Origin of the sequence: Pseudoalteromonas sp. NGC95 (genome assembly GCF_015864705.1) — a bacterium.
Taxonomy (GTDB): domain Bacteria; phylum Pseudomonadota; class Gammaproteobacteria; order Enterobacterales; family Alteromonadaceae; genus Pseudoalteromonas; species Pseudoalteromonas arctica.
Genome location: NZ_JADYWR010000009.1, coordinates 57,672 through 115,342 on the forward strand (window position 1 = coordinate 57,672; position 57,671 = coordinate 115,342).

The window sequence follows — 57,671 nt, forward strand, 5'->3', positions numbered from 1 at the left end:
GAAGTGGTGTTATTTGATGTCGTAAAACCACAAACAAAACCCGAGTTATTAGTAAAAGAACCCGGTTTTGACTTTTGGTTTAAACAAGACAACACATTTCGTGTTGCTAAAGGCCATTTTTATTTGGCCATGGATTCTGATTTTGCCGTAAAAGATGTAAAACATATGGCACTCACCCGCTTATTTACAGATTTATTTATGGATAGTGTGGGCGAGCAATTTTATCCAGCAGAACTTGCGGGACTTAGCTACCACTTAACCTCGCATCAAGGTGGATTAACTCTACATACCGCGGGGCTTTCATCTAGCCAGTTAGAGCTTGTTGATCAATTAATAGATGCTTTATTTAATGTAGAGATCTGTGCAAAACGCTTTGCTGAATATAAAAAACAGCTTGTAAGGCATTGGCGCAATAGCAACCAAAACAAACCAGTCAGTGAGTTATTTAGCATTTTAGGCGCAAAAATAATGCCTTGGAACCCACAACCTGGGGAGCTTGCATCGGCATTAAAAAACACCTGTTTTCAGCAATTTAATGAGTTCAGAACAGACTTTTTTAAAGCACTACATGTTGAATCATTTTTACATGGTAACTGGCAGCAAAGTGATGCAATAGCCTTTCAAAAAAAGGTCGCAAATCACTTAAAAAACGCAACCATAATTGAAGATTTAAGACGCCCTCTTTTTGAAATTAAAAAAGTAACTCGCTACGAGTTAGAGCTTCCTTGTAACGACCATGCAATGGTTATTTACTATCAAGCGCAAACGGATTGCGTGGCCGAAAAAGTAAAAATGATGGCGTTAAATCATTTAATTAATCAAGATTACTTTAATGAATTACGAACTACACAGCAACTTGGTTATTTAGTAGGCGCTGGTTATGCACCATTTAACACGCGTGCTGGTATAGCATTTTATGTGCAGTCACCTAAGTTTGATGCAAAAACATTATTGCATCGACATAACCGTTTTATTAAAAACTACCTTGATAATATTGATGCACTTGATGAAAACGATTGGCAACAGCAAAAACACGGCCTTAGTACTCATATTGCAGAAAAAGATAAAAACCTGCGCCTGCGCTCACAACGGTTATGGCTTGCTATAGGTAATAGAGATCATGAATTTCATATGCAACAACGACTTTTAGATGCCTTAAATGCGCTAACCCTAAAAGAACTAAAAGTTTATGCACTAAGCCTATTTGATGATAATAGACCAAGATATGAGCTTTTAAGCTCGGCAAAAGTCAATAAATCTCAAAATATGCCCGTTTACTCTCAATCTCTTTGACACTAGGTTTAGCTTGTTTTAAATTATCATTTGTAAATTAGAAGTAATAAAAAAATGATAAAAATAATAATAAAACTAAGCATGCTTGTAGTACTTGCTTACTCATTTGAGCTTTTTGCCTTTGAGTCATCATTTAACTACAACTCCGACAATATACTTATACTAGCAAGCGCCATTATAGCGCTTGCTTTGCCCTACCTGTTATTTGTAATCCACAAACTTAGACGCTCACGCCGTCAACTCCGTCTTTCGGAAAAACGCCTTAAAAGTACTGTAGAAGGTAGCGGCGATACACTTTGGGACTGGAACATAAAAACAGGCGAAGTTATTCGTATTAACGATAAGTACTTAATGGATTCGACTACCTTAATGGGGTTTCCGCCAAACAAAGGCCTTATTCATCCTCACGATATTAATAACGTTGAGCACTTGTTAAAAGTACACTTTGCAGAGCAGTCTGCTTTTTTTGAAGCCACCTACCGAATCAAAGATACATTTGGTCGTTGGCATTGGGTACTCGATCGCGGAAAAATAATTGAAAAAGACGCCAACTTATCACCCCTTAGAATGACAGGTACCGTTCGCGATATATCACAGTTAAAATCAACGGAAGAGCGCTTAAACCTTTTTGCTAAATGTGTTGAATCACTCACTGACGCCTTAGCAATTTACGATAAAAACTTTAAACTGGTTGATATAAACCCGAGTTTTTTAACCTTGTTTGGTGGCGTACGCGAGCAATACTTAGGAAAAGATTTCAACCTATCTGGGTATGAGCCAAGCTACACAAACAGAATTATTGAAATAGTAAAAGAGCGCGAACATATCCAACAAGAAGTGAAGCTTCGTAATAGTGAGCGTGTTTTATTGCCTATAGAAATATCGATAGATGAAATTAAAAACGATCAAAATCAAATAACTAATTATGTCGTTGTTTATTCAGATTTAACAGAGCGTAAAAAAGCCGAATCGCAGTTACATAACTTATCGAATCGAGATCGCACAACTAGTCTGCCTAACCGAAATTTATTTTTTACTGATTTGCAAAAGCTAGTAAAGCTCAACTCGCATCACGCCTTGCTTGTATTCGATTTAGATAACTTTAAAAAAATAAATGACTCGTTAGGGCATCAACTAGGTGACAGCTTATTAGCTAAACTAGCAATGCGCTTAAATAAACTAACCCGCGAAAATGATGTATTTTATCGTTTAGGCGGCGATGAGTTTGCTCTTGTAATGTCTGACACTAACGACATACATGTAATTACACGTATGGCAAAACAGTTTTTAGCAGCCATTGCTACACCATTTAAAATGGCTGGCCACGAACTGGCAATCACCTCAAGTGTAGGCATTGTATTATTTCCAGAAGACGGTAATACGCCTGAACTGCTTTTAAAAAATGCAGATACCGCGATGTATCATGCTAAAAAGAAAGGTAACAGCTACTTATTTTTTAACGACACGATGAACCGCCAAGCCGTTAAACGGCTACAAATAGAAAACCTTATGCGCTTTGGTTTAAAAGAAGATCATTTTGAAGTGTACTACCAACCAAAAATGAATATCCGCACAGGCAAGCTAACCGGAATGGAAGCATTAGTACGCTTTATTACACCCAAAAAAGGTATTATTAGCCCAGGCGTGTTTATACCCATAGCCGAGGAGACGGGCCAAATAATTGAAATTGGTGAAGTGGTATTAAACAAAGCCTGCAGAGACGTAAAAGAATGGCTAGATAGCGGTTTATTTAGCGGCCGAGTAGCTGTCAACTTATCAGCAAAGCAATTTAGCCTCCCCGATTTAACTTCTCGTATCGACGTTATTTTGCAAAAAAACGAATTACCTTCTTACTTTTTAGAGCTTGAAATAACAGAAGGTACTGTAATGGACGACCCTAAAGAAGCCATTGCAATTATGCGTTCGTTAAGTGCCCGAGGTATTCATTTAGCAATGGATGATTTTGGTACTGGTTATTCATCATTAGCGTATTTAAAGCAATTTCCGCTTAATACACTTAAAGTAGATAAAGCATTTATAGATGACATGACCAACGAACGTGGGCGTAATATGGTCGACTCAATAGTCACTATTGCGCATAACCTTGATTTGCATGTAGTTGCTGAAGGTGTAGAACAAGCTCATCAAATTGATATACTTAAAAAGCTTAATTGCGAAACAGTACAAGGTTATTACTATTCTAAGCCACTATCAAAAAGTGAATTTACTGAATTTTTAAAGCAGCAACAAACTAAAGCAGCCCCAAGCTTAATTAGAAAAAATAAAAATGTGGCGTCAATAAATTAAGGGCGCCATATACATGCATTCATTCCTACATTTCTAACTAAAGCACGACGATAATGTAGATTAAACAAGCACCAGGCCACAGGCCCAAGTAAACCGCCTAAAATAAGCCATCGCTTAATTGGCATACCTTTTTTAATGGCTTCTAAATACATTAAAGCTATAAATGCACTGCTTAGTAAAACTATAAACAAAATTACCCTTAAAGTTGCTCAAAAATACGGCGCTTATTCTAACGCTAACGTGATTAAATTTAAAGCAACAAATCCCCCGCACGCACAAAAAAGCCGAAGCTGTTAAACACAGATTCGGCTTTTAAAATTATAATTTATACCAATCTGCTTATATATGGGGTCTATTTAACGTTAAGAAAATTACGCTAGAACTAGGCAAAAGTTTTTATATCTAGTTGTTCTCGGCAATTGCTCCCTGCATTGCTCTACCTCCTGCATCCATGCAGTCGTAAATAAAAAACTTTTAACGACGTTATAGTGCAATTTAATTCGTTAAATTGATCAAAGATTTATGCAGGTTGGTATTACAAGTTACTTTTCGGCACGACCCATAAATTTGTGTTCAACAGTATTAATACGGATACGGTCACCTGTTGAAATATGCTCTGGCACAGAAATATTTAAGCCAGTAGACATACGTGCAGGTTTTGAACGAGCACTCGCAGATGCACCTTTGATAGATGGGTCTGTTTCTTCAACAACAAGTTCAACACTTGACGGTAAATCAAGCCCTACTGGCGCACCATCAATAACAATTACGTGTACGCCTTGTGTTTCTTCATTAACAAATAAAATTTCTTCGCTAATAGCATCTTTGCTTAAGTTATAAGGCGTGTAATCTTCATTATCCATGAACACATACTCGTCACCATCAATGTACGATAGCATTACTTCACGGCGTGTTAAATCAGCCAGCGTTAGCATGTCACTGTCTTTGAATGTTTCGTCAACTTTACCACCGGTTACCACATCGTATAAACGCATACGGTATAAACTACCACCAGCACGACCTTGCGGCACAGAGCGCACAATATCTTTTACAACTAAAACGCGGCCATTGAAGTCAATAGCAGTACCTTTTTTAACATCACTCGCCTTTGGCATGTGTGAATTCCTATTATTTTTTTGATTGCCAGAAACATACCACGAACTGGATTTTGTTCAACTAAAATTACGTTGGTTTTACGCTACATGTTGTATTAGCTTGTAAAATTTTAATTTATACTAAAATACATATAATCAAATGTGAAAAAAACTGCTATGGTAGCTTTACCGAGTATGACTTCAAGGAATGGATCATGGACCAGAAAAAAGTACATGAGTATTTAGTTAAAAAACCACTTGTTCAGGTTACAAAACCATTTGCGCAAGAGGTTGATGTATATAAAGTGAATCATAAAATGTTTGCGACTCTTGCTATTGGCAATGACGGTCAAACTAATGATGATGGTGAGGTTATTTGGTGGCTTAACTTAAAGTGCGATCCTGATGAAGCAATATCATTGCGTGATATTTTCCCGGCAGTGATCCCTGGTTACCATATGAATAAACGCTTATGGAACACAGTAATTTTAGACGGCACAATTCCACAAGGTGAAATTGAGAGAATGATTGATAACTCATTTAATTTAGTCGTAGAAAACATGCCAGAAAAAGACCGAAAAGCTATTTCACTTCACTTGTAAACACTTTTTGGGCTAGGCTACTAGCCCATTAAAACCCTACACCTTAAGCGTATAAATTAAATCGTCATATAACTTTTCGCCTATTGTATGCACTTTAAAAAGTGTATCGGTATGGGTTAAACCGCACTTACCAAGCACCTTTTCAGAACCAATATTGCCACGCGTTACGACTGCTTTAAACTGCCTAATACCACATTCTTTCCAAGCCCAGTCAATCACAGCTCTTAGGGATTCTGTCGCGTAGCCTTTATTAAAATACTCTGGCAATAATAAATAACCAAGCTCTGCGGTTTCTCCGTCATAGGCAAAACCTGTAACACCCACAGGTTGTTTTGTTTGATTATTAATAATGAGTAAACACAGGGGATGACGTGATTTAGCATTCCACTTAGGCAAGCGCATCTCAAAGCGGTTTCTTACCAGTGACTCCATTGGCATATCAAAACAATACTTGAGGACTTGAGGATCGCGATGAAGCGCAAGAAAAAGAGGCCAATCAGATTCTTCCATTTGGTATATGCTCAATCTTTGTGTAAATAATGTCATTAAGCTCCTCATTTATTTATAAAAACTATAAAAAAACCGCATTTAAATGCGGTTTTTTTAGATAGCAGAAACTTTATTCTTTCGTTTCAATCTCTTTAATAACTTCAGGCTCAGTTACACTTTGCTCTTGTGACTCAGTGCTTTGTACTTCAGGAGCTACAACCTCAACATGTGTTGCGTTATAAAAAGTAGCACCAGAGCTTGCCATTGTTACCAGTGATTCACATGGTGCAAAGTTAGCATCGCTGTTAGCTAATGTAGACATATCAGAGCTTATTTTACTCGCGCCTAATTTATCCATATAGCTAAACGGGCCACCTAAAAATGGTGGAAAACCAATACCAAATATTGCACCGATGTCGCCATCACGTGGGCTGGCAATAATGCCATCATCTAAACAGCGTACTGCTTCGTTAAGCATTTGCGATACACAACGCTTAGCAATTTCGCTCTTGTTTAAACGTGGAGCCGGGGTAACACCCAATAGTTCGTAAACTGACTCATCAACCTTTTTGCCTTTTTTATCGTATTCATAAAAACCACGACCAGACTTACGGCCAAGGCGTTTTGAATCAATCATACGCATAAATGCATCAGGGCCTTTAAAACGCTCGCCTAATTCTTTTTCAAGAATTGGGGCAATTTTAGAGCCAATATCAATACCTACTTCATCAAGTAGAGCCAGCGGGCCTACCGGAAAACCAAACTCAACAAGCGCTGCATCAATCTTTTCAATTGGCTCGCCTGCAAGCATCAAATTAGCAGCTTCGTTTAAGTAAGGCGCTAAAATACGGTTGACGTAAAAACCGGCCATGTCTTTTACAACAATTGGCGTTTTGCCTTGCTTACGTGCAAAGTTAACAACGCGGGCAATGGTCTCTTGAGATGTACCTTCGTGTGGAATAATTTCCACTAATGGCATTTTTTCCACTGGTGAAAAGTAATGCAAGCCAATTACATTTTCAGGACGTGCTGCCTGCGCTGCAATTTGCGATATTGGTAATGATGACGTGTTACTTGCAAAAATTGTATTTGCTTGGCATTGCTGCTCTACGTCTGCAACCATACCTTGCTTAAGTGCAAGGTCTTCAAACACCGCTTCTATTACTAAATCAATGTGTTTAAAGCCACTGTAGTCAGTTGTACCTGTAATACGGTTCATCGTTAACTGCACATCAGCTTTAGACATAATACGACGCTTAAGACGCTTATCTAAAATTTTATAGGTGTAGCTCATTGCATTACTAATGCCCTGCTCTGCTACATCTTTAATACGTACCGGTACTTTAGCTTTAACAGCACTTACGTGCGCAATGCCTGCGCCCATTAGTCCACCACCTAAAACAGCAGTTTTGCTTATTGCGGGTGCGTCATCATTGCGCCACTCTTTTTTCATTTCAGTGGTTGCAAAGAAAATACCGCGAAGCGCTTTCGATTCGTCACTCATTACAAGTGTTGCAAAGCTTTCAGCTTCTGTTTTATACGCTTTTAGCTCATCAAGCTCTACACTAGCTCGCACTGCTTTAATAATAGCGAGTGGTGCTGGGTAGTGCCCGCCCGTTTTTTTAAGTACGTTTTCTTTTGCTTTTTTAAAGATAAAGTTACGACCAAACGGGTTTGACTCTAGTAATTTACTAATATTGTCGAGCTTTGGCTCTTTTGCTTGTGGCTTTTTCTTAGTCGCAAATTCTTTTGCAACTTTTAGCAGCACACTGTGCGGTACACAGTCATCAAGCACACCTGCTTTTTTAGCTTGCGTAGGGCGAATCTGTTTACCTGTTAGCATCCACTCTAGTGCTTTTTGAATACCAACAATTTTAGTTAAGCGTTGGGTGCCGCCGCCACCAGGAAGTAAACCAAGTTGCACTTCTGGTAAGCCAATTTTTGTTAAATCACTGTCGGTACCAACACGGTAATCACATGCTAAAGCAAACTCTAAACCACCACCTAATGCAGCGCCATGAATCGCACTTACTGTTGTGTATGGCAATTTTGTCATATCAAAAAACGCTTGATGACATAGCTCGCTAATAGCTAAAGCATCTTCACGCTTTTGAACGCTATCGAGCATTTTCACATCGGCGCCAGCAATAAAGTTATCGCTTTTTCCGCTTATAAATACCATGCCTTTTACATTTTGCGACTTAGCGTCTTCTAGTAATACTTTTAAATCATCGGCAAAACTGCTGCGCAGGGTATTCATTTTCTCACCCGGCACATCAATCGTTACCACGGCGATTTTATTTTCATCTACCGCTAAATTAAATACTGAATCTGTCATTACGCGCTCTCCAATACAAAGGCTGCACCTAAACCACCAGCAGCACACGCTGTTGTTAATGCTAAACCGCCACCACGACGTTTAAGCTCGTGTAAGCTTTGCGTAATTAAGCGTGCACCTGTCGCTGCAAATGGGTGACCATATGCTAAAGAGCCGCCGTTAACGTTAAACTTATCCATGTTAATTTCGCCAATTGCTTTGCTGCGACCTAAATGCTCTTGTGCAAATTTGTCTGAAGCAAACATTTTCATATTGGCAAGTGTTTGCGATGCAAACGCTTCGTGCATTTCAATTAAATCTAAATCAGCAAGCGTAATACCCGCTCTATCTAGTGCAATAGGCGTTGAATGAGCTGGGCCCATTAACATGTCTTTTTCTACACCAATTGCCGAAAATGCAAAGCTACGTACGTAACCTAGTATTTCGTAGCCCAGTGCTTTTGCTTTGCTTTCGCTCATCATAAGTACGGCCGCTGCACCATCAGTTAATGGTGTTGCATTTGCCGCGGTAACAGTACCGTGCTGACGGTCAAAAACAGGTTTAAGCTTGGCGTAGCCTTCAACCGTTGAGTTTTTACGAATGTTGTTATCTTCTGAAATAAAGCTTTTATATGGCGGTAAATGTGCCGTCATTACTTCATCTTTTAACTTTCCATCAGCCCATGCTTGCGTTGCAAGTGAGTGAGAACGATGCGCTAACGCATCTTGATCTTCACGGCTAATATTATGTGTTTTAGCCATTTGCTCAGCAGTTTGCCCCATTGAAAGGCCTGTTGAGTACTCTGCAACTGCAGGAGGCACTGGTAATAAATCTTTTAAACGCAGTTTTGAAAATATTTTTAAGCGTTGACCAAGCGTACGCGCTTTATTTAAATCAACTAAGCTGCCTGCTAGCTTTTTACTTACACCAATTGGCAGTACTGATGACGAATCTGCGCCGCCTGCAATACCTACACTTACAGATCCCGCCATAATAGACTCAGCTACATTAGCAATAGCCTGAAAGCTGGTAGCACATGCGCGCGATACAGAATATGCATCAACCGATACCGGCATACCTGTGCCCAATACAATTTCACGTGCAATATTTGGCGCTTCTGGCATTTGTACTACTTGACCAAATACAAGTTGATCAATTTCTGACTTGTTGAAATTTAATCGTTCAAGCATTTCGTTAACCACCAATTTACCCATATCAAGTGCAGGTACATGGTGAAACGCTGTTGCTTGCTTTGCAAAAGGTGTACGTAAGCCGCTAACTATGGCAATACGGTCGCCCTTTGGTGTTTTTAGTATGTTTTGCTCAGACATTTATGCTCTCCCGCTGACAGGTCTGACCTGTTTGTTTTCCTCGATTCTAAACAACCCGTGTACTAAAGCCAATAGATAAACACAAATTTATATAAATAGTGTTTAATTACGACTATCACAATAGGCTTTTTTAGACGCATTTACAAAGTTTTGTGGTACGCTAAAATCGTTAAAAAATAACGAACTATTTTAAAAAATACAGTCTAACTCTTGAGTTACCCAATTATAAACCTTATAAATAGGTCAGTATTTATCACCTAACACTATTAGGTACAAACCCAGCTGACGAGGACAGTCCACTTATTATGGCAGCTAACGCATTTTCACAATTAAAAACGTACTTAGATACACAAATCATTGGCCAGCCAGAGCTTACACAAGCGCTACTTATTGCTATTTTAGCTGATGGTCACTTATTAGTAGAAGGCCCTCCTGGGCTTGCAAAAACACGTGCAGTTAATGCACTTGCTAAAGGTATTGAAGGATCGTTTCAGCGCGTACAGTTTACGCCAGACTTATTACCGGCTGATGTAACAGGTACCGATATTTACCGCCAACAAACTAGCGAGTTTGTATTTGAAAAAGGCCCTCTTTTTCACAACCTAATTTTAGCTGACGAAATTAACCGTGCACCAGCCAAAGTGCAATCAGCACTATTAGAAGCCATGGCAGAGCGCCAAGTGACCGTTGGTAAAAACACTTATCCGCTTAGCGAACTATTTTTAGTTATGGCAACACAAAACCCGCTAGAGCAAGAAGGGACTTACCCGTTACCAGAAGCCCAGCTGGATCGCTTTTTACTGCACCTAAGTATTGGCTACCCTGGCGCAGAGCATGAGCTTGATATACTACGTTTAACACGTGGCGAAGCGCTTAACGAGCAACAACCAGTAATGCAAAAAATTAGTCAAAGCGATTTATTTGCAGCTCGTAAAGAAATATTAGGCCTTTATTTAGCAGAGCCGCTTGAGCAATATTTAGTACAACTTATTATTGCCACCCGTGAAGGCGCTAAATTAGATGCGCAACTAGGTAGCTGGATTGAGTTTGGTGCAAGTCCGCGTGCAACAATAGCACTTGATAAATGTGCTCGTGCTCATGCATGGCTTCAAGGCCGTGACTTTGTAGCACCTGATGACATTCAAGCTGTTGTGCATAACGTACTGCGTCATCGCATTATTTTAAGTTACGAAGCCCAAGCCGATGGCATTACTAAAGATCAAGTAATAAGCCGTATAGTTGAACTTGTAGCCGTACCATAAGTTATGCAAAAACAATTAGAATCCCAAGCATGGCTCAAACAGAGCCATAGCCACGGTGTTAATTTAGCACTCAAAGAGCTGATGTATTACAAAGCCAAAGCGCAATTGCTCGAACTTGCCCCTAAGGTAAAAATAAAAAACACCTTAACAGGGCAATACCTTGCACCGCACAAAGGCCGAGGAATGGAATTTGCCGAAGTCCGACATTATCAGCAAGGTGACGATATTCGCTCTATTGATTGGCGAGTTACTGCGCGTACCGGCGAGACTCACACAAAGCTCTTTCAAGAAGAAAAAGAGCGCCCTGTGTTTGTATTTACTGATTTTTCAAACTCAATGCTGTTTGGTTCAAAGTTACTATTAAAGTCGGTGCAAGCTGCGCATATAAGCGCTCTTGTTGCATGGTCGGCGTGTCAGCGCGGCGATAGAATTGGCGGTATTGTGTTTAATCAGCACTCGCATTTGGAGCTAAAGCCCAGCGCCCGTGAAAAAGCAGTCCTTAAGCTTTGTCATAATTTATGCGACAACCACCAGCAAGCGCTCAACAATATTGATAAAACAGCCCCTAACAACTTTAGCGATAACCTAAAGCGCCTTAATCATTTAGCAAAACCAGGCAGCTTAGTGTATTTGGTGTCTGATTTTAATGCTCTGGATGATGCTAGCTTTAAGCAACTCGAAATATTAAGCCGCCACTGCGAGCTGATTGGTTGCCATATAAGCGATCCATTTGAGCATCAGTTACCTGCGTTTAAGCAAGCCGTTACTGTTAATGCAAATGGTCAAGACTTTGCCCTACCATTAATGGATAACAGCTTTAGAGAACGCTTTGCTAAAAATGCTGAGCAAGCATTTAGTACGCGCTTTAATCGCTTAACTAAATCGGGTCTTAATTTAATATCATTCAATGCAGCAACACCGCTTGAGCTGCAATTAGTGAGAAAATAACCATGCAAACCAATCCACTCGATGGCCTGCACGATATAATAGCGCCAAGCCAAGTTAATTGGTGGCCACTCGCCCCTGCTTGGTGGGTTATTATTGCACTGCTGTTTTTAGCACTGTGCGCAGCTATTTATATATTTTACAAAAAACATAAATTTAAAAAGCCTAAACGCTACGCAATACAATTGAGCCAAAGTGAGCAAAATCCTCAGCAACTGCATATTATTTTAAAACGTTTAGTGATTGAATATTACGACAAGCGCCTTGCTGCGCAATCTACCTCTAAATGGTGCACAACACTTAATACACTCACCGGTTTGAGCTTTACAGAACAAGAAATACTAAGCTTGTATAACCCCAGCCAAAAAGATACAACACTGTGCGAAAAATTTCGCCAAGGTATTAAACAATTTAAAATAAAGGAGTCAGTAAATGTTTGAATTTAGCTGGCCATGGTTATTTTTATTACTACCCTTGCCTTTATTACTTTTACTATTAAAACCCGCAGCAAGTAATGCCAGTACGCGTTTACGTATACCCAGTTTTGCAAAGCACAATTTAACCAGCCAAAGCATTGAGCCACACGCACGACGTTTAAATCCTTTCGAATGGATAATTTGGTTATTACTTGTTACTGCTGCTGCCAATCCAACATGGTTAGATGAGCCAATCTCATTACCAAATGAAGGTCGCGACATAATGTTAGCGGTTGACTTGTCAGGCTCTATGACCGAGCAAGACATGGCTTACAATGGCCAATATGTTGACCGCCTTACCATGGTAAAAGCCGTACTCAGTGATTTTATAGAGCAGCGTCAAGGCGACAGGCTTGGGCTGATATTATTTGGCGACACCGCATTTTTACAAACCCCCCTCACGCGCGACGTTAAAACAGTAAGTAAAATGCTCAGTGAAGCGCAAATTGGTTTAGTGGGACGCGCAACAGCCATTGGTGATGCATTGGGTCTTTCGGTAAAACGCTTTGCCAATAAAGATGAAAGTAACCGTATTGTGGTGCTATTAACTGACGGACAAAATACAGCGGGCAATTTAAACCCAGAAGATGCACTACTGCTAGCTCGCGAAGAAGGTATTAAAGTGTACACCATTGGTGTTGGCTCAGATAATCCGCGCGGCTTTAGCCTCTTTAATATGGGTGGCTCCAGTGGTAGTAATTTAGATGAAAGCTTACTTAAAAAGATTGCCGAGCAAACTGGCGGATTATACTTTAGAGCCAAAGATGTAGCAGGCCTTCAACAAATTTACGCAGAGCTTGATAAACTTGAACCTATTAGCGCTGATGAACAAACATTTCGCCCACAAAGCTCATTATTTTACTACCCGTTACTTATCGCTATTTTACTTATTAGCTTAAAAGTAATGCTTAGTACACTGCGTGCATTAAAGGAGCCAAACTAATGGATTTTGAATTTATTCGCCCCGCTCTTTTATGGTTACTCATACCTGCTGTGGCATTATTTTTTGTCGCCTTAATTAAGCATAAAAAAACGACTAGTGAGCAGCTAATTGCACCGCATTTAGCACAATTTATAATGAGCGAAGCAAACACTAAAGCCAGCCAGCCACTTTGGTTAGTTGCTTTGTTTTGCAGCCTTGGCATTTTATTTAGTGCTGGGCCTAGCTTTGAGAAAAAACAAGTTCCTGTATTTCAAAGTAAAAGTGCCCGTGTAATTGTTATGGATATGTCGTACTCAATGTACAGCACCGATATTTTACCAAATCGTTTAATGCAATCACGCTTTAAAGCGCTTGATATGATTGAGCTGTTTAAAGAAGGTGATACCGCGCTTGTAGCCTACGCAGGCACGGCCTATATAATATCGCCACTAACAAACGACGCCACAACACTTAGTAATTTAATTCCAAGCTTAAGTCCTGAAATAATGCCAGACAAAGGCTCAAACGTTTTAGCCGGTCTTGATATGGCCAAAGAGCTATTAACACAAGCGGGTTATATTGATGGCGACATTATTTTAGTGACCGACGGTATTGACCAGCAAGAACAAAGCGACGTGAGTAGCTTTACCAGTAACACCCAATATAGATTAAATATATATGGCGTAGGTACCGCTCAAGGCGCTCCAATTAAGTTACCTGAAGGTGGTTTTTTGAAAGACAGATACGGCCAAATTGTAGTACCTACTCTCAATGCCAGTCAGCTTAAAAATTTAGCATCGAGCAGTGGTGGTAAATTTGCTAGTTACCAGCCTAGTAATAACGACATAAATACGTTTGCCCCAAATGCACAGAGTGAATTATTGAAAGACGAAAAACAAAGCCACGCACTTTGGCGAATAGATGCAGGTATATACGGACTCTTGTTATTACTGCCATTTGGCTTGTATTTATTTAGACGCGCTGCCTTGCTGGGGGCTTTTTTAGCTTTTGGTTTTTTACCGCAGCAAAATGCGTATGCCGTAGAGCTCCCTACTCTTTTGCAAAATGCAGATCAACGTGCATTAGAGGCTTACAATAATAAAGAATACGATGCAGCAACACAGGCGCAATCGAGTGAATTAAAAGGCGCGGCGCTTTACCAGCAAGGTAATTTTGATGCTGCACTTAATGAGTTTAGTAATGATAAGTCGGCTACCGGTTTATACAACTACGGTAATGCCCTCGCCAAAGCTGGCAAGCTTGAGGACGCCATTGAAGCCTACAAACAAGCCCAAACCTTACAAGACGACTTTACACAAGCAACTGACAACCAAGCTTTAGTTGAACAATTACTCAATCAACAAGAGCAACAAAACCAGCAAGATCAGCAAAGCGACGGCGACGACTCTCAAGACCAAGATGATAGCCAGAAAAAAGATGAGCAAAACCAAGGGCAAAATTCTGATGAGTCAAAACAGGATAAGCAACAAAATGGTGATAAAAGCGATTCTGAAAAAGGCGAAAACGAAAGTCAAAGCTCAAGCGATGAAAAATCTGATAAAGAATCAGATAAAGAGTCTGAACAATCAAAAGATCAACAAGGTGAGCCTGGCGAGCAATCAGACAAGCAAAATGAACCTGATATGCAAGCTCAGCCACAAAGTGAGCAAGGGCAAAATAAAGACGCTGACCAACCTCAAGACGAGCAGCAACAAAGTAAGCCACAAGCAATGAATGAGCAACCTGCTACTGATGAGCAAAAACAAAATGCTCAGCAACAAGCTATGCAAGCCCAAGCAAGTGAGCTCACTAATGAAGAAAAAGAAAAAGCACAACAGCTTAATCAACTACTTAGAAAAGTCCCGGACGATCCGGCTATTTTATTACGGAATAAAATGCAATTAGAAGCCCAAAAAAGACAATATAAACGTCGCCCTACAGGAGTCGAAAAATCATGGTAATGCGATTATTTTGCTGTTTATTGCTATTAAGTGCGATGCCTTCGTGGGCTGCCACCAAATTAGAAGCCAGCGTAGATAAAAACCCTGTTTTAGCGGGTGAATTTTTTATGCTTAATATATCCGTAGACGATACAGTTAAAGGCGAGCAACCAGACACCTCATCGCTGTTAAAAGACTTTGTGGTAGGCCCAACAAGCTTAAGTTCTCGTACCAACATTATTAATGGCAGCATTAATAAACAAACCACGTGGTCAGTTAAATTAATGACCCGTGCAGAGGGTGATTACACTATTCCTGCATTTAGCGTTGCAGGGTTAACCTCACAGCCTATTAAATTAAAAGTGGCAAAACGCTCAGTTGATGCAGATAAAAATAACGAAATATTTTTAAAAACGTCGCTCTCAAGTAATTCATTATTTGTGCAAGAAGCCGGTGTTTACACTATTAAGCTTTACCTTGCGAAAGAGCTGCTTGATGGCAGCTTAAGCACACCAAGTATGGAAGATGCTCAGCTAACCCAATTGGGTAAACAAACTGAAAGCTATGAGCTTGTTGATGGTAAACGCTACCTTGTTATTACTCGCGAGTATTTGATTCAGCCACAAAAAAGTGGTGCGTATACTATTGCAGGCCCCGCTTTTCAAGGGCGAGTACAACAAAATTATCGTCAATTAGAGGTATCAGCTCTTGGCGACGATCAGCAAATAGAAATTAAACCAATTCCGAGTGATTATAAAGGTGCATGGTTACCAAGCGAGCTGGTTAGTCTTGATGAAGAATGGCAACCTAACGACAACACCGTAGAAGTCGGTACGCCTATAACACGTACTATTACACTTACTGCGCTTGGGGTTACAAAAGAGCAATTACCTGAAATCTCTATGCCTACCATTGATGGCATACGCAGCTACCCTGATAAAAAAGAAAATAACAATGCAGTACGTGACGAACGCGTTGTATCGCAGCAAACTGCATCGTATGCATTACTGCCGCAAAAACCAGGTACTTACACTTTACCTGAAATACAGCTGCCTTGGTTTAATACTAAAATGAACCGTATTAGCGTAGCTACATTGCCAAAGCGCACTATAACGGTAACGCCAAGTAGTACCGCACCTAATACCGCCGTGGCAAACCCACAATCAAACCCAAACAATTTACCTGCTATTGAAAATATTTCGAATGAAGCGACAGGCACACAACGTATTGAAACTAAAAGTGATACTCCTCTTTGGTTAATAGTTGTTGCCACTTTAGGGTATATTTTATGGATTGGTACTGTAATTTTTTACTTAATGACCCGTTCTACTAAAAATACGACTGAGAAATTACAACCAAACAACCGTGATATTTCTCAGCCGAGCTTAAATGAGCTTAAAACGCTCGCTAAAACGAACGATGTGAAAGCTTTTTACACCGCATTAAATAGTTTTTCTGTAAAGGTGACTCACAAAAATGTTGGCGCTATTGATGAGCTTTGCTATCGCGTAAAGAGCAGCGAGCTTAATGGCCTCATTAGCCAATTGCAGGCACAACTTTATAGTAATAAAGGCGCAAACACGGATCTTAATGCTATTATTAAAATTCTTGAGAACTATCAAACTCAAGCATCAAAGTCGCAACAAGCTGTATTAAAAGACCTTTATGATTAATAACTACGATACTCAGGTCTTTTTTTGCAATAAATAATAATTTTTAATTAAAAAAGTGCTTATGCTTGGAAAGAAAAAATCAAACAATCAGGTCTTAATCGATATGGCAGAGAAACAAAAGCGTTATGAAGCCTTGGTCCACGTTTACAATAAAGAGCTTTATCGCTTTGCTTATTGGTTATGCCGTGATCCGCACATAGCAGATGATTTAGTACAAGAAACGTTTTTACGCGCGTGGCGTTCTCTCGACTCTTTACTTGATCAAAAGGCAGCTAAACCCTGGCTGCTTACTATATTACGAAGAGAAAATGCGCGCCGATTTGAACGTAAACAGTTTGATTACAGCGACGTAGAAAACGATACGCTTGTTGATGAAACCAGCCACTCATTAGATGATGAAATGGAGCAAACGGTTATCCAACGCCAGATTGCCCTGCTATCTGATGAATACCGAGAGCCATTATTACTACAAGTTGTAATGGGCTGCTCTGGCGAAGAGATCGCAGGCATACTTAATTTAAATAAAAACACGGTAATGACTCGTTTATACCGTGCCCGAAATCAACTTAAAGAGGCTTTAAGCCGTGATGATGAACAACTTAAAGGGGCATCAAAATAATGGATGAACTTGAGTTTCGTCGCCGCACTATTGCGCAGCCAAACGACATTGACAAGGAGCTCATGGAGTTTGCTAACAATAACCCAGAGCGACAAAGTTTTATTAATGATATGAAAGATTTTGATAAATTTATTCAAGACTCTTTAGATATACCTGTGCCTGAAAACCTTGCAGATCGCATTCTTTTAAACACATCGTTAAAAGAAAAAGCACTACAAGAAGAGCAAGCAACAGGAAAAAATGTAGTTGATGCCCGCTCGCGTTTTAAGCTTGACCGCGTGCATCTTGCATTAGCTGCATCTTTTGTAGTGGCTATTAGTGCCTTCTTTTTTAGTACAGAGCAAAATATTGCACACGAAGCGGGTGAGCATGCGCTTGCCCATGTGTACTACGAAATTAGTGCGCTTGATAAAAAAGAGCCCATTAGCCTACAAAGCGTTAACGACAAGCTTGCAGTATTAGGTGGTCATCTTGATGAGCTTCCTGGTGATGTAACTTACGCTATGTTTTGTGATTTTAAAGGCGAAAAAGGGCTACATTTGATATTTGAGTCTGACTTTGGTCCTATGACGGTATTTATAGTGCCTTCTGAAAATAAATCATTTGGTTTTGGCGATGATAATTTCAAAGACGAGCGCTTTGAAGGTCATATTAACCGAGGCTCACAAGCAGATACTATTTTAGTGGCAAGTGTTGGAGCACCTCTAAATACTTATAACGAACGCGTTACTGGCGCTATTCGTTGGCTTTAAAATAAACAAATTTACCGCTTAGTCCCTACTAAGCGGTTTTTTGATTATATACCTACCAATAAACCTTTTCTTTTATACTCAAAACCTCTGATTTTTAAAGTAATTAATTAAATTCCTTAAGAAAGTAAATTATAATCACGGCTCGATTTTAATTAGGGAATTTCATGAAGAACATCATCGTTATTTTTTCACTATTGGCATTATTATGTACTGCCAGTTTTGATGCACACGCACGTAAAAAGTTTGGCAGTAGCAAACGTGGACAAACTCCTGCAACACAACAAACAGCACAAAAACAAAAAGCAGATACAACAACCCCAACAGCAGCACCTAAAGCCACATCAAATAAAAAAGGCATTATGGCTGGCGTTTTGGGTGGTCTTTTAGCGGGTGGCTTAATTGCAGCGATGTTAGGCGACGATTTTGAAGGTTTTCAGCTATTAGAAATGATTTTATTAGCTGGCGGACTATTTATTTTATTTAAGCTAGTAACAGGCTTTTTACGTGCTAATCGTGCCCCACAACTTGCAAATGCCAGTGCGGATACAAGTGCTCAGCAAAATGCTTTTAAACAAGCACCAATCGAGCAGCCAATGAGTACAGGCTTTGCTAACAGCGCCCCACAAGGTGAAAGTGTCCCTTTTAATTTACCACCTAACTTTGACGTTAATGGCTTTTTTCAAGGTGCCCGTAGTCATTACCATACGCTACAAACTGCATGGAATAATGCCGATTACACCACAATGGCTGAATACTTAAGCCCTGCACTTGTTGCCGAATTTAAAGCTGAGCGTGAAGCTATACAAAGCGTAGACACTGAAGTAATGTTTATTGATGCCGAACTTGTGCGCGCAGATACAAACGCGCAATCGTGGCAGGTTAGTGTTCGCTTTAAAGGTAAGTACCGTGATTTAGGCGATAAAAAAGAACAGCCTATTTTAGAAATTTGGCACTTAGAGCGCCTAATTTCAGACGATGCTCCATGGCTAATAGTGGGTGTTGAAGATTTAATTGATACTCAATAAGTTTTTATTATTTTAAACACCGCGCTTTTTAGCGCGGTGTTTTTTATTTAAAAAACAATTGATTTACCGCGCCCTGATGCTTCAGAAGCGGCATCTAATTGACCCTCTTTATTAATAATAACGTGTAAGTCACCAAAGTGTCTCTCGTCTATGGTGTAACCCATTTTTGTAAGCTCTGCTTTTACGCTATCGGTTAAACCAATGTGCGTTCTAATTATATTTTTAGGCCACAATTGATGATGAAAACGAGGGCTATTTACAACCTGCTCTGCACTCATATTAAACTCTATCGCATTTAAGATAGATTCGTACACAGAGCTAATAATGGTTGTGCCACCAGGCGAACCTGTCACCATTTTAACGGTGTTGTCTTTAAGTAATATTGTCGGTGTCATAGAACTCAACATACGCTTGTGTGGCTGTATTTCATTAGCTTTACCGCCTATTGCACCAAACACATTCATAACGCCTGGTTTGGCGCTAAAGTCGTCCATTTCATCATTTAAAATAAACCCCGCACCTTCAACAACGACACCGCTACCAAACCCTAAGTTTATTGTGGTGGTATTTGCTACAGCGTTACCCATTTTATCAACGATTGAAAAGTGCGTAGTTTGCTCACTTTCTTTAAGGCCCGGTTTAATATTTTCGGTAGTCGAGATAGCGGTTAACGAAATGCCATTACTGCGCTCTTTGAGGTAGTTAATATTAGTTAACGCGTTTACTGGAACATCAAAAAAATCAGGGTCGCCTAAATACTCTGCTCTATCTGCAAATACACGTTTACCTATTTCAGAAAGTAAGTGCACATACTGAGTCGAGTTATGCGCTAAGCCTGCATCTGGTTTTTGTAACTCATACATTTTGAGCCACTGTAAAATAGCAATACCACCTGAACTCGGCGGTGGCGAAGTAAGTACTTCATAACCATTCCAACTTGCTTTAATGGGTGTACGTGATTTAGCGGTATAATTTTTTAAATCATCTTGATTAATAATACCACCATGCTGGTGCATAAATTTAGCAATAATATTTGCAGTTTCGCCTTTATAAAATCCATCTTGGCCGTTATCACGAATGCGCTTTAGCGTTGCCGCTAACTCTGGTTGCTTAAAGACTTTATTGGCTTTTACATCAGCAAAATATTTTTCAAAGTTTACATTTATTTTTTGCTCTTTTAGATGGGCTATATAATGGCTAACACCTTTTGCTAACTTAGGCGGAACTACAAACCCTTGCTCAGCCAACGTTAAAGCAGGCTGTACTAGTGCTTCCCACTTTAAAGTGCCATGCTTTTGATGGGCAAGCCACATACCCGCTACACTGCCAGGTACACCGCTTGCGTGAATGCCATATATTGATTTGTTTGCAATAACATTACCTTGCTTATCTAAATACATATCACGATGAGCCGCTGTTGGCGCTGTTTCGCGATAATCTATAAAATCGCCTTTGCCATCTTTTTGAATAAGCATAAATCCCCCGCCGCCAATATTTCCGGCTTCTGGAAGCGTCACTGCAAGTACAAATTGTGCCGTAATAGCCGCATCAACAGCATTACCGCCTTGCTCTAATATACTTTTAGCAGCATCGGCACTGAACGAGTCAGGCATTGCGACCGCGCTTTGCGCTAAAGGCTGCGCCAAAACACTAAAAGTAGTGAACTGTAAAACCAGTACACTTTTGACGATTAATTTACGTGGTGAAAAAAACAATCCCATACAACATCCTTAATTTATTATTTTTGTTGCCCATATTAATGCACGTCATTTAAGGGCAGGTCAATCTTTATACTGTTGATATTTAATCATCTTAAAACGTTTTTTGAATAAAGTACTGCGGGTAAGTCGCCTTGCTCATCTGTATGTGTATAATTTTTTATAAATTGCAGGCCTAACTTTTTCATTATTGTTATAGAGGCCGTATTATCTTTTAGTGCCGTTGCGCTTATCGCCTTAACGTCATCTTGCTTAATGAGTTCATCACATAATGCTAAAGCCGCCTCGGTTGCATAACCATGCCCCCAACTCGCTTGTTTAAAGCGCCAACCTATTTCAATATCGCTGTAATTTGGTGCATCACTAAAGAAATTCATAGGTCTTATTAATACCCAGCCAATAAATGTATTGGTTTGCTTTAGAGTGATACTCCACAGCCCCCAGCCTTTTAGCTCATTTCTATATGCGAGCATACGAGGCACTCCCTCATTTTTTATTTGCTCTAAAGAGGTAGGTACACCTCGCGTTAAATACTGCATTACGGCGGGGTCTTGGTCGAGTTCAAATAATTGAGGCCAATCGTGCTCACTCATTAATTTAAAATTTAATCGTTTTGTTACGGGGGCGTTCATTTTCATTGTTGTATAGTCTGCCTCGAATTAATTATCAGTCTCTAAAGGAGATAGCACATGAATAAATTAGCAGGTTTAGCTTTATTAGGCACTTTAATTACATTAACTGGTTGTGAAGATGCCAACGAAGTAAAAGAAGATGCAAAAGATAAAAGCGCACAAATGCAAGAAAAGCTTGGTGATGCATGGAACGACGTTAAAGAGACAACTAACGATCTTAAAAATGATGAGTCTTTAAACGAGCTATTAGAGCAAAGTAAAAAAATGGGCTTAGACATGTACGACGACGGCAAAGAGATTGCGGTTGATGCATGGATTAAAAGCAAAGAAGCTGCTGGCGAGTTAACTGAAAAAACTAAGCACAAAGCGCAAGAAATTGCTGACGAAATTGAGCAAGCGCGTAAAGAACATAACGAAGGTTAATTTAACTTTCGATAATAAAAAAGGAAAGCCTCGGCTTTCCTTTTTTGTTTTAAGCAGTTTAGCCCTGACATGTGTTTACATATTTAGGGCTTATAAGCTCAAATTAACCTTTGTACTTACTCATAACTAAAGTCGCGTTTGTGCCACCAAAGCCAAAGCTATTAGACATTACAGTATTTAACTCAACGTCACGACGTTCAGTAATAATATCTAAACCTGCTGCTTGCTCATCTAGCTCATCAATATTAATTGAAGGCGCTACAAAGCTGTGCTCTAGCATCAATAATGAGAAGATAGCTTCGTGAACACCTGCAGCACCGAGAGCATGACCCGTCATTGCTTTAGTTGCGCTGATCATTGGTGACTTACCACCAAACACTTCTTGAATCGCACCAAGCTCTTTAACGTCGCCTACAGGTGTAGATGTACCATGCGTGTTTAAGTAATCAATACTGTCTACATCTTGCATAGCTTGGCGCATACAACGTGCTGCACCTTCGCCAGATGGAGCAACCATGTCGTAGCCATCTGATGTTGCACCGTAGCCAACAATTTCAGCGTAAATGTGCGCGCCACGTGCAAGTGCATGTTCAAGTTCTTCAACTACAACAATACCGCCGCCGCCAGATATAACAAAACCATCGCGGTTTGCATCGTATGTACGAGACGCTTTTTCTGGTGTTTCGTTGTACTTAGTAGAAAGTGCGCCCATAGCGTCAAATTCCATTGCCAATGTCCAGTGTAGTTCTTCACCGCCACCAGCAAAAACAACATCTTGCTTACCTAATTGAATTTGTTCTACTGCATTACCAATACAATGCGCAGATGTTGCACATGCAGAGCTAATTGAGTAGTTAACACCTTTAATTTTAAAGGGTGTTGCTAAACAAGCAGATGTAGTGCTCGCCATAGTACGTGGAACCATATAAGGCCCTACACGTTTTACGCCTTTTTCACGTAAAATATCAGCAGCTTCTACCTGCCATTTAGACGAACCACCGCCAGAGCCAACAATAATACCCGTGCGCTCATTTGATACTTGGTCGTCAGACAAACCTGAGTCTTCAATTGCTTGAGTCATCGAAATATAAGAATATGCAGCAGCATCACCCATAAAGCGCATTGCTTTGCGGTCAACATGTGCTTTAACGTCAATATCAATTTTACCCGATACGTTACTACGTAACTTATAATCGGCAAATTCTTGGTTAAAAGCGATACCGCTTTTGCCCGTTTTTAACGATTCTAATACTTCTTCTTTGTTGTTACCAATGCTTGATACAACACCGATACCTGTAATTACAGCTCTTCTCATGGGTAATTCCCTTAGCTTAATACTTAATTGCATTCTATTTTACGCGAATTTAATCACCTAAGTGGTCAGCTTTCTAGCGTACACTTGTACTCTGAACTGCTAGCTTATAAATAACGCCAGACTATTACAAAGAAAACCCGTAAAATAATTAAAAATATATCTATAAATTTAAAAAATTATGATTAAGAACGCACATAGTCACATTAATAATTTAGGTACACCTTTGACTAATGACTCCGGTGATATTTATTTTTCTAATGACGATGGCTTAGCTCAACCGCATTATGTGTACTATGAGCAAAATAATATAGATGTACGATTACAAAATCATGACCAATCACATTTTGTTATTGCCGAAACCGGTTTTGGCACCGGTTTAAACTTTTTAAATACGTGGCAACGCTTTAAAGACCACCTTGAGCGGATGCAAGTTCAAAATGAATGTGAAAAAAGCGTAAAACGCCTACACTATATTTCTTTTGAAAAGAATCCCTTAACATTAACAGACTTAAAACAATCATTAACCGCTTGGCCTACCTTAAGTTATTTTAGTGAGCAATTAACAGTAAACTACCCAATTAATTTAGAAGGATGCCACCGGCTCGAATTTAATAATGGCAGTGTTGTTCTCGATTTATACTTTGGTGATGCGCTTGAATCAATACAAGCAATGAGCTATCCGCAAACAGGAATTGTTGATGCTTGGTATTTAAATGGGCCTGAGCCAAGTAAAAATCCTGATATGTGGCAGCAAAGTTTATTTAACTCCATGGCTGATATAACAAGAGCTAATGCAACCTTATCGACTTTTACCTCCGCTGACTTTGTTCAACGAGGATTAATAGAGGCTGGCTTTAGTACTAAAAAAGCCAAAAACTTTAATCAAAAAGAAGATATGCTTACTGGCCAACTTAAACATGTTAATAACGCTCAATCAACCCCCGCTTATTTTAATCAAGATAGCAGTACTTTAAAAAATGTAGCGGTCATTGGCGGTGGTATTGCCAGTAGCTGTATTTTATACAGCTTGGCTAAACGAGGCATAACCAGCCAATTATTCTGCCAAGATAAAAAGCCTGCAATGGGGGCATCGCACAATGTGCAAGGCGCTATTTACCCTCACCTACAAGCTAAAAACTCGCCGCACAGCGAATTGTTTGCACATAGCTTTTTATACGCCAAACGCCTATATAACAACTTACTTAGCAGTGGTTTTAATTTTGATTACGATTGGTGCGGCGTATTACAACACGCAGTGAAAAAACCTCTCGCTGATAAGCACGAAAACTTAGCACAAAAGCAACTGTGGCCAACCCAGCTAATGCGTAACGTAACCGCAGAGCAAGGCGATGAAATAGCCGGCGTAACAACAGGTTATTCAGGCGTATTTTTTGAACAAGGCGGCTGGGTTAACCCGCCACAATTAGTAAACGCTATGCTAAGCGCTGCAAATAGCATAAGCCCATTTAAAAGCCTATTTAACTGCAATATAAAGCAGCTTAAAAAAACTGATAGCGGTTGGTTTTTATTAACGAATGATGAGCAGCTAGGCCCGTTTAGCGATGTAATTATTTGTGCAGGTGAGCACAGCGATGCATTTGAGCAAACAAAAGCGCTACCTATAGTGGGCGTACGCGGTCAGGTTTCACATATTGAGGCAAGTGAGCAATCACGCAAACTTAAAACAGTGCTATGCCATAAAGGGTATTTTACCCCGGCTTATTTAGATCATCACTGTATGGGTGCCACATTTGAAAAAAACACTAAAAGCCGCCAAGTTACAGCGCTCGACAACCAATTAAACCAAGAGCAACTACTTAGCTTTTATCAGCAAAGTGAATTTGCCTCCCCCCTTGGCAATATAAACTCGGCAAAAGCGGCTGTTCGCTGCACATTTATAGATCACCTGCCGATGGCTGGGCAATGGTGCGAGCAAAGTGATTATATAGTGGCTTTTGCTAATCTACGTTTAGGTAAACGCTACCAATATGAGCAACTTAATAAACCACAACAAGGCCTGCATATTTTTACCGGTTTTGGTGCACGCGCATTGTGTAGCGCACCGCTAAGTGCTGATCATCTCGTAAGTTGTTTAAATAATGAACCCCGTCCATTAAGCGAACGTGTAAGCCAAGCGATTCACCCTGCTCGATTTATAGTGCGAGATTTAATTCGTAATAAAATTTAAATGACATTGGTGCTTATTGAGATAAAATAAGTACCAATAAAAGGAATTTATTACTCAAAGGACTCTAATGAAAACTTTAGCATTTTTAATAATGTTGCTATGCACTCTATCGTTTAACGCACTTAGCCAAAACGTCACTGAAATCCCACTTCCTGAAGAGTTTGTTACAACGATGGATGTAGCAAGCGAATACCCAATGGTACGTACTGGTTATTTAACCGATTCAATTTCTGATATCACTCGCTTTTATCAGCAAAAATTAGGTGAACCTTTAAAAACAAATGGCAATAGTACATATCGCATTTTGTTTTATAATTACCAAGAACGTAAAGTCCGTATTAGTCTATACCGCCGTAGTTATGTGACCGAAGTGAGTATAATGGTTGAATAAAAAGGTCTAAAAAAACACACCAAAAGCAGCTGATTTTAATACTCAGTTAAGCATCGCACTTTAATTAAAGTATTTTTTGAAATTAGCTCATTTAAACTCTTTTTTACCCTTTAAAAATAATCCCCTACCCCAAGGTCTGTTTGTAAGCACATTACTTTTACTATTTATTGGAAGGAGTTAATTATGAGTAAGACCCTAATTATTGGCGCAAGCGGACAAATAGGTAAAATGACAACTGAGCTACTTTTAGAAAATGAGCAAAATGTTGTGGCATTAGTGCGTGACAAAAATAAGTTAAGCGATTTAAACAGCTCTTTTTTAACTATTGTTGAGCAAGATCTTGAAGGCGATTTTGGTGATGCAATGAAAGGCTGTGACCAAGTGATTTTTGCTGCTGGTTCTGGTGGAAGTACAGGCGATGATAAAACTGTACTCATTGATTTATGGGCTGCAACAAAAGCAGCTACATTCGCTAAAGAGCACGGCGTTAAACACTTTATTATGGTCAGTTCGATTGGTGCTGACGATCCAGATTCGATTCAAGGTGATTTAAAACCTTACTTAGTTGCTAAGCACATGGCTGACGAGCACCTAATAAATAGTGGTTTAAATTATACCATTGTTCGCCCTGGTACATTGACTGACGATAGTGCTTCAATGCAAGTAACTACGCAGCAACCAAGTGATCGTTCAGAAGCTAAAATTAGCCGCGAAAACGTAGCCAATGCATTATTACATATTGCGACCAACTCATTTATTAGTAACCGCATTTTTAAGTTGTTTGATGGCGACAAGCCAATTAAAGCCGCTGTTAAATAAGCTTTAATACCAATTTAATTAAACATATGAACAATTATTACAAAGAATATGTAATTCATCGATAAGGCAAAAAATTACAGTATAGTCGCTCTATATCAGTAACTTTTTGGCGCAATGAATTATTTAATCCTCTTAAATAATTTATGTTTAATAAAATTAAATTTACTCCACTAAGCAAATTAGTGGAGTAATATTTTTATACCTTGCCAACCAAGTTGTAGCGTTAATAACGTTAAAACTATCCTAAAAATATGCTTAAATTTATCCCCAGACATCCTTTTAAGTAATTTAATTCCGAACCAAGTACCTACAGCGCCACTTATTACCATGGCAATTACAAGCGGTATCCATTGCCAAAAACTAAAGCCAACAGCGCCATAAATTATCGCTTTTAATAAATGCTGCACACTCATAACGCTCGAAAACGTTGCCGTAAATTTTAACTTTTCGTAATTATTAATATATAAACAGCTACCAACTAATGGGCCACTTGCCCCCACAAACATAGAAATAAAAGTAGTTATTCCACCGGCGACCATACGCCACACCTTAGAGGTTAATTTTATAGGTGGCGTTTTACCCCACAGTAAATAAATAACAAAAATAGCGACCACTAACTTCATAGCATCAAACGATATATCATCAATAACAAAACTTGATAACCCCGCCCCTACTAAGCCGCCTAACGCAAAATATACAAACATGCTTTTATCAATATGCTTAAAGCTGAGTAAAAACCTATTTGCATTAGAGCCAAGCTGTACTAAACCATGCACAGGCACAACAACTGCCATTGGCATAAACGACGCCATAACAACAAGCAGCATTAATCCGCCACCAGCACCAAATGCAGCAGATATAAAAGAAGTAAAGCCAGCGGTGATCATTAACAATAAAAACAAAAATAAAGACATGCTGTCGGGAAATAAAAAATCCATAAAACTCCACTGCCTATTCAAGTACTTTTAAGTCGCAGTATTTAAATAGTAAAAAAGGTACTAAACACATTTAGAGAAACTTTATCAGCTTCTATCTCGTGCTATGTACTATGTTGCGTTGTTTTTGCACTTTGTTTGCACATTTAACAAATATTATACATTCAACTTCATTACCGGATATTTTTGATGAGAAGATTTAACACACCAATTTTGACACCGCTTGCAGTGTGCATACTCGCACTGGGTTTAGCTGCCTGTAACGGTAGCGATGCTGAAAGTACAGTTGTAACTGAAACAACCACCGATGAGGGAACTACAACAGATACTTCAACCGATTTTGTTGTAGAAGTTGACCCTTTTAACTTTGAAAGCGATGCGCTCATTTCATCAATTACCACTCAAACATGTACGCTAAGTAATGGCGATGAAGCCTCATGCTACAAAATTGATATTGCCGGTGCGCCTTCAAATTACGAGATTGGTGTATTTTGCCCTCAAAATATCACCTCAACAGCTGACGAAGCCGGTATTTGGTTTGATGGCACCGGTGAGGTTTACGATATAACCGGAGACTTTATTTTAAATCTACCTACATTATATAACGATAGTCATTGGCAGCTATACGACGAAGGTACAGGCCTTGTAAATGTAACCGACACACAAGAATCGTGTGATGGCGCTGCACGCCCAAACGTAGAAGAACAATACCAAAACCACTGCGTAGAATGCTCTATTGATTATGTTGATGGCGGTATATCAGAATCATTTTTAATTCCAATAACGCCTGTTGCAACCACTCAAAATAGCAGTATTGGTAACGCTAATGTAGGTGTTGCTCTCAATGGTGTTGTACTTGCTGCACCCGCCCCTGTTGAGGCTATTTTAGGCGCATACACTATTGCAGCCTTTGATGATTGCGCTGGCCATATTAACTTAGTAGCAGGCTATCACTACCACGGTGAAGCAGGTTGTAGCCAAACACAAATTCAATCAGACGGTCATGCCGCCATGATGGGTTATGCACTCGATGGATTTGGTATATTTGGCATGCTTAACGAAGATGGATTAGAACCCACTGATTTAGACGAATGTAGGGGCCACACCGACGATACACGCGGTTACCACTACCATGCAGCCGATGTATCTGAAAACATGTTTATTGGTTGTTTTAAAGGTGCTACCGCAAGATAACTCGCATTCTGGCCAAATAATTAACTGAGATACTAATGAAAATATTTAACGTGATAAAAGCACTAACCACTGGCTTTTTACTTGCTGCCTCATGCTCAGCGCTAAGTCATGCAGGCCACGGCTCAAATGCGCCTTGGGAAGCATGTGAAGCAAAAGCCATTAATGAAGATTGCAGCTACACAAGCCATGATAAAAAAGCGACAGGCACATGCCAAGCAATGAACAAAGTACTTATGTGCGTTCGAAATAAACCACTTGAAACATTAATAGACAAAGCAACCCAACCAGCAAGTGATCAAAAGCAATCTGTAAAATCACTCGCTAAACGATAAAGTAACAGCTACACGCCAAAGCCTTAACGCTGTTTGTTAAGGCTTTTTTAATCGCAAATCATTAGAAAGCATACCCTTTATCTGTTAAGTTAGCTTTGTGTATCAAATAATAAAAATAAAATTCCAAAAATGGAATTACACAAGCAAGGTACTAACGTGAGCGCTACATTTAAAATTGTTTTTAATGGTCAGTTATATCAAAATACTGACCTTACCTCTGCCCAAGAACAACTCAGCCAACTTCTTAATATTCCTCATAATATTGTTATTCAGTTATTTGATGGAAAAGCTTACGCTTTAAAAAAAGACTTATCGAGTATTGATGCTGTTAAAACAGAATCCTCACTAAAAAAGCTAGGTTTGATTACTAAAGTAGAACCTCAACTCATTACTGTAATCTCTCAATCTCAAAATAATCAAATAGCACTCACTGAGCACAACAAAAATACAGATAAACACATTAGTGAAAGTACTAACGACAAAAGTACCTCAATACAAAACGAACGCCTAGATACAGGCGAAGCCCCTAATACAGCTGCAGCTATTAAGCAAAGTTATAATAAATATAAACTACTGCGTAACACTTTAAAAAGCGCATTGTACTTTTGCTATTGCGCACTTTGTATTATTACCTTAGTAGGTGTAGTGATCAGTGTTAATGCACTTAAAAACAACTTTGGCACTCTAAATAACACAACTACAAATAACACAACTACAAACAACTTAAGTTACCAAAACTATAAACAATATTTGATTGATCAAAATAGCCTAAATCAACCAACACAAAAAGTAACAAACGAGCGAACAGCTAACCCTACACAGCAAAAAAGTAATGAGTACTTTAGTCGCTTTTCATCACTAATAAATAGCTACGCGCAAAGTACAGGACAAGCTGATATAAAAACGATGGGGGGTGATAAATTACAACAGCACCTACAAGAAATAGACGACCTAGGCCCTAAAAATGAATTTTGGCAGCAACTGATACAACTTTCAAAAAGCTTAGATAACGATAAGCACGCAATAGGGATGCTAAACAACACTGACCCCGCCAAAGTACAATGGATAAACGCGGTAGATTGGATCAGCCAAAGCTATATTAGGCAACAGCAAAACTCGCAAACTACAAACAACTCTCCTGTCGCTACCTACGAGCCAAGTAACCCTATACTTAATCTAACGTTGTTAATAAGTATGCTGTCATTATTTAGCCTGCTTGTGATTGCAATAAAAATGAAGCTACGCGCTATAAGACATTCTTAAACTTTATTTTATAAATTCCATAAAAAAACCCGCAAATTTGGATTAACAAATTTGCGGGTTTCTTATGGTTCTCGAATAACGAGTTCAAAAACCTTTATTGGTGGGCTTAGATATTTGAATTCCTATCGGAAAAGCCTCGATTGTTACATGCAACCTGTAAAAACAGGTACTTACTTGTAAATCATAAGCTTAGTTACTTATAGTATCTTTTAAAATCTTGTGTAATCTTTTAAGTTTGGGCATTATGTGGACATAAGTTAATAATAACTAGGAATATGATGTGGCAGAGGGAATTGTAACCTTTTTTCAGTTTAATGAATTAGGCTTTTACCAAAGAAATAGCGACTATAGAGAAGACCTTTCAATCGAAGATATTTTTGATAGAGTTATTACATGGCACAAAGGTAGAGATAAAATATCTGAAACAGCTCCAATAAAAAATGGCAATAGAAGAACTACCTACCTTAAAGCTATAAGTAAAAACGAAGAAACTGGTGATTATTTAATTACACTGTGGCGAAGTCTTATTGCCCATGACGGTAAAGTTTATGGACTACGTAAAGGTCAATCAATTGACGACGATGCAATAGTAAACTCTGATGAAAGCGGAGGCGATGACGTTATATGGGGATTGCCTGCTTACTATTGGTTTATTCCATCTTTGAATATATTTGCATCTATTAAGTTCCCTGAAACAGTAACAGACCTTGATATAATGACACACTATATCAAAGATTTTGTGTATTACAGATCTAACATTAATAACCCTGTATCTGAGACTCGAACAGATGGCTATGGTAACGAATTTGAATCTGTTTTCTGGGAGGGTCCACATGGTAATTTATCTTTTAGATGCGACGCAAAAAGATTTAAAAAAATAACTCATCAAGCTGATCTAGAACTAGTAGCATCAGATATTACACATTTTGTAAAAAAAGAGACAATCCAAGAAGAAGGCGATGAAGATAAAAATTGGACTCGATACTTCGAAGGATTACCTTACGTTCCAAAAAATAAAAAAAAGCCAGACAGAACTATTTTAGTTACTGTTGACGCCAGACCGTCTGGTAAAGAATTAAAAGAAATGATAGAAGCTTACGCTCAAAAATACCAATCTTCAGATAAAGATTTAAAAAAATCTAATTTAGGTTTTAAAACTGAAGGTAATAATAGTCAAACTATTTGGCTAAATGAGTTTATAATAAAAACGTTTATTGAGATGCCTGGTGATGCAACTAGTCATTATCGTCATGAAACTTTTTTCAAAACTATTAAGTCACAAAGAGAGTTTTTGCTAGCAGCTTTTCAAAATGCAAGTGATTCAAAAATAGCTTAATGTTTTATAAGGCACTTAAATGAAATATTTATTTATTGTTGTGTTCTTGATTTTTTTTGTGGTTATTTCGATATTAACTTTTTCTGAAATATCTTATGACCATATTACTTACATGAGTACTGTATTACAAAATACGTCTTTGATGATTTTTACAGTCCTTGGAATTTGGGTTGCATATTCCTACCCAAAGGCCAAAGAAACCTTATCATATTTGAGTAAATTAAAAGCTGATGAAGAGATTGCAGAGTTAAATGAAGGTATAGAAAAGTTTGAGTACACTAAAGAGCAACTTTCTATGTTGTTATTATCATTAGTAATTTCGGCTATTTGTTTGGGTTCTATATTAATTCTTACATATATAGCTACAATTTACTTTTCATCTCCATACTTAAAAGAGTTAATTAGTCCAAATACTTTAAAATTTATAGGTATGTTGATCTTTAATATAATTGTATTTGCGCAATTGTTTGCTGTTTATCTTGTTGTAATAAAAAATGTTATTTTTTACAAAGAAATTGATCAAGACCATAAGAATTTAAAATCAAAAGTAAAAATAAGGCGGGTTTAAAATTCACATTTTAGGTCCAAACCTAATAGCATCTTCTAAATGACTTGGTGCAAAGTGCGCGTAAATCATGGTTTGCTCAATCTTTGCATGACCAAGTATCTGCTGTAATACTAAGATGTTACCTCCGTTCATCATCAAATGACTCGCAAAAGTATGTCGTAAAACGTGGCTACACTGCCCCTTTGGCAAATTAATATCTGTTTTATTTACTGCACTGTAAAACGCTGAAATAATAGCTAAAGCTTAGTTGCCACAAACGTTAAACGATCATTAATAATTAAATTATAAGCATAAAAAAACCCGCAACCTGATTGCTCAAGTTGCGGGTTTCTTATGGTTTTCGAATAACGAGTTCAAAAACCTTTATTGGTGGAGCTGGGGGGATTTGAACCCCCGTCCGAAAAGCCTCGACCGTCGGTACTACATGTTTAGTATTGTCATTTAATTAACCTTTAAGTCCCGGACAAACACGGTAAATAAAGGCGAGGCCGCTTAGTTTTAGCGCTTCAACCCCGGCCAGGGTTTCCGTCGCGATCAGGTGTTAGGGTGACACTCCAAAATCCAGTCCACAAGAATACATGGAAGGAGCGCTAGCCAGCCTAAGCTGCTAGAGAGTAGTTATCGTCGTTTGCGATTACTTTAGGTTGCGGCTGTTTAACGAGGCAAACCGCACCTCGACATGCACCTTGGGCTTCTTGAATTCCGTCGAATCCTAATCAGCCCCTGAATTAGTAACTCAATTCAGAGCGTGCAAACAGTATAACTGAGTAAAGTACTGATACTCAAGGCCTAGTAACGCTTTATTTTAATTGTATGTGCCAATCGCGTGTTAAGTAACCAAAATTTAGTTTATGCAAGCCTATATAAACATTTACTTAACAATGTGTTTAACCTGTGTTCAAATGAGGAGTTAAGGTTTTTGCTATTTCTAAACCTTTAGTTGTAAAAAATAAAAATAATAACAGGCATAGAGTAGGGAATTAATAAATGTCGGTTTTTTCATTTGATAAAAGTACAGGGTTTGTCTCTTTAGAAAGTCACCCTATTGATAGTGGTTTTCCTGTTACAAGTACTCAGTTAACGCAAATGCTAGAGCAATCTGAGTTTAGTGAGTACGAAGCTGTCATTGCCAATATTGGAAAGCTTTTTGCGCCAACTAAAAACTATCAGGAAGTATCGCTTGTCGTTGCTAAAGCTGTAGATGCGTCGCTTATCATTAATATTGATGAAAAAAACATGGTCGCAGAAGCAACATTAACTACCGCTAAAGGTGGCGCACTTTTGTCTATGGAAGGCGCGCAGAAAGCACTTGCTGATGCAGGTGTTAAAAAAGGAATAAGTCCTCGTGCGCTTGATACCTTTTTAGGCCAGCAGTTTGAGCAACCAGCAGGAAGCTCTTACAGTGCCATAATTGCACATGGGCGCAATCCAAAAGAAGGCAGCGATGCCAAATTTGTACGTTTATGCTCAACAGCTCAAGACCGAGTACTTAGCCCACAAGCTAAAGAAGGCGGTAAGGTTGATATGAAAAACCTTGGCGCTATTATCACCGTAAAACCTGGCACTCCCTTAATGCAGCGTATTGCAGCTACACCTGGGGAAGAAGGCTATACGGTATTTGGCGATTCAATTAGTGCAAAACCAGGTAAAGATCACCAACTCCAGCCTTTCGAAGGTACAAAAGTAGATCCTAATAATCCTAATATGCTTATTGCCGACTGCAAAGGTGTGCCCGTTGCCCTACCCCGTGGTATGCGTGTAGATGACGTTTTATGCTTTGATAACGTAGATGTAAGTACAGGCCATGTTGATTTTGATGGTAGCGTAATTATTACTGGTGATATTAAAGACGGCATGCGTGTAAAAGCCAACGGTGATATTACGGTACTTGGTTTTGTGGAATCAGGAACTGTTGAAAGTAAAAGTGCGGTAACCATAATGCTTGGCGCAATTGGCCGAAAACGTGAAGGCGAGGAAGCATTTACGTGCTGTATAACCGCTCAACGAACTATTTCTATTGGTTATGCCCAGTACTGCAACATTAAATCCGAACAAGATTTATTTATTGAACGCCAAGCTCTGCATTGTGATTTAAGTGCTAGGCGATTAATACGTGTAGGTAAAGCAAATGACCCGCGAGGTAAAATTATTGGCGGTAATATTTTAGATGCTATGCGCATTGAAACGGGTGAACTAGGCGCGCCAGCCGGTACTAAAACGCGCGTATTTTTAGCGCAGCTATGGTTTGAGCTTCGCCAAAAGCAAATACAAATCACCGATTTTGAAAAAGTACTTGCGACTAAAGTAACCGCTTTACAACAAGCTCGCGAAAAAGCGAGTAAAATTGCGGGGGCTGCTCAGCGCCAGCAATTCATGAATAAGATAACTGAAAATGAAAAGCATATAAAAATACGCTCTGCGCATATTCATCGTCAAAAACTACTTATTAAGCAAAAAATAGTGCAATTACTTGCCAGTAGCCGCTTAAAAGTAAATGAATTAATGCACCCTGGTGTGGAGCTTAAAATAGCGAAAGATTCTAAACAATTTTCGCGTATTTACCCGCCCCACCTAGTTAAGCTAACTGAGGGTAAAATTACTCAGACGTTTTAGTTTCTTCGTCATTTTCAGCATCAGCATCAGCGTCATCTAGTGGCGCTAATGGCCAACCACCTAATTGCTGCCAGCGGTTTACTATTAAACAATAAAGCTCAGCTGTACGTTCTGTGTCGTAAAGCGCTGAGTGTGCTTGGCTGTTATCAAACTCGATACCAGCCGCTCTACACGCTTTTGCTAATACAGTTTGCCCTAACGCTAAACCCGCTAAAGATGTTGTATCAAAGCTTACGAACGGGTGAAATGGCGTACGCTTAATGTTATTACGCTCTATTGCTGCATTTAAAAAGCCATGATCGAATGCGGCATTATGCGCCACAATAACTGAGCGTTGGCACCCAGCAGCCTTTTGCGCTTTGCGTACTACTTTACATATTTCTTTAATTACTTCATCTTCAGGTACTGCGCCACGTAATGGTGAAAACGGGTCTATACCGTTAAAGTCGATGGCTGCTTGTTCTATATTAGCGCCTTCGAATGGCTGAACATGAAAATGAACAGTATGATCTATGCTGAGCAGTCCTTCGTCATCCATTTTTAAAACAGAGGCTGCTATTTCTAACAAGGCATCTGTTTCTTTGTTAAAACCTGCAGTTTCAACATCAATAACAACAGGAAAAAATCCACGAAAGCGTTTTGCGAAAGGTGTTTGCTCAGTATTTGCCATAGTCTTCTTTGTTTATACGTGTAAGCTGACTATTATGTCAAAATTGATACCCCCTAGGCTAGGGGATTTAAGTATTTATTGCTTTAAAATTATAGGCACATAACTTGCTTTAACTTATAAGTTAGTTATATAGAGAACAAACTAATCATTGCAGTCGTTAATTTGCCAAATTATTGGCATTCCCGGATAGCTGGAGAGCACCATGAAGTATAAGTTGTTATTTATTAGCCTTAGTATAAGTGCGGTGCTTTGCAGTACTCACTCGCAAGCTGCTATGCGCCAATACACAGCAACCCAAGACAACTCCAACTGGGAAGTCGTTAAAACAACGCGCTTACAATGCCAGTTAAATCATGAGGTTCCTTATTACGGTGAAGCTATATTTAAAGCTTCAGCAAGTAAAAATAAAAACTTAACATTTAATTTAGATATGGTTGTACGCCCAGATAACTACGCAATTGCAGGTTTAAAAGCAGTGCCACCTACATGGCGTGCAGGGTTGCCCGCTCGCGATATTGCAAATATGAAATTACTTAAAAAGTTTGATGGCGAGCTAGGCAATAAAACCGCATGGGAAATGCTTACCGAGCTTGAAAAAGGCTACTACCCTACTTTTTATTATCAAGACTGGCAAAACAGTGCCGATAAAATTGCCGTTGGTATATCGAGCGTAAACTTTAAACAAGCTTACTGGGCTTTTTTACAATGCCGTGATGAGCTACTCCCTTACAGCTTTGAAGATATTTCGTTTACTGTAATGAACTATCAATCTAACAGCAGTAAATTAACTAAATCCTCGCAACAACGTCTTGATAAGATTGCTGAGTATTTAAAAAATGATGCAAGCATAGAGTCCATTAGTATTGACTCATACACAGATAGTTATGGCGGACGCTGGAATAACTTAGATTTATCGCGCAAGCGCGCCAAAACTATAAAAGATTATATGGTGAGCTTGGGTGTTGATGAAGCAAAAGTACAAACAACCGGCTTAGGCGAAAAACGCTTTGTTGATAATAACGATAACATTTTAAGCCGAGACAAAAACCGTCGTTTAATTATTCAAATAGAAAAAATGTAGTAAAGCTAATTTGTGTTTACTTTCTTTCGCTTTAAAAACTTATCACCAAATTGGAAAAAACCTAGACTAATTAAAATAATAACCGCACCAATTATTAGTTCTTGGCTTAATGACTCATTATTTAGCCAAGCTCCCAAGCCTAACGCAAAGCTAGGAGTTATAAGTGTAGTAAGTGATACCGTGCTTGCATTTAGGTTTTGCAGCACATGAAAATACGCCAAAGCCCCTACTAAAGATCCAAATATTCCTAGATAACCAATAGCCCACAATGATTTTGCACTCCAGTTTTGTATATGCAACTCACCATCTAATAACCACCAAGCAATAAAAAAGAGTGGGGTTACAAAAACTAAGGCACCAAATGTTGTTGCCATAGGATGAATCGCAATCTGCACACGCTTGATCATCACACCACTTAAACTAAAAAAGCAGACAGCCATAAACACATAAAGCAACCCAAGTCCTTGAGTTTGCGAGTTTTGTACTTGGTTATAACTAACAAAATATAAGCCAATTAAGGCGCACGCTAACGCAACTAATTTAATCGGGCTAAATTTAGGTTCATTTAATAATTGCTGAGCAAGCAACCCCGACAAAATAGGTGCAAGGCCAAACATAAGCGAAATAATACCAGAAGGGACTGTTTTAGCTGCCATATAGCTCAACAACATACCGCCAAAAATACCTATACTCGAATAAAAATAAAGTAAGCATGCATTTTTGCTCCAAGGCACTCTAATATTTGTAATGGCAACAATTAAGCCGCCTAACAATAGCCCCACCAGCATTCGCATTAACACTGCAAGTGTTGGCGATACAGTTTCACTACTCCACACTATACCCAGTGGTGTAGTAGACCATATAAGAACCATTAAAAAATACGATACTTTAACTGGCACGTGCCATCCCTACGCTTTATATGAATGAATAAAACAAAGAATAAAACAAAGAATAAAACAAAGAATAAATTATACGCTCACTACTGTGTTTTAGTACTTTTTAAACACTAAAGTCCTTAATAAATACAGTTGTAAATTGTAAGTTACATTTTAATACCGCTCTTTTATTACAAAACTATTTGAGATTTGAGCAACTAGTTATATGGTGCATCAATATTAATAATAATTAAGGTAATTAAGTGCTTAAAAATAAAACAACTGGAAGCATGTTAATTGTTGCAGGCACCACTATTGGTGCGGGTATGTTGGCATTGCCAATTGCATCTGCCGGGCTTGGGTTTAGTACTGCACTTGCATTAATAATTGCTAGCTGGTTACTAATGACCTACACCGCACTACTCATGTTAGAGCTACACCAATATGCACCACGCGATGCAACATTAAATACATTGGCTAAATTATGGCTTGGAAAGCGCGGACAATATATTGCGAATTTTTCGATGGTTTTTTTATTTTACGCTTTATGCGCTGCTTATATTGCAGGTGGTGGTGCACAACTCCAAGCGCGTATAAATATAGGCTTTGATGTAAATATAGCCCCACAGTTTGGCTCTGTAATCCTCGCTGTTATTATTGCAAGTGTAGTAACGCTAGGCACTAGCAAGGTAGATAAACTAAATAGAGTGTTATTTACAATAAAAATTATTGTATTAGCTAGTTTGTTTTATATGCTTACCCCTTATGTGCAAGGTAAGCATTTATTAGAGATGCCTGTGGAGCAAGGGTTAATCCTTTCAGCTATACCGGTTATATTTACTTCGTTTGGCTTTCATGGATCTATCCCCTCTATTGTTAAATATGTTGGTGTTGAAATAAAAGTACTGCGCAAAGTAATGATTGCTGGAGCCGCCCTACCTTTAGTCATTTATATTTTTTGGCAACTACTTAGCCAAGGTATTATGAGCCAAGCTGATTTACTCAACAGCCAAGGTCTTAATGGGTTTGTATCTAGCGTGGCAAGTATTGCGCATAACCCAAGTGTGGCAACGGCCGTTAAGTTATTTGCTGATTTAGCACTTGCGACATCATTTTTAGGGGTGAGTTTAGGGTTATTTGATTTTTTTGCTGATGCATTTAAAAAGGGTGACAATAAAACAGACCGAATTAAAACGGCTTTAATTACGTTTATTCCGCCACTTGGCTTTGCATTGTTTTATCCTCAAGGCTTTATTATGGCCTTAGGGTACGCAGCAATAGCACTTGTTGTACTGGCAATATTTTTGCCTGTAGCAATGGTTTATAAACAGCGTACAACATCAAATAAAACAGGCTACCAAGTTAAAAGTGGGAATGTTGGGCTTGGTATAGCAGCTATATGTGGCATAACTATTATTGCTGCGCAGTTTATGCAAATGGCGGGGCTTATTCCTGCTATCGGTTAAAGGTTGCTGCTAATTGTTTAAATTTAGATAATAAAAAACCGCACATCATTAGTAATGATGTGCGGTTTTTTATATTAACTGCGTTTATTTACAAACGTCAGCTACAGCATTTGAAAAGTATTCAATATTTGAATGACTAACACCTGCAACATTTACGCGGCTAGAGCCAACTATGTAAATGCCGTATTCTTTTTGTAGGCGAGCAATTTGCTCTTTATTAATACCTAAGAAAGAAAACATACCGTTTTGGCGTTCAATAAATGAGAAGTCTTGAGCAATATCTTTAGTTGCTAAGCTTTCTTTAATTAAGCTACGTAAGCCATTTATACGACTACGCATTTCATCAAGCTCAGAGTGCCACAATTGTGTAAGCTCTGTACTGCTTAAAATAGTATTAACAATGTCAGCACCATGCGCTGGCGGCATTGAGTAAATACTACGTACAACGCTTAGCATTACAGAGTTTGAAATATCTGCTGTTGCGCTGTCTTTTGCAATTAGTGAACATGCACCAATACGCTCGCGGTATAAGCCAAAGTTTTTAGAACATGAAGAACAAATAATTAGCTCTTCTACTGCATCGGCTAAAATACGTAAGCCACGTGCATCTTCTTCAAGTGAAGCACCAAAGCCTTGGTATGCAATATCAACAAGTGGTGTAAAGCCAACTTCTTTTGCCAGTTCGGCAACCGTGTTCCACTGTGTTTCGTTTAAATCCATACCGCTTGGGTTATGACAACATGCATGCAGTAAAACCACATCACCTTTAGGCACTTGTTTAAGTGTGTTGATCATTTCATCAAACAATAAATCTTTATTTTCGTAATCGTAATATGGGTATTCTTTTACTGTTAAGCCTGCAGCTTCAAACAAGCTAATATGGTTAGCCCATGTTGGGTTAGTTACCCAAACAGTCGCGTCTGTATTACAACGCTTAATAAATTCAGCTGCAACACGAAGTGCACCCGTACCACCAGGAGCTTGCGCAGTACGTACGCGGTTAGCTAGTAATACTTGATGCTCACCTAATAGTAACTGCTCCATTTTTTGGCAGTAATCTAAATTACCCGCTAACCCAATGTAAGATTTGCTCATTTCGTTTTCAAGACGAAACGCTTCAGCTTTTTTAACCGCTTTAAGAACCGGTGTATTGCCTTGCTCATCTTTGTAGACACCTACACCTAAATCAATTTTATTAGGGTTTGTATCTTGTTTATAGGCCGCCATAAGGCCAAGAATAGGATCTGTTGGTAATGGTTTTAATACTGAGAACATTGGCTATCTCTTATCGTTATTTAGGGGTTAGCTGTTAAGTTAAGCTTAACATAAAAGCACATCATATTGACTAGCGTTATTTACACTAGAAAGTGAGGAATTTTAATACAACATGCAATTAAAACGGCAAGTGTCTTTTCATCAAAAAAATCATTTTTAAAGGCTTCTGCATCTACAATACCAACGCATTCATTTTGTGCATTAAATAAAGGTAGGCAGGTTTCTGATTTAACTTTAGGATCGCATGTGTAGTATTCACCACCTTGTGATAAATACGCCTCAACGTTATTAATAATGCGGCCCTTGTGAGATAGCGCAACCTGTACGTTGTTACTGCCAGCCGCAAATGCTTGCGTTAAAGGAAACAACGGACGACTAGGCGCTCCATGATAAGCCAATTTTAATAGTTGATTACCTTCAGGGGTATTAGTTGATTGATAAATACCATACCAATCAACGCCCGTTTGCTGCTCAATGTAGCTTACAATACTTTGTAAAGTAGCCAGCTTAAACTGTGTTTGCTCATCATTTTTAATATAGTCAGTTAATTTGAATGGCTCATCTTGTAAGTAACCAAATAAACTACATGCACCGCCCTCGCCAAGCTCAGGTATTTGATACTCCCAACACACATCAGGCAAAGCAGTGTTTGCTAAATGTAGATCAAGCTTTTCAAGCTCTGTTGAAATCAAAGCTGGATTAGCACTAAGTTGTGCTTGTTTTAAGTAAGAAGAAATCATTTGGCCATCCATACATCTAAAGTTTCGAGAATAATAGCATGGATATTTTTACAGAGCTAGCTCAACTTGTAGCACATTTCAACTTGGTTACCACTGGCGTTATAAGTGACTTTTTCGGCTATTTCTTCTAATAAAGACACCCCTCTGCCAAATTCGTTATTAGCCTTTGCCAACTCATCGTGCTTACTACTAAACCCTCGACCTGAATCACAAATAATAAAGTATAGACTGAGCGTGTCGGGGCAATAGCGCATATCAATAATAATCATGGCATCTGTAAGTTTAGCAAGGGCTGCCTCTCTCAACTCGTAATATCGAAAAAAGCCGTCCTCTTGTTTTTTAATTTCTGAGTTAAGTCCTAATACACCATGATCAAGCGCATTGTTATAAGCCTCAGACAACAGTAAAAATATATTAGAGCGATGAGTATTTAGCCCCTCAACACTACTTAAAATATTAACGACGTCGTAAACGGGGTCTGTTTTTTTTATTTGCTCTGAGTTTAAGCTCAAAGACAAATTAAAAGCTAAAGTAGAAAATGCTTCTCGCTCTTGTTCCACGGGAATTAAAGGCAGGCAGTTTAGTAAAACAATGCTTAAATCGTCTTGCTGCTTAGTACCATCTGCAAACTTAGTAACATTTGCAACTATGTCTTCACTACTAATCATCGATTTACTTTTTAAGGTTTGTAAAAAACGCTCTTCCCCAAAAAATATATCCTCTTTGTTTGCTGTTTCTATAATACCGTCGGTTGCTAATACTAGGCGTGTATTACTATTTGTTTCAAAATGAATAACTTCATATTCAAATTCTTGTTCATCTAAAATCCCCAGCGCCATATGCTGCGATTCTAATGTTTGTTTTACATTACCGTCTTTATCTATTAGATACGCATCGGGTAAGCCGCCCATCCATGCAGAAATACTTTTACCTGATGCACTAAGCTCTATAATGGTTGCAGCACAGAACATATGCCCAGGTAGTAGGTTGTACAGTAGTGTATTTAGCTCACAGGCAATATCGTTAACCGCCATGCCTTTTTGTACCATAGTATAAAACACACGAGAAACCGGCAACGCACCAATAGCAGCAGCTAGGCCGTGCCCAGTAAAATCGCCCAGCATGCAGTACAAATTACCAATTGGGCTTTGCGCAACCAAAAACATGTCACCATTAAACATAGATGCGGGTGATAAATTAAAATCTAAGTACTCTTTAAATTTCCCTTGGTTTTCTAGTGAGTTATTAAAAATATGCTCAATTATTTCGTGTTCACGTTCAATTTGGTTGTGATGATATTCAAGTAGTTTCTTTTGTTGGTTTGCTTTTTTACTCAGCTCTCTGGTGCGAATATGTGCTTTAATTTTTGCATGCAGAATAACTTTTTCAAATGGTTTATGAATAAAGTCATCGCCACCCACTTCGAGGCACCGCTCAAAACTTGCTTGATCTTCTAAGGAGGTTATAAAAATAATCGGTAAGTAAACTTCACTATACTGCTGCTTTATTTTTTCAGCAGCTTCAAAACCATCCATTACAGGCATTAAAACATCAAGTAAAACAACGTCTATTTGCTCTCTTTTAAGTACATTAAGTGCATCTAGCCCGTTATAAGCCACTGATATTTTATAACCCTCTTGCTCAAGCATTTTACTTAGTAAAATGCGATTGAGCGCCTGATCATCCACAATTAACACATGTATCATTAGCTAATATCAAACTTTTTATCAAAACGTGAAATTTGTAGAATTTTTCTAAGCTGAGGTTGGCAATTGCTTATTTCAATAGTTTTCACTTGGCTATCAATTGTTTTTTTCATGTTAAGTAACATGCCAAGTGCTGAGCTATCCATGTAGTCAGTCTCTCTTAAATCGATAATAACCTTTACTGTTTTTTCGCTCATTTGAGCATAAGCTTGGCGAAAAGATTGCACTAAATTAAAGTCAAATTTACCTTTGATTTGTATTGTTAATGTAGTGCCATCGACTGATTCATTCTTAGTTAAACTCATATTAAACTCCAATAATATTTCCTTTGAACTAAATATAACCTGTTAAAAGTATTTAGCAAAAAGAAAAACACACAACTTCAAATTTGCTATCATTTACGCCAATATTTAATTAATTTTTATCCATAAAGGTAAGGTATGAGTGATAGTCACTTAGTATATTCAACAAGTACGGGTCGCATTGACCAGCCAAAACCAGAAAAAGAGTTAGAAGCTAAGCTTTTTAAAGATGGTTTTATTCGCATTGAGCGTCAAACAAAAGGACGTAAAGGCAAAGGCGTAATGTTAGTTGTAGGCATTGATCCAAAAGATCATGATTTAAAAAAGTTAGCTAAAACTATAAAAAGCAAAATGGGCCAAGGCGGCGCAGTAAAAGAAGGCATTATTGAAGTGCAAGGTGATGACCGCGATAAACTAAAAGCCATTTTAGAAGCGTTAAAATTTAAAGTTAAAATTGCGGGTGGTTAACCCGCAATTTTATTAGCTACTTACTTCGCTATTTGAGAGTTCATTTAACCTTTCATACAATTTTGGTAGTTCGTGCTCAGCAATTGGTTTACTAAAATAATAGCCTTGTACAATGAAACAATTATTATTTTGTAAAAACTGCATCTGCTCTATTGTCTCAACCCCTTCTGCGACCACGTCTAGCTTTAACTTTTGCGCCATGGCAATAATAGCGGCAGTGATTTCCATATCATTTGTATCCTCAGGGATATCTTTTACAAATGAACGGTCAATTTTCAATATATCAACCGGGAATCGTTTTAAGTAACTGAGTGACGAATAGCCAGTACCAAAATCATCAATAGAAATAGATATACCTAAGGCTTTAAGCTCGTGGAGTTGTGTAATTGCAGCTTCTACATTTCCCATTAGCATACTTTCAGTCAGCTCTAAGTGAAGGCGCTTAGCCGAAACACCCGTCCTAATTATCATTTTACTCAGTGTTGAGACTAAGCTTGAGTCTTTGAACTGGCGAGCCGATAAGTTTATCGATATATTATTTTCTAAGCCTTGCTTTGTTAATCTTACGGCAAAATCACAAGACTCTTGAAGCACCCATTCGCCTAATTCAACTATAAGGCCTGTCGCTTCTGCAATAGGAATAAATTTATCTGGAGGGATTGCGCCTTCAGTTGGGTGGAACCATCTTAATAACGCTTCATAGCCAATGACCTGATGAGTACGACTATCAACTTGAGGTTGGTAGTAAACTACAAACTGTTTTTCTTTTAGTCCTATACGTAGCTCATTTTCAATAAATAAACGCTCATTAGCAGCTGCGTTCAATTCTTGGCTATAAAAATGGAATGTATTACGCCCTTTTGCTTTTGCCTCATACATTGCTAAGTCAGCATGTTTTAATAACTGATCCTCTTCTAGGCTATCGTACGGAGCCATTGTAATACCAATACTCGCGCTCACAATAACTTCATTACTACCTAGTTTTATAGGCACATTCAGTGTTTTTTGAATTGTATTGGCAACATCAGTCGCGTGAGCTTGGCTTTCTATACCACTGAGTAATACTGCAAATTCATCACCACCTAAGCGCGCTATGGTGTCCTCGGCTCGTAAACGTTTTTTAAGTCTGTTTGCCACTTCAATTAATAATTGATCGCCGGCATCGTGGCCTAATGTATCGTTAATACGTTTAAATTCGTCTAAATCAAAGTAAAACAAAGCAAATGCATAATGCCCGCGTTCTGCTAATGCCATTGATTTACGCAATTGCATCCTAAAAAATGTTCTGTTGGCAAGGCCCGTAAGGGTGTCAAAGTAAGCAAGCTGCTCCATTTTACGCTGGCTTTCTTTTACAAACGAAATATCTTGTGCAGATGCTACATAGCTGGTTATTTCACCGCCCTCTTCACGAATTGGCGAAACACTTAAAGACACCCAAATTGGCTCTTTATTCAAGCCTTGAATTAATGTATCACCGCGCCAGTAATTACGGCTGCGTAAATCTATGTCTATATCTTCAACTAAAATAGACATTTCTGAGGCAATAATATTAAGTAATGGTGCTCTATTAAAATGACTTTCTGGGTAGCCTGTCATTTCGAGCATTTTTGGATTTACGTATTCAATTACAAAATTCTCATCGGTGATCACAACGCCAGTGCCCGAGAATGCTACCGCTTTAGATAAACGGTTAGCTGCTTTTTCAGCAATTTCTTTTTCTGTAATTCTCTGGTTTAAGCCATCGATAAGTTTGCGAATTTCTACCGTCATGTCTCTAAATGAGCCATTAAGCGTGCCAATTTCGTCTTTGTTTTCTGGTGGAAATTCTGTAGTTAATTGACCTTTGCCAAAACTTGTAACTGCATAAACCAAAGTATGTAAACGGCGAAGGACTAGTTGATAAAGCGCTTGATGCAGCAATAAGGCAACTAATATTGCGTATAAAATAAAGAGACCAAAAAACTTCAGTTTTAAATCTTGTAATGCAGATAACGTCGATGAACGCTTTTTATATACCCCTATGTACCAATCTAAGTCATCAATCTTACGAATATTGATAATATGAGCTTCGTCATTTTTTTCAAACGAATTTGCGTATTCAGGTAATTTCACCGCAATTACATCATCAATAATCGACTGCAGCGCTGGGTTTACAAATTCGTTAGTAGCGAGTGCTTTATTATCACTACCATAGTCGGCTAGTAAGGTCGGATTTAAGTCTGGGTGTGCTAACAATTGCCCTTTACTATCAAACACAAGTAGGTGTTTTTCTTTATCACCAACAGGTAAAAACGAAATAAGTTTGTTGAGGGAAATATCGCTCCCTGTCACACCTAAAAACTCATTATCGACATAAACTGGCACTAGTAAGCTAATAACCCATTTGCGCCATACTGTATCGTAATAGACTTTTGACCATGCAGGCTCTCTTACTGTTTCAAGCGTGCTTTTAATCGATTTATAAGTTGAGCCATTCGTTGCTCTAAAGTCGGCAGGTGCGTTTAATGCCCAATTAGGGGGAGAAACACGAATAAAATCATCATCTGTTATTAAATAAAAGTTAAAAAAGTCGTGTACCAGTGTAGGAGAAATTATGCGCCACAGCATCTCAGAATCATTAAATAGGCGTTTATAAAAAGGAGAGTAATTTTGCTGTGGTAAAAATGCTGCTGATAAACCATCAGCAGAGGCACTTCGAATTGTACCGTCACTATTAAATTGTAACTGTGATTTATTGCTTAAATTAATTGGTGAATTGGGTTGAAAAAGTTGTTGTGTTACTACGTTATTAGCTTGCTGAGCAATATTTACTTTTGTTTTAATGCGCTCATTAAATTGCTTCACTAATAAATCTGTCGAGCTTTTTAAAACTTCGTGTTCTTCAAAAACGAGTTGTTTCTCTTCAGATTTAAGCATTAAGGCAGCCGCACATACCCCAGCTATTAAGCAAATAGCGGATATGAGTAGCGATAGTTTTACACTTAAAGAATTCAATCCAAAACGCGATGGAGGGCGTCTGTAAACCACGGGTCAACCTTAATTATTAATAATTGTTATTATTTGAACCAGTTAACGAAATATACCAGATCCGCATTCATATTTATAAATTATTTGTAAACTTTCTATAAAAACTAATATGGGGAAATAAATAGTACTCTAAGCTTATTTAGATCTTTATTGACATTGGTAGCAACTCTCCATACATTAACTGCATGAACATATTTATCTCTCGCACTTTTTTTTCATTTTTTAGCTTCTTTATATAGAAGAGGCTTCCCTGTTTGTGAGATAAAATCAATCGAATAGTAAAGCCTCCCAACCGGGAGGCTTTTTTGTTTTTGCTGTGTAATAACAGCCTACTTTTGGAATGAGGATACCAAAATGACAAATGATGTATTAAATGCACTAAGACACGATATAAATGAAATAGACTCCGACTTACTCGTGTTATTAGCTAAACGTCGTCGTATTAGCCACGGTGTGGTTGAGTACAAAATAGCTAACAACAAACCAATTCGCGATGAAGCACGTGAGCTCGCACTTTTAGAGAAACTGATTGGTTATGGTAAATCACTAGGTTTGGATGCTTACTACGTGAATAATGTTTTTCAAACTATTTTGGAAGACTCTGTTTTACACCAACAAGCAATGCTACAAAAAAACCTGAATCCAGATGCCCTTAGTGAAACACACCGTGTAACTTACTTAGGTGGTCAGGGTTCTTATAGCCAACTAGCATGCCATAAATATTTTAGCCGCCGCCCGGGTAAATTAGTTGAAATTGGCTGTACATCGTTTGACGAAATAACAGGTAAAGTAGAAAACGGCCAAGCTGATTTTGGTTTATTACCCATTGAAAACACAAGCTCTGGCAGTATTAACGAGGTGTTTGACTTATTACAGCACGCGCAAGTGTCTATTGTTGGAGAAGTAACTCACAGTGTAGAGCATTGCTTACTCGCCAACCCTGATACTGAACTTAGTCAACTAACAAAAATATTTGCACACCCACAACCATTTGCGCAGTGCAGCCGCTTTTTACAGGGCTTAGGTGATTTACAACACGAAACATGTGACTCAACATCAAGCGCGCTACAATCAGCTCTGAACACACCATACAGTGCTGCAATTGGCTCTGCACAAGCGGGGAAAAACGTCGGGCTTGAGGTTATTAAATCAAACCTAGCTAATCAAAGCGAAAACCATAGCCGCTTTATTGTTGTTGCACGTAAGCCTCTACAAGTGTCTAACCAAATACCAACTAAAACTAGTTTGATCATGTCGACAAAACAACAAGCGGGCTCACTAGCCGATGCGTTAATGATTTTTAAGCAGCATAAGATTAATTTAGTAAAACTTGAATCTCGCCCTACTCCGGGCAATCCGTGGGAAGAAGTTTTTTATGTTGACCTAGAAGCAAACTTAGCTGAAAGCCAAGTAAAAGAAGCGCTAGAGGAACTTAAAGAGCACACCCAATATGTACGTATTTTAGGATGCTACCAAAGCGAGTCACTACAGGCAGTAAGCGTTAATACTTAATAAGCAATTTTACAAATCAAAAAGGGCCGATATCGGCCCTTTTTCGTTAACTAGTACCAGTCTGCATAAATATTTTAGCAATTTAACGAATTAAATCCCCATACTTAAGCAAACGGTATAACAAATATTAATCTAAAACTTTTGAATCATTCGCTTTATTTAATAAGCTTCTGCTTTGCGTTAAAAAGTGTTCTGTCGAGTCAGAAAAGTAAACTTTAGCCTCAGCAAAAGAATCAATAAGCGCTGCTTTATCTCCCGCTTTTAATTTTGCTAACGTACTTGCGAAGGTATCTTGGTACTGTGCAAGTAAGGTTTCTACATCATCGAATTGTGCTAGCATAATATCTGAGTAGAGCTCAGGCGACTGCGCAAATAAACGCCCTACCATCATCAGTTCTAATTGATATATAGGTGACGAGCAGCTACGTAATTCTTCTAGTGTATGACTTTGTTTTGCTAGAAATTGTCCGTACACAAATGTCGTTAAATGGCGCATTACCTGAATAATTTGCATTGCTTCATCATGCTTTTTAGCATCAAGCTCAACAAGCTGACAACCCCATACTTGTAACTGCTGTAACAAACCTTTTGCCGCTTGGTGTTCTCGCCCTTCACATACAACAACTGTTTGTTTTACCCAGTGTGATATATCAGGCCCAAACATAGGATGTAAACCAACCACAGGGCCACTGTGCGCAGCTTTTAGTGCTTTAATAGGCGATTGCTTTACCGATGTAATATCAACTAGTAAACAGTCTTCATCTAGTTTAGGTAACTTAGCAACGACAGCGTCCAATGCATTAATAGGTACGCTAATCATTACCAGCTTGGCACCTTTTAAAATACTTTTAGCATCGTTTTGCTGATCTTTATCTAAGATTTTAACTTCGTAACCTGAGCGAATAAACTGCTGTGCAAATAACTGGCCCATGGCGCCTTGACCACCCACAATTACAATTGGCGAAAGCTCTGGCGCTGCGCATGCAAGTTTTGCTTGTTGGTTTTGATAGGCTTCTCGCATCATACGTCTTAGTATATCTTCAACGAGATCTGGGCTTACATTTTGATTTATTGCTTCTTGTCGTCTTGCCGCTAATAGCTCTGCTTCACGGGCAGGTGCATGTAAAGGTGCGCCTGTTTGTTGTTTTATCTCACCAATTTTTTGCGTAATACCATTACGTTTAGCGAGTAAGGCAACAAGTTGTGCATCGCATTCATCTATACCTTCTCTTAGCTGTGCTAAATCACTTATGTCAGCCACGTTCGTCCCACCTTAAAAAACCAAATAACGTAAATATAAATTTACATAAAAGTAAACTAATCAATACGATAAATACTAACAGGATCAGCTAACTGAGAAAAGGCTAAAGCGGAAATTTTACTAATGAGGAATTGAGAATTGAGAATTGAGAATTGAGAATTGAGAATTGAGAAAATAATATTCTAAAACCAAAACGGGTTGCAACCCGAAGGATGCAACCCGTTTTTTTGCGTTGATAAACAGCGCGTATTAGTTAAGTTTTTCTCTAATACGTGCAGATTTACCAGAACGCTCACGTAGATAGTAAAGCTTAGCACGGCGAACTGCACCGCGACGCTTAACTGTTACGCTATCAATAAGAGGGCTGTGCGTTTGGAATACACGCTCAACGCCTTCACCGTTCGAGATTTTACGAACTGTGAATGCTGAGTGAAGACCACGATTACGCTTAGCGATTACAACACCTTCAAAGGCCTGTAGACGCTCTTTAGCACCTTCTTTTACTTTTACCTGTACAACCACTGTATCACCAGGGCCAAATGTAGGTACGTCTGTTTTAAGCTGCTCATCTTCAAGCGCTTTAATAATATTTTGGTTTACTTTTGCCATTATGTTTCTCACTTTCCTAGGTGTAACTGTCTTCTAGCCACAAGCTTTTTGGTACTCTTGCTGAAATTTCGCGAGTAATACCGCTTGCTCCTCAGTCAGAGCTAGGTTATGCAACAAGTCAGGACGTCGTAACCAAGTTCTGCCTAATGACTGCATAAGCCGCCATTTTGCTATCTCTTGGTGGTTACCACTGAGTAATACAGCAGGAACCTGTTTGTCGTCCAATGTTTCTGGTCGTGTATAGTGTGGACAATCTAACAAGCCATCCGAAAACGAATCTTGTTCTGCTGACTGATTATGACCTAACACACCTGGCACTAATCGCGCTACTGCGTCAATTAATGTCATGGCAGGTAGTTCACCACCACTCAAAATAAAATCACCAATTGACCATTCTTCGTCAACATATGATTCTATTATTCTCTCATCTATACCTTCATAGCGACCGGCAATCAAAATCAGTTTTTTAGAGTTAGCGAGTTCGCTAGCACCTTGCTGATCAAGTTTGCGCCCTTGCGGGGACATATAAATTACTTTAGCACCATCACCAGCTGCTTTTTTAGCTTCGGCAATCGCTTTTTTTAATGGCTCAACCATCATTAACATACCAGGTCCGCCCCCGTAAGGACGGTCATCTACGGTTCTATGCTTATCTAAAGCGTAGTCTCGCGGATTCCAGCAGTTAAAATCAATTAAGCCATTTTTTACTGCGCGACCGGTAACACCTTGGTCTGTAATAGCGTCAAACATGTCTGGAAAAAGGCTTATCACCCCTACCCATAATGAACTAGTTTGCGTCATTAAAAACCAGGATCCCAGTCTACGGTAATTTCTCTTGCGTCGTATTTAACTTCTTTAATAACTGAATCAGTTAAAAAAGGAATCAAACGCTCAGCTTGACCAAATGCGTCTTTACTGTTTGCTTTAACAACCAGTACGTCATTTGATCCTGTCTCCATCAGGTCATCAACAATGCCTAAGCTATAACCTTTATCGGTTACAACAGACATGCCAATGAGATCTCGCCAATAGAACTCACCTTGCGGGAGTTCTGGTAAATGCGCTGCATCCATTGAGATTTCAGCATGGGTATAAGCCATTGCTTCGTCTCGGTCGTTTACCTGCGCAAATTTAGCGATAAAGCCTTTGTTGTGGCGACGCCAGTCGACCACTTCTAAGGACTGCCATTTACCTTGCTGCCCTATCAACCACGGGCTGAAATCGAAGATCCCTACGGGATCATCAGTAAATGAATGTACCTTAAGCCAGCCCTTTATACCATATGGGGCACCGAGCTTTCCTACGACAATTATTGATGAGGTGTTCTCTTGACTCATGGTTACACTTACGCCTATTAAGCCGCTTTACGAGCGTCTTTTACTAACTTAGCTACGCGATCTGAAAGAGATGCGCCCTGACCTACCCAGTGTTCAACACGTGGTAAATCTAAACGAATTTTTTCTTCTTGACCTGAAGCAATTGGGTTAAAAAAGCCTACTTTCTCGATGAAGCGACCGTCACGCGAGAAACGGCTATCCGCAACCACAATTTGATAGAAAGGGCGTTTTTTAGCGCCACCACGTTGCAAACGAATAGTTACCATACCGTCCTCTATAAAGATTGACTGTTTTCATTAATAAGATTTACTCCCCAGAATGGGGAGCTGGGGAATTGTACGAGTTTTTGGCAATAACGCAAGTAAGAAGTGAACCAAAAAGGCAGTTTAGTAGGTTAAACCGTGATCTCAACGACAAATAAGAGTTAAAGGTGTATTACATGCATAATTTATTCAACAAAAAAGGAGCTATTTGCTCCTTTAAATATGATTCGCTATTATTTTAAAAAGTAACTTAATGGTACTTTTTAAAATTTAGGACCGCCGCCGCCCATCATTCCAGGTGGTAACATGCCTTTCATACCGCGCATCATTTTAGTCATGCCGCCTTTACCTTTCATTTTTTTCATCATTTTTTGCATTTGCGTAAACTGCTTAAGCAACTTATTAATCTCTTGCACTTGTGTACCAGAGCCAGCTGCTATGCGTTTTTTACGCGAACCTTTAATGATTTCTGGGCGCGCACGCTCTTTTTTAGTCATAGAGCTAATAATAGCTTCCATTTGGATAAATGTTTTATCACCCATTTGACCTTTAACAGCATCTGGTAAGTTAGACATACCAGGGAGCTTATCAAGCATTGACATCATGCCACCCATGCTTTTCATTTGCTTTAATTGGTCAGCAAAATCATCAAGAGTAAAACCTGCGCCTTTAAATACTTTTTCAGCAACTCTAGCAGCTTGCTCTTTATCTACTTTCATCTCGACTTCTTCGATTAATGAAAGTACGTCACCCATACCTAAAATACGCGACGCTATACGGTCTGGGTGGAAAGGTTCAAGTGCGTCAGTGCGCTCACCCACACCCATAAACTTAATAGGCTTGCCAGTGATGTGACGAATAGATAAAGCAGCACCACCACGCGCATCACCATCGGTTTTTGTTAATATAACACCGGTAAGTGGTAATGCTTCGTCGAATGCTTTAGCTGTATTCGCCGCATCTTGACCTGTCATTGCATCAACAACGAACAAGGTTTCAATTGGATTGATTGCTTTATGAAGATCTTTAATTTCATCCATCATGTTGCTATCAACATGTAGACGACCTGCAGTATCAACAAGTACTACATCTATAAATTTCTTCTTAGCATGAGAAATTGCAGCGGTTGCAATATCAACTGGCTTTTGCGAAATATCACTTGGGAAGAAATCAACATCAACTTCTGCTGCAAGCGTTTCTAGCTGTTTAATAGCCGCAGGGCGATAAACATCGGCACTTACTACAAGTACTGATTTCTTTTTTCGCTCTTTTAAAAACTTAGCAAGCTTAGCTACACTGGTGGTTTTACCCGCACCTTGTAGACCCGCTACCATTACAACGGCTGGCGGTTGCGCATTTAGACTTAGCTCTTCATTAGCCTCGCCCATTGCTTTTTCTAGTTCTTCACGCACTATTTTTATAAATACTTGGCCTGGGCTTAAGCTTTTTGTAACTTCAACCCCAACTGCACGTTCTTTAACTTGTTTTACAAAGTCGCGAACAACAGGCAATGCCACATCGGCTTCTAAAAATGCCATACGCACTTCGCGAAGTGTGTCTTTTATGTTGTCTTCCGTCAGACGGCCGCGGCCACTGATATTTTTTAAGGTTTTACCTAATCGTTCTTGGAGGTTCTCAAACATGTAACGGTTCCGATAAGACGTTTATATCAATCCATTTAAATTTTACGATTAATTTGATTTTTCAATTAACCTAGATTGACTTATTAAGTTTCAATTAAAAGTAGTATACCGTATATGGCGTCTTACAATATAGTGTTCAAGTGCACCTTGATGAGTTTCTTTTTTTAAGGTCTATGCATTTGCTTTGCTATAAAATACAATGGCTATATAACAACAAGGATTATTTTGTCTCAAATTAAGTGGCCCAAGCACAATGCTGATTATTAGTTTAACTATTATTGCCAGTTTATTTTATGTGTTAGCAACGTCTCACGTGCTTTCACGCCTGTTTCATCAACAAGGCCCAAGCCAAAAAGTAACCGTTATTTTAAGCACGGTTGCTATAGTGGCGCACATGCTGCTGTTAGTTAACTCTGTTTTTAGAGCCGACGGTCAAGATTTAAGTATCGTAAACGTCGCTCTTTTGACGTGCTGGGTGATTGTGGTCTCGGTGACGACTGTCTCGCTAAAATTCCCTGCTACTTTATTGTTACCCGTTGTTTATGGTTTTGGTGCCTTACTAACCATTGCCAGTTTATTTATACCTCATCATATTTTATTGCAAAGTATTAATATTGAGGTGGGTTTAGTAACGCACATCTCTTTATCTTTGTTAGCCTACTGTATTTTAATTATCGCTACTTTATATGGTGTACAGTTTTACTTTATTGATAAACGTTTAAAACGTAAAGATTTAGCAATTGTGCATAGCCATCTTCCGCCTTTAATGGTTGTGGAGCGCCAGCTTTACCAACTTCTTAATTTAGGCACTATATTACTCACATTTGCATTACTTTCAGGGTTTGTATTTCTTGATGGAATGTTCGCTAAAGAGTTCATTCATAAAACAATATTGTCGTTAGTTGCGTGGGCTATTTTTGCCGTTGTTGCTATTGGTCATATGAAAAAGGGTTGGCGCGGTAAACCGGTGGTTATTACAATCATGGTCGCTGCATTTGTCCTCACACTCGCTTATTTTGGCAGCCGTTTCATACAAGAAGTGATACTAAATAAGTTTTAACTTGACTCTGCTTGCTCACTCTAGCTTAATACGCATTGATTTATAAGAAAAGGATCCATCGTTGGACGACATATCGACAAGTACCCTATTTATCATTTTAGGTTTTTTGGTGCTTTTTTCTGCTTATTTTTCTGGTTCAGAAACCGGAATTATGTCAATCAATCGTATACGCCTGCGACACCTTGCTAAAGAGGATCATCGTGCAGCTAAACGAGTCAGTAAATTACTTAGCCGTCCAGATAGGCTCATCGGTTTAATCTTAATCGGTAATAACCTTGTTAATATTGCAGCAGCCCAAGTTGCAACCATTATAGGTATTCGCCTTTACGGTGACCTCGGTATTGCAATAGCTACAGGTGTGTTAACTTTAGTCGTGCTTATATTTGCTGAAGTAACCCCTAAAACCCTTGCTGCTCTTTATCCTGAAAAAGTTGCCTTTCCAAGCTCTATTATTTTAAAAGGGCTACTTAAAATAATGTTCCCTTTTGTGGTTGTTATTAACTGGATGACCAACGGAATATTGCGATTATTTGGTATTAGTGCCGCACAAATCGACGAACACAGCATGAGTAAAGAAGAATTAAAAACAGTACTCAATGAGTCAGGCGCACTTATTCCTGCTCGTCATCAAAGTATGCTGACTTCAATTTTAGATTTAGAACAAGTAACCGTTGAAGATATTATGATCCCACGAAACGAAATTGTGGCCATTGATATTAATGACGATTGGAAGCTAATTAGTCGCCAACTTACCCATGCACAACATACTCGTGTGTTGTTGTATCGCGATAATATAGATGATGCAGTAGGTTTCATTCACTCACGTGATGCGCTTCGTCTACTTACAAAAGAGCAATTTGATAAACCATCTTTGCTACGAGCTGTACGTGAGATTTACTTTATCCCTGAAGGAACCTCACTAAATACTCAGCTATTAAAGTTTCAGCAATCTAAAGAACGCATAGGCTTAGTGGTAGATGAGTATGGCGACATCCAAGGCCTAGTGACCCTAGAAGATATTTTAGAAGAAGTTGTTGGCGATTTCACAACTACGCAAACTCGTACGCCGAGCGAAGAAGTAGAAACACAAACTGATGGCTCATGTATTGTGGATGGCGGCGCTAACGTACGCGATTTAAATAAAGAAATGGGTTGGGATTTCCCGCTCGATGGACCTAAAACTTTGAGTGGTTTAATTGTTGAATACTTGGAGAATATTCCTGATGCAAATATTAGTTTGCGTATCGCGGGATATCCTATTGAAGTACTCGAAGTTAAAGAAAATATGATAAAACAAGTGAAGATACTGCCGAATAAGCGTTCTCGCTAAATAAAAAAGGAGCCAATTGGCTCCTTTTTTATATCCATTAATAACTATCTAGCCAAATATAAGACGTTCAAACCAACCTTTATCAAGCTCTTCTTCGCAGTGTTTTAATTGCGCACCATAACGGCTTGCTCTGTGCTTAACTTTGTTCGCAACACCCATTAGCCACTTTTTCTTTTTGTACGTGCCACGCTTATACCCACCCCAACCTTCATGATAATTAAGGTATTGTGCGTAAGCATCCCATTTAGATATTTTATTTACTTTATGCGTTTTATAAACAAACCACGCCATAAAGTCGATTGCATCGTCAAAGTCGTCTCTATCAGCACCGTTGTTGCCTGTTTCACGAATATAATCAGACCATGTTGGTGTTTTAGCTTGCGAGTAACCATAGGCATCACTTGCGCGACCGGTAGGAATTATCCATAAGAAGTACTCCATAGGCGGAGCGGCATCATGCTTAAATGAGCTTTCTTGGTACATCATACTCATGAGTACATGCTTGGGAGAACCCCATTTTTCTTGTGCATCTTTTGCGTCGAAATACCAATCTGGCTTTTCTTCAAAGATTTTACATAAATCGTTAGGTTGCTTTGGAGGTGCTGTAGCACAACCGGCTAAAGTAATGGCGAGAGATAGGATAATTGCATTTTTTTTCATTTTTCTAAGATCTCACAGAACTTTTTTATAAAGTGTGGGTCTGACTCAATGAATGCAGCAGTACAGCATTAATTCATCCCTGAATATATTTACGCAGCCAACTTAGGCTGCGTTTTTTTTTGCTTAAATGTTGCTAAATACCAAGGTTATTTACCGTCAAAATACGCATCTAAAAACGCGGTAAATGACTGGGTATCTGCTTGCTCAATTGCAGCTTGTGCTTCGTTAGACTCTACAACTTGTTGTTCCAGCCAAGGCTTTAAAAACTCGCTGTAGTCAGTATCTGCGTGGCTTTGCTTATATTTACTAGCCAATGCTAGTGCAAAGTGGCCGTTGTCTAAACCAGACTCTTTTAATTGTGACACGTAACGTCCAGAGTAAGTAAGCTCTGGATTATGTATCCACGTTGCCATGCGCTTTATAGTATCTGAGTAATAGTTAACACCATAAGCATTATCCATCCATTTAGCGACATCTGTAAGCTGGGTAAATATTTCATCGCCCCACGACTGAAGGCTACGCTGTGTGTTATTAAAGTTAAGCATTAGCCCTTCTTCTCGACCTTGGTTTACTACTGTGTCGAGATTTTCAGTACTACGTGCTTGTTCTTTCCAATCCATTGGAGCTGAATCTTTTAATAAACAATACGTTAAAAACACATCTAAAAAGTGAATTTGCTCAATATCAATACCAACTTCGCTAAACGGGTTAACGTCTAATGCGCGAATTTCTACGTATTCAATGCCTGCTCGAAGCAATGCATCCGTTGGCGTTTCGCCACTTTTCGCATTGCGCTTAGGACGAATTGGCGAGTAAAATTCGTTTTCAATCTGCAGAATATTTTTATTTAACTGCTTAGGGTTTTCACTCTTGTAGTCATCAAGATCACCATAAATTTCTGATGGTGTGTTGATTGCTTTTTTAAGGCCCGCTACATATTCATCTAACGAGTTATACATTACGCGTAGTGACGACTGAGCGCTATTTGTATAACCTAAATTACCTAAACGCAGTGCTGTACCAACTTCTAAGTAAAGCGTGCCTTTACCTAGTTTTTTAAATGGTAAGTCAGTTTTTCGACCTTGCAAAAATGAGTTACACAATGCTGGCGATGCACCAAACATGTAACTTATTAGCCATAGTTCGCGTTTAAAGTTACGAATAAGCGATAAGTAGCCTTCTGAAATAAAATCTTGAAGGCTTGCATTGCTTTTTTGCAAAGAATGAAGTGACTGCCAAAGCGTATCTGGGAATGAAATATTAAAGTGAACACCTGCAATTGCTTGCATCATACTACCGTAGCGATTTTTTAATCCTTCACGGTATAGTGTTTTCATTTGACCAGTATTTGAACTACCAAACTGAGCTAACACTATATCGTCTTGGTGCTCAATAAAACACGGCATGCTAATGGGCCAAAGTAGTTCATCGCCCATTTTTTCTAGAGTGAACTTTTGAAGGTCTTTTAATTGCTTAAGCGTTTGCGTTGACGATTCACTAACTGGAGTAATAAATTCAAGTAAAGACTCAGAAAAATCAGTTGTAATATGGCCGTTAGTTAACGCACTGCCCACACCTTTTGGGTGACCTTGAGGTGATATTGCACCATTAT

The 57,671-nt window shown here is 38.9% G+C and carries 52 protein-coding genes, 1 other RNA gene, 1 pseudogene and 1 other annotated feature (2 of these 55 cut by a window edge); of the genes and pseudogenes, 28 read left to right on the plus strand and 26 right to left on the minus strand.

All coding sequences use genetic code 11. The annotated features are described in order from the left end of the window. Both I6E70_RS10125 and I6E70_RS10130 read left to right on the plus strand, forming a co-directional pair. Positions 1 to 1,293: the end of an insulinase family protein gene (locus I6E70_RS10125; protein ID WP_010554661.1), read on the plus strand. It extends 1,431 nt beyond the left edge of the window; the window shows 1,293 of its 2,724 coding nt (coding positions 1,432-2,724); the start codon falls outside the window, past its left edge; it ends in the stop codon at positions 1,291 to 1,293. Between the two features lie 54 nt (positions 1,294 to 1,347). Further along, complete coding sequence (locus I6E70_RS10130; RefSeq protein WP_007580604.1) at positions 1,348 to 3,600, plus strand: sensor domain-containing protein; 2,253 nt, start codon at positions 1,348 to 1,350, stop codon at positions 3,598 to 3,600. On the opposite strand, the gene I6E70_RS10135 is transcribed toward I6E70_RS10130, so the two are convergent. After that, positions 3,597 to 3,791, minus strand: a complete 195-nt coding sequence (locus tag I6E70_RS10135; protein ID WP_169043759.1) for a hypothetical protein — start codon at positions 3,789 to 3,791, stop codon at positions 3,597 to 3,599. The two genes, I6E70_RS10130 and I6E70_RS10135, sit on opposite strands and share 4 nt — an antisense overlap. A 351-nt stretch (positions 3,792 to 4,142) precedes the next feature. Next, a complete protein-coding gene (gene efpL / locus I6E70_RS10140) occupies positions 4,143 to 4,715 on the minus strand; it encodes an elongation factor P-like protein EfpL (RefSeq protein WP_007580599.1) in 573 nt (190 codons plus the stop codon). Between the two features lie 194 nt (positions 4,716 to 4,909). Between efpL and I6E70_RS10145 the strand changes: the two genes are divergently transcribed. Further along, positions 4,910 to 5,296, plus strand: a complete 387-nt coding sequence (locus I6E70_RS10145; RefSeq protein WP_007580596.1) for an MmcQ/YjbR family DNA-binding protein — start codon at positions 4,910 to 4,912, stop codon at positions 5,294 to 5,296. A 36-nt stretch (positions 5,297 to 5,332) separates the two neighbouring features. Here the strand turns inward: I6E70_RS10145 and I6E70_RS10150 are convergent, their stop codons facing one another. From I6E70_RS10150 to fadI, 3 genes are all read right to left on the minus strand, one after another. Further along, the gene (locus I6E70_RS10150) at positions 5,333 to 5,842 is read right to left on the minus strand and encodes a GNAT family N-acetyltransferase (protein WP_197188633.1); all 510 of its coding nucleotides are present in this window, start codon (positions 5,840 to 5,842) and stop codon (positions 5,333 to 5,335) included. Between the two features lie 73 nt (positions 5,843 to 5,915). Then, positions 5,916 to 8,123 (minus strand): fatty acid oxidation complex subunit alpha FadJ, encoded by a 2,208-nt coding sequence (gene fadJ / locus I6E70_RS10155; protein WP_197152522.1) that lies wholly within the window; start codon positions 8,121 to 8,123, stop codon positions 5,916 to 5,918. Continuing rightward, on the minus strand, positions 8,123 to 9,433 hold the full coding sequence (gene fadI / locus I6E70_RS10160) for an acetyl-CoA C-acyltransferase FadI (protein ID WP_004335629.1): 1,311 nt from the start codon (positions 9,431 to 9,433) through the stop codon (positions 8,123 to 8,125). Before fadI ends, fadJ begins: the two co-directional genes overlap by 1 nt. 305 nt (positions 9,434 to 9,738) lie before the next feature. Here fadI and I6E70_RS10165 point away from each other — a divergent pair, with 305 nt between their 5' ends. The 9 genes from I6E70_RS10165 to I6E70_RS10205 all read left to right on the plus strand — a co-directional run bounded on the left by I6E70_RS10165 (position 9,739) and on the right by I6E70_RS10205 (position 19,047). Beyond that, a complete protein-coding gene (locus I6E70_RS10165) occupies positions 9,739 to 10,695 on the plus strand; it encodes an AAA family ATPase (protein WP_004335627.1) in 957 nt (318 codons plus the stop codon). Positions 10,696 to 10,698: 3 nt separating this feature from the next. After that, entirely contained in the window at positions 10,699 to 11,643 is a 945-nt protein-coding gene (locus I6E70_RS10170; RefSeq protein WP_010554656.1) for a DUF58 domain-containing protein, read from the plus strand. Positions 11,644 to 11,645: 2 nt separating this feature from the next. Next, entirely contained in the window at positions 11,646 to 12,080 is a 435-nt protein-coding gene (locus tag I6E70_RS10175; protein ID WP_004335624.1) for a DUF4381 domain-containing protein, read from the plus strand. Next, complete coding sequence (locus I6E70_RS10180; RefSeq protein WP_033028574.1) at positions 12,073 to 13,059, plus strand: vWA domain-containing protein; 987 nt, start codon at positions 12,073 to 12,075, stop codon at positions 13,057 to 13,059. Before I6E70_RS10175 ends, I6E70_RS10180 begins: the two co-directional genes overlap by 8 nt. Next, positions 13,059 to 14,999: a VWA domain-containing protein gene (locus tag I6E70_RS10185; RefSeq protein ID WP_197188634.1), complete on the plus strand. Its 1,941-nt coding sequence runs from the start codon at positions 13,059 to 13,061 to the stop codon at positions 14,997 to 14,999. The genes I6E70_RS10180 and I6E70_RS10185 overlap by 1 nt, the downstream gene beginning before the upstream one ends. Next, entirely contained in the window at positions 14,993 to 16,651 is a 1,659-nt protein-coding gene (locus I6E70_RS10190; RefSeq protein WP_197188635.1) for a BatD family protein, read from the plus strand. Before I6E70_RS10185 ends, I6E70_RS10190 begins: the two co-directional genes overlap by 7 nt. Before the next feature lie 61 nt (positions 16,652 to 16,712). Then, a complete protein-coding gene (locus I6E70_RS10195; RefSeq protein ID WP_032827217.1) occupies positions 16,713 to 17,270 on the plus strand; it encodes a sigma-70 family RNA polymerase sigma factor in 558 nt (185 codons plus the stop codon). Beyond that, complete coding sequence (locus tag I6E70_RS10200; protein WP_007582005.1) at positions 17,270 to 18,022, plus strand: DUF3379 family protein; 753 nt, start codon at positions 17,270 to 17,272, stop codon at positions 18,020 to 18,022. Before I6E70_RS10195 ends, I6E70_RS10200 begins: the two co-directional genes overlap by 1 nt. Before the next feature lie 164 nt (positions 18,023 to 18,186). Next, positions 18,187 to 19,047, plus strand: coding sequence for a Tim44 domain-containing protein (locus I6E70_RS10205; protein ID WP_197188636.1), 861 nt, complete (start codon positions 18,187 to 18,189; stop codon positions 19,045 to 19,047). Between the two features lie 47 nt (positions 19,048 to 19,094). On the opposite strand, the gene ggt is transcribed toward I6E70_RS10205, so the two are convergent. Together ggt and I6E70_RS10215 are read right to left on the minus strand one after the other, a co-directional pair. Continuing rightward, the gene (ggt, locus tag I6E70_RS10210) at positions 19,095 to 20,768 is read right to left on the minus strand and encodes a gamma-glutamyltransferase (protein WP_197188637.1); all 1,674 of its coding nucleotides are present in this window, start codon (positions 20,766 to 20,768) and stop codon (positions 19,095 to 19,097) included. Between the two features lie 86 nt (positions 20,769 to 20,854). Beyond that, positions 20,855 to 21,403: a GNAT family N-acetyltransferase gene (locus I6E70_RS10215; protein WP_197188638.1), complete on the minus strand. Its 549-nt coding sequence runs from the start codon at positions 21,401 to 21,403 to the stop codon at positions 20,855 to 20,857. Between the two features lie 51 nt (positions 21,404 to 21,454). Here I6E70_RS10215 and I6E70_RS10220 point away from each other — a divergent pair, with 51 nt between their 5' ends. Next, positions 21,455 to 21,820 carry a hypothetical protein gene (locus I6E70_RS10220; RefSeq protein ID WP_197188639.1) on the plus strand — a complete coding sequence of 122 codons (366 nt, stop codon included), beginning with the start codon at positions 21,455 to 21,457 and terminating at the stop codon, positions 21,818 to 21,820. Between the two features lie 103 nt (positions 21,821 to 21,923). On the opposite strand, the gene fabB is transcribed toward I6E70_RS10220, so the two are convergent. Next, entirely contained in the window at positions 21,924 to 23,135 is a 1,212-nt protein-coding gene (gene fabB / locus I6E70_RS10225; protein ID WP_007582000.1) for a beta-ketoacyl-ACP synthase I, read from the minus strand. Positions 23,136 to 23,313: 178 nt separating this feature from the next. On the opposite strand from fabB, the gene mnmC reads away from it, so the two are divergent. From mnmC to I6E70_RS10240, 3 genes are all read left to right on the plus strand, one after another. Beyond that, positions 23,314 to 25,323: a bifunctional tRNA (5-methylaminomethyl-2-thiouridine)(34)-methyltransferase MnmD/FAD-dependent 5-carboxymethylaminomethyl-2-thiouridine(34) oxidoreductase MnmC gene (gene mnmC, locus I6E70_RS10230; RefSeq protein WP_197188640.1), complete on the plus strand. Its 2,010-nt coding sequence runs from the start codon at positions 23,314 to 23,316 to the stop codon at positions 25,321 to 25,323. 67 nt (positions 25,324 to 25,390) lie between these two features. Continuing rightward, the gene (locus tag I6E70_RS10235; RefSeq protein ID WP_197188641.1) at positions 25,391 to 25,714 is read left to right on the plus strand and encodes a hypothetical protein; all 324 of its coding nucleotides are present in this window, start codon (positions 25,391 to 25,393) and stop codon (positions 25,712 to 25,714) included. Positions 25,715 to 25,897: 183 nt separating this feature from the next. Then, positions 25,898 to 26,533, plus strand: a complete 636-nt coding sequence (locus I6E70_RS10240) for an NAD(P)-binding oxidoreductase (RefSeq protein ID WP_197188642.1) — start codon at positions 25,898 to 25,900, stop codon at positions 26,531 to 26,533. A 179-nt stretch (positions 26,534 to 26,712) separates the two neighbouring features. Here I6E70_RS10240 and I6E70_RS10245 read toward each other — a convergent pair whose 3' ends face one another. Further along, the gene (locus I6E70_RS10245) at positions 26,713 to 27,471 is read right to left on the minus strand and encodes a sulfite exporter TauE/SafE family protein (RefSeq protein ID WP_197188643.1); all 759 of its coding nucleotides are present in this window, start codon (positions 27,469 to 27,471) and stop codon (positions 26,713 to 26,715) included. A gap of 186 nt (positions 27,472 to 27,657) precedes the next feature. Here I6E70_RS10245 and I6E70_RS10250 point away from each other — a divergent pair, with 186 nt between their 5' ends. From I6E70_RS10250 to I6E70_RS10270, 5 genes are all read left to right on the plus strand, one after another. Further along, positions 27,658 to 28,662 (plus strand): YHYH protein, encoded by a 1,005-nt coding sequence (locus tag I6E70_RS10250; RefSeq protein WP_024591658.1) that lies wholly within the window; start codon positions 27,658 to 27,660, stop codon positions 28,660 to 28,662. 35 nt (positions 28,663 to 28,697) lie between these two features. Beyond that, a complete protein-coding gene (locus I6E70_RS10255) occupies positions 28,698 to 28,994 on the plus strand; it encodes a hypothetical protein (RefSeq protein WP_007581994.1) in 297 nt (98 codons plus the stop codon). 156 nt (positions 28,995 to 29,150) lie between these two features. After that, positions 29,151 to 30,257 carry a hypothetical protein gene (locus I6E70_RS10260; RefSeq protein WP_331459190.1) on the plus strand — a complete coding sequence of 369 codons (1,107 nt, stop codon included), beginning with the start codon at positions 29,151 to 29,153 and terminating at the stop codon, positions 30,255 to 30,257. A gap of 280 nt (positions 30,258 to 30,537) precedes the next feature. Further along, positions 30,538 to 31,593: a hypothetical protein gene (locus I6E70_RS10265; protein WP_197188645.1), complete on the plus strand. Its 1,056-nt coding sequence runs from the start codon at positions 30,538 to 30,540 to the stop codon at positions 31,591 to 31,593. A gap of 19 nt (positions 31,594 to 31,612) precedes the next feature. Continuing rightward, entirely contained in the window at positions 31,613 to 32,161 is a 549-nt protein-coding gene (locus tag I6E70_RS10270) for a hypothetical protein (RefSeq protein ID WP_197188646.1), read from the plus strand. Positions 32,162 to 32,164: 3 nt separating this feature from the next. Here the strand turns inward: I6E70_RS10270 and I6E70_RS10275 are convergent. Further along, a pseudogene (locus I6E70_RS10275) lies at positions 32,165 to 32,383 on the minus strand (tyrosine-type recombinase/integrase); the annotation flags it as partial. 145 nt (positions 32,384 to 32,528) lie between these two features. Continuing rightward, positions 32,529 to 32,885, minus strand: a transfer-messenger RNA (tmRNA) gene (ssrA, locus tag I6E70_RS10280). 263 nt (positions 32,886 to 33,148) lie between these two features. Here ssrA and I6E70_RS10285 point away from each other — a divergent pair. Next, on the plus strand, positions 33,149 to 34,774 hold the full coding sequence (locus I6E70_RS10285; RefSeq protein WP_165725661.1) for a DUF342 domain-containing protein: 1,626 nt from the start codon (positions 33,149 to 33,151) through the stop codon (positions 34,772 to 34,774). Here I6E70_RS10285 and rnt read toward each other — a convergent pair. Continuing rightward, positions 34,758 to 35,444: a ribonuclease T gene (rnt, locus tag I6E70_RS10290; protein ID WP_197188647.1), complete on the minus strand. Its 687-nt coding sequence runs from the start codon at positions 35,442 to 35,444 to the stop codon at positions 34,758 to 34,760. The genes I6E70_RS10285 and rnt overlap by 17 nt on opposite strands. Positions 35,445 to 35,646: 202 nt before the next feature. Here rnt and I6E70_RS10295 point away from each other — a divergent pair, with 202 nt between their 5' ends. Then, the gene (locus I6E70_RS10295) at positions 35,647 to 36,525 is read left to right on the plus strand and encodes a flagellar protein MotY (protein WP_010554639.1); all 879 of its coding nucleotides are present in this window, start codon (positions 35,647 to 35,649) and stop codon (positions 36,523 to 36,525) included. Positions 36,526 to 36,530: 5 nt separating this feature from the next. On the opposite strand, the gene I6E70_RS10300 is transcribed toward I6E70_RS10295, so the two are convergent. Further along, positions 36,531 to 37,424: a DMT family transporter gene (locus I6E70_RS10300; RefSeq protein WP_101216606.1), complete on the minus strand. Its 894-nt coding sequence runs from the start codon at positions 37,422 to 37,424 to the stop codon at positions 36,531 to 36,533. A 239-nt stretch (positions 37,425 to 37,663) separates the two neighbouring features. Between I6E70_RS10300 and I6E70_RS10305 the strand changes: the two genes are divergently transcribed. Then, the gene (locus tag I6E70_RS10305) at positions 37,664 to 38,866 is read left to right on the plus strand and encodes an aromatic amino acid transport family protein (protein WP_010554637.1); all 1,203 of its coding nucleotides are present in this window, start codon (positions 37,664 to 37,666) and stop codon (positions 38,864 to 38,866) included. A gap of 84 nt (positions 38,867 to 38,950) precedes the next feature. On the opposite strand, the gene I6E70_RS10310 is transcribed toward I6E70_RS10305, so the two are convergent. The 4 genes from I6E70_RS10310 to I6E70_RS10325 form a co-directional block, all read right to left on the minus strand. After that, positions 38,951 to 40,141, minus strand: a complete 1,191-nt coding sequence (locus I6E70_RS10310) for an amino acid aminotransferase (RefSeq protein ID WP_010554636.1) — start codon at positions 40,139 to 40,141, stop codon at positions 38,951 to 38,953. 80 nt (positions 40,142 to 40,221) lie between these two features. Next, positions 40,222 to 40,881 (minus strand): GAF domain-containing protein, encoded by a 660-nt coding sequence (locus I6E70_RS10315; protein ID WP_024593588.1) that lies wholly within the window; start codon positions 40,879 to 40,881, stop codon positions 40,222 to 40,224. 56 nt (positions 40,882 to 40,937) lie between these two features. After that, on the minus strand, positions 40,938 to 42,587 hold the full coding sequence (locus tag I6E70_RS10320; protein ID WP_197188648.1) for a SpoIIE family protein phosphatase: 1,650 nt from the start codon (positions 42,585 to 42,587) through the stop codon (positions 40,938 to 40,940). Then, positions 42,587 to 42,892, minus strand: coding sequence for an STAS domain-containing protein (locus tag I6E70_RS10325; RefSeq protein WP_002962948.1), 306 nt, complete (start codon positions 42,890 to 42,892; stop codon positions 42,587 to 42,589). The genes I6E70_RS10320 and I6E70_RS10325 overlap by 1 nt, the downstream gene beginning before the upstream one ends. A 135-nt stretch (positions 42,893 to 43,027) precedes the next feature. Here I6E70_RS10325 and I6E70_RS10330 point away from each other — a divergent pair, with 135 nt between their 5' ends. Further along, the gene (locus I6E70_RS10330; protein ID WP_007581414.1) at positions 43,028 to 43,357 is read left to right on the plus strand and encodes a translation initiation factor; all 330 of its coding nucleotides are present in this window, start codon (positions 43,028 to 43,030) and stop codon (positions 43,355 to 43,357) included. 12 nt (positions 43,358 to 43,369) lie between these two features. Here I6E70_RS10330 and I6E70_RS10335 read toward each other — a convergent pair whose 3' ends face one another. After that, the gene (locus I6E70_RS10335) at positions 43,370 to 46,384 is read right to left on the minus strand and encodes a bifunctional diguanylate cyclase/phosphodiesterase (protein ID WP_021032079.1); all 3,015 of its coding nucleotides are present in this window, start codon (positions 46,382 to 46,384) and stop codon (positions 43,370 to 43,372) included. Between the two features lie 192 nt (positions 46,385 to 46,576). Then, positions 46,577 to 46,694: a sequence feature (Phe leader region), on the plus strand. Between the two features lie 44 nt (positions 46,695 to 46,738). Between I6E70_RS10335 and I6E70_RS10340 the strand changes: the two genes are divergently transcribed. Then, the gene (locus I6E70_RS10340) at positions 46,739 to 47,896 is read left to right on the plus strand and encodes a chorismate mutase (RefSeq protein ID WP_007581410.1); all 1,158 of its coding nucleotides are present in this window, start codon (positions 46,739 to 46,741) and stop codon (positions 47,894 to 47,896) included. A 127-nt stretch (positions 47,897 to 48,023) separates the two neighbouring features. Here the strand turns inward: I6E70_RS10340 and tyrA are convergent, their stop codons facing one another. The 6 genes from tyrA to ffh form a co-directional block, all read right to left on the minus strand. Continuing rightward, the gene (gene tyrA / locus I6E70_RS10345; RefSeq protein WP_010554632.1) at positions 48,024 to 49,157 is read right to left on the minus strand and encodes a bifunctional chorismate mutase/prephenate dehydrogenase; all 1,134 of its coding nucleotides are present in this window, start codon (positions 49,155 to 49,157) and stop codon (positions 48,024 to 48,026) included. Between the two features lie 249 nt (positions 49,158 to 49,406). Then, positions 49,407 to 49,766: a 50S ribosomal protein L19 gene (rplS, locus tag I6E70_RS10350; protein ID WP_007378355.1), complete on the minus strand. Its 360-nt coding sequence runs from the start codon at positions 49,764 to 49,766 to the stop codon at positions 49,407 to 49,409. Between the two features lie 33 nt (positions 49,767 to 49,799). Further along, positions 49,800 to 50,567 carry a tRNA (guanosine(37)-N1)-methyltransferase TrmD gene (gene trmD, locus I6E70_RS10355; RefSeq protein WP_007581405.1) on the minus strand — a complete coding sequence of 256 codons (768 nt, stop codon included), beginning with the start codon at positions 50,565 to 50,567 and terminating at the stop codon, positions 49,800 to 49,802. Beyond that, the gene (gene rimM / locus I6E70_RS10360) at positions 50,567 to 51,103 is read right to left on the minus strand and encodes a ribosome maturation factor RimM (RefSeq protein WP_010554631.1); all 537 of its coding nucleotides are present in this window, start codon (positions 51,101 to 51,103) and stop codon (positions 50,567 to 50,569) included. The genes trmD and rimM overlap by 1 nt, the downstream gene beginning before the upstream one ends. Positions 51,104 to 51,120: 17 nt before the next feature. Next, positions 51,121 to 51,369 (minus strand): 30S ribosomal protein S16, encoded by a 249-nt coding sequence (gene rpsP, locus I6E70_RS10365; protein WP_002962192.1) that lies wholly within the window; start codon positions 51,367 to 51,369, stop codon positions 51,121 to 51,123. Positions 51,370 to 51,629: 260 nt separating this feature from the next. Next, positions 51,630 to 53,009, minus strand: coding sequence for a signal recognition particle protein (gene ffh / locus I6E70_RS10370; RefSeq protein ID WP_007581399.1), 1,380 nt, complete (start codon positions 53,007 to 53,009; stop codon positions 51,630 to 51,632). A 253-nt stretch (positions 53,010 to 53,262) separates the two neighbouring features. On the opposite strand from ffh, the gene I6E70_RS10375 reads away from it, so the two are divergent. Both I6E70_RS10375 and I6E70_RS10380 read left to right on the plus strand, forming a co-directional pair. Next, positions 53,263 to 54,069, plus strand: coding sequence for a cytochrome C assembly family protein (locus I6E70_RS10375; protein WP_007581398.1), 807 nt, complete (start codon positions 53,263 to 53,265; stop codon positions 54,067 to 54,069). Between the two features lie 61 nt (positions 54,070 to 54,130). Beyond that, positions 54,131 to 55,399 carry an HlyC/CorC family transporter gene (locus tag I6E70_RS10380; protein ID WP_007581396.1) on the plus strand — a complete coding sequence of 423 codons (1,269 nt, stop codon included), beginning with the start codon at positions 54,131 to 54,133 and terminating at the stop codon, positions 55,397 to 55,399. Positions 55,400 to 55,447: 48 nt separating this feature from the next. Here I6E70_RS10380 and I6E70_RS10385 read toward each other — a convergent pair whose 3' ends face one another. Both I6E70_RS10385 and gshA read right to left on the minus strand, forming a co-directional pair. Continuing rightward, complete coding sequence (locus tag I6E70_RS10385; protein WP_010554629.1) at positions 55,448 to 56,059, minus strand: transglycosylase SLT domain-containing protein; 612 nt, start codon at positions 56,057 to 56,059, stop codon at positions 55,448 to 55,450. 146 nt (positions 56,060 to 56,205) lie between these two features. After that, positions 56,206 to 57,671: the 3' portion of a glutamate--cysteine ligase gene (gshA, locus tag I6E70_RS10390; RefSeq protein WP_010554628.1), read on the minus strand. The gene runs 112 nt beyond the window's last position; 1,466 of the gene's 1,578 nt are visible here — the last part of the coding sequence; its start codon lies beyond the right edge, outside the window; it ends in the stop codon at positions 56,206 to 56,208.

Bases quoted from the DNA above. Each gene is read 5' to 3' on its own strand.
- I6E70_RS10185 (WP_197188634.1), top strand. From the start codon at position 13,059: ATGGATTTTGAATTTATTCGCCCCGCTCTTTTATGGTTACTCATACCT.
- fadI (WP_004335629.1), bottom strand. From the start codon at position 9,433: ATGTCTGAGCAAAACATACTAAAAACACCAAAGGGCGACCGTATTGCC.
- I6E70_RS10255 (WP_007581994.1), top strand. From the start codon at position 28,698: ATGAAAATATTTAACGTGATAAAAGCACTAACCACTGGCTTTTTACTT.
- I6E70_RS10375 (WP_007581398.1), top strand. From the start codon at position 53,263: ATGCTGATTATTAGTTTAACTATTATTGCCAGTTTATTTTATGTGTTA.
- I6E70_RS10325 (WP_002962948.1), bottom strand. From the start codon at position 42,892: ATGAGTTTAACTAAGAATGAATCAGTCGATGGCACTACATTAACAATA.
- fabB (WP_007582000.1), bottom strand. From the start codon at position 23,135: ATGAGAAGAGCTGTAATTACAGGTATCGGTGTTGTATCAAGCATTGGT.
- rpsP (WP_002962192.1), bottom strand. From the start codon at position 51,369: ATGGTAACTATTCGTTTGCAACGTGGTGGCGCTAAAAAACGCCCTTTC.
- I6E70_RS10195 (WP_032827217.1), top strand. From the start codon at position 16,713: ATGCTTGGAAAGAAAAAATCAAACAATCAGGTCTTAATCGATATGGCA.
- I6E70_RS10205 (WP_197188636.1), top strand. From the start codon at position 18,187: ATGAAGAACATCATCGTTATTTTTTCACTATTGGCATTATTATGTACT.
- I6E70_RS10175 (WP_004335624.1), top strand. From the start codon at position 11,646: ATGCAAACCAATCCACTCGATGGCCTGCACGATATAATAGCGCCAAGC.
- rplS (WP_007378355.1), bottom strand. From the start codon at position 49,766: ATGGCAAAAGTAAACCAAAATATTATTAAAGCGCTTGAAGATGAGCAG.
- I6E70_RS10145 (WP_007580596.1), top strand. From the start codon at position 4,910: ATGGACCAGAAAAAAGTACATGAGTATTTAGTTAAAAAACCACTTGTT.
- fadJ (WP_197152522.1), bottom strand. From the start codon at position 8,123: ATGACAGATTCAGTATTTAATTTAGCGGTAGATGAAAATAAAATCGCC.
- I6E70_RS10150 (WP_197188633.1), bottom strand. From the start codon at position 5,842: ATGACATTATTTACACAAAGATTGAGCATATACCAAATGGAAGAATCT.
- I6E70_RS10285 (WP_165725661.1), top strand. From the start codon at position 33,149: ATGTCGGTTTTTTCATTTGATAAAAGTACAGGGTTTGTCTCTTTAGAA.
- I6E70_RS10250 (WP_024591658.1), top strand. From the start codon at position 27,658: ATGAGAAGATTTAACACACCAATTTTGACACCGCTTGCAGTGTGCATA.
- trmD (WP_007581405.1), bottom strand. From the start codon at position 50,567: ATGACGCAAACTAGTTCATTATGGGTAGGGGTGATAAGCCTTTTTCCA.
- I6E70_RS10165 (WP_004335627.1), top strand. From the start codon at position 9,739: ATGGCAGCTAACGCATTTTCACAATTAAAAACGTACTTAGATACACAA.
- rnt (WP_197188647.1), bottom strand. From the start codon at position 35,444: ATGGCAAATACTGAGCAAACACCTTTCGCAAAACGCTTTCGTGGATTT.
- mnmC (WP_197188640.1), top strand. From the start codon at position 23,314: ATGATTAAGAACGCACATAGTCACATTAATAATTTAGGTACACCTTTG.
- I6E70_RS10235 (WP_197188641.1), top strand. From the start codon at position 25,391: ATGAAAACTTTAGCATTTTTAATAATGTTGCTATGCACTCTATCGTTT.
- I6E70_RS10340 (WP_007581410.1), top strand. From the start codon at position 46,739: ATGACAAATGATGTATTAAATGCACTAAGACACGATATAAATGAAATA.
- I6E70_RS10170 (WP_010554656.1), top strand. From the start codon at position 10,699: ATGCAAAAACAATTAGAATCCCAAGCATGGCTCAAACAGAGCCATAGC.
- I6E70_RS10320 (WP_197188648.1), bottom strand. From the start codon at position 42,587: ATGATACATGTGTTAATTGTGGATGATCAGGCGCTCAATCGCATTTTA.
- rimM (WP_010554631.1), bottom strand. From the start codon at position 51,103: ATGAGTCAAGAGAACACCTCATCAATAATTGTCGTAGGAAAGCTCGGT.
- I6E70_RS10330 (WP_007581414.1), top strand. From the start codon at position 43,028: ATGAGTGATAGTCACTTAGTATATTCAACAAGTACGGGTCGCATTGAC.
- I6E70_RS10200 (WP_007582005.1), top strand. From the start codon at position 17,270: ATGGATGAACTTGAGTTTCGTCGCCGCACTATTGCGCAGCCAAACGAC.
- I6E70_RS10220 (WP_197188639.1), top strand. From the start codon at position 21,455: ATGAATAAATTAGCAGGTTTAGCTTTATTAGGCACTTTAATTACATTA.
- I6E70_RS10270 (WP_197188646.1), top strand. From the start codon at position 31,613: ATGAAATATTTATTTATTGTTGTGTTCTTGATTTTTTTTGTGGTTATT.
- I6E70_RS10215 (WP_197188638.1), bottom strand. From the start codon at position 21,403: ATGAAAATGAACGCCCCCGTAACAAAACGATTAAATTTTAAATTAATG.
- I6E70_RS10315 (WP_024593588.1), bottom strand. From the start codon at position 40,881: ATGATTTCTTCTTACTTAAAACAAGCACAACTTAGTGCTAATCCAGCT.
- I6E70_RS10130 (WP_007580604.1), top strand. From the start codon at position 1,348: ATGATAAAAATAATAATAAAACTAAGCATGCTTGTAGTACTTGCTTAC.
- I6E70_RS10190 (WP_197188635.1), top strand. From the start codon at position 14,993: ATGGTAATGCGATTATTTTGCTGTTTATTGCTATTAAGTGCGATGCCT.
- ggt (WP_197188637.1), bottom strand. From the start codon at position 20,768: ATGGGATTGTTTTTTTCACCACGTAAATTAATCGTCAAAAGTGTACTG.
- I6E70_RS10240 (WP_197188642.1), top strand. From the start codon at position 25,898: ATGAGTAAGACCCTAATTATTGGCGCAAGCGGACAAATAGGTAAAATG.
- I6E70_RS10310 (WP_010554636.1), bottom strand. From the start codon at position 40,141: ATGTTCTCAGTATTAAAACCATTACCAACAGATCCTATTCTTGGCCTT.
- ffh (WP_007581399.1), bottom strand. From the start codon at position 53,009: ATGTTTGAGAACCTCCAAGAACGATTAGGTAAAACCTTAAAAAATATC.
- I6E70_RS10385 (WP_010554629.1), bottom strand. From the start codon at position 56,059: ATGAAAAAAAATGCAATTATCCTATCTCTCGCCATTACTTTAGCCGGT.
- I6E70_RS10245 (WP_197188643.1), bottom strand. From the start codon at position 27,471: ATGGATTTTTTATTTCCCGACAGCATGTCTTTATTTTTGTTTTTATTG.
- I6E70_RS10180 (WP_033028574.1), top strand. From the start codon at position 12,073: ATGTTTGAATTTAGCTGGCCATGGTTATTTTTATTACTACCCTTGCCT.
- efpL (WP_007580599.1), bottom strand. From the start codon at position 4,715: ATGCCAAAGGCGAGTGATGTTAAAAAAGGTACTGCTATTGACTTCAAT.
- I6E70_RS10295 (WP_010554639.1), top strand. From the start codon at position 35,647: ATGAAGTATAAGTTGTTATTTATTAGCCTTAGTATAAGTGCGGTGCTT.